Below are 57,671 nucleotides of genomic sequence, written 5' to 3' on the forward strand. Positions count from 1 at the left end.
CTTTGCTTTTTAATCTCTTCTATTATGAAACATATTTTAGTACCAATTGGAGCTACAGAAAGCGCTCAAAAAACATTGCAATATGCTATAGATTTTGCCTCAGAAATAAACGCTAAAGTGTATGTTTTTAGAGCTTATAATGTTAAAGCGAAAGCTGGCACTATTATAAATATAGACTCTATTATTGCTCGTGAAACGAGTTTGTACTTAAGGGCAATTGTAAGTGCTTGTAATACTAAAAATGTAGATATTAAATTGATTTCTGTAAAGGGAGGTGTAGTAGATAGTGTGCATCATATTGTAGACGAAATTGGTGTTGATTTAATAATTGTTGGTGCAAAAAATAATACCATTAAAGAAGAATTGTTTTTAGGTAAAACAGCTGGTAAATTGGTAAAACAGACTAATATACCGTTGTTGGTAATTCCAGAAAATTACGAGTATCAACCAATTAAAAACGTTTTAATGGCATTTAAATCTGGTGTAGTAAAGAGTAAAACCGTATTAAACCCATTAAAATATTTTGTAAATAATTTTGGTGCTTTGGTACATTTATTATTGGTAAAAACGCCCAATTATACAGAAGATGATTTAGTGCTAGACGCCAACTTAGAAAATTTAAAAACTACCTTAACAGTTTCAGAAAATGCCACAACATTTCAGGGAGTTTTAGAACATGTAAAAACGCAAAACCCAGATATGATTTGTGTTTACAGACGCAAAAGAGGTTTTTTTAACAAACTCTGGGAGAAAAATACCATACTAAAAGAAGAGTTTTATTCTAATGTACCTTTGTTAGTTTTAAAAGGAAGATAGTTTTAGTTAGTATTTTAATCCTTCGGGCTCAATAAAAGGTATCTCTGGGTTATATATTTCTATTATAAACTGTTTTATTTCTGCTAAAAATTCGTCTAACCTTTCAGGAGTAATATCTAGGTCTTGTTTTCTAGTATTTTTAGAAAAATTTACTGGTAAAAAGCCATTATTTAAGTTCTTAAAAGAATAAATTCCTGCTTTTAGAGGTTTGTTAAAATTGTGATTTTTGTTTCTGGTATACAAAATAGCATACAACAAAACTTGAACAGCTTTGTGGTATTTTTCGTCTCTCAGCTCAGTAAATGTTGGCACTTTTAAATTGCTAGTACTTACCATTCCAGTTTTATAGTCTATAATTCTTATAGTACCGTTAAGCTCATCTATTCTATCAATTTCTCCGTTTAATTTTACAGGAAAAGGTAATTCTTTAATGTTAATTTCTGTAGATAATTTTACCTCTGTCGCAATAACTTTTAACGTGTTTTTTGGATTTAGAAGTAGTGCTTTTTCCTGAGATAAAAAATTGCTTACAAACCTATTAGCTACCTCAAAAATGAGTCTATTTTTACCGGTGGATAAATCGCCGTTTTTAAATTCTGTTTTAAAAAAATTAATAACCAAGTTTTTGGCTTTACTTTCCATTTCTACAATCATTGCTACAGACAGGTTTGTATGTAAGTTTGGTTTATACAAAGCGTCTAGCGTTTTATGAACCACTGTTCCTAAGGTGTTAAAAGCAACGGTTTCTTCTACATCGTCAAATTCTTTTATTTTAAGTATTTTTCGCTGATAAAAGGATACAGGATTGTACAAATAGTTAGTTATTGATGAAGGAGAAAAGCCTGTAGAAGCAATGTTTTTTAAGCGATCTAGAGTTATTTTGTCTTTAGAAATTTTTTTTAATGCTTTTTTATCTAACACTATTTTTGGTGCTATTAATTTTTGACTAACGTCCTGTCTTATCATTTCTAGCTGGCTAACAAACCTACTTTTTTCTCCACTACCAAATACGTCATGCTCCGTATTGTAAATAATAAATACATTTTTTGCGCGCTGCAATAATCTAAAAAAGTGATAGGAAAAAATTGCATCTTTTTCTTTGTAGGTTGGTAAGCCAAAGGCTACTTTTACATCAAACGGTATAAAAGAATTTTGTTGTGCACTTGCTGGTAAAACCCCTTCGTTTGTAGAGGTTAAAATAATATTTTCGAAGTCTAAAACTCGAGTTTCTAACATTCCCATTAGTTGAAGACCTTTTAGTGGTTCTCCCTGAAAAGAGAGCGATTCAGAACCAACTAATTGATTAAAAAATAGCGATAATGTTTTTAAATCTGTAAAGTAAGAAAATTGATCTTGTAGTGTTTTTAGTTGAGTGAAAACAGTATGATATCGATATAAAAACTCTTTCTCTAAACTATCTTTTGTGTTTCTAAGTAAATTTATTAATTGTAAAATTCTGTTTAAGAATTGGTCGATGGTACTAAAGCTATCAAAAATACTAATTATAACTTTATGGGTTTCTATTGTGGTTTGTTTTAGAAAATTATTAAGTTTATCTACGGTGATAAAAGTATCGTTATTCTTAGCAATACTTTCTGTAAAATCATCTACAATACTACTATTGTCTTTAGTTAAATACCCATACACACTTTGGTGTTTTAAAAAGCGAATAATATCTTTATAATAAAACTCATTAACAGCCTTTTTTTGCAACCTTTCTTGCGAGATAAATAGTTGAAATATGGCATGAAATAAACTAGTAGTAGGAATATCTTTTAGAGGATATCCCATGGTTATATTTATAGCATTAATGTTTTTAGGTAAAGAATTTAGAGTAATAGGCAACAGTGTTTCGTCTGCTAAAACCAATGCTGTATTGTTAAAATTAGCAAATTTTTCTAAAATTTCACCTGCATATTTAATTTGCGTTGTGTTTTTAGAGGCGCCAATAACTTGTATGTTTTTTGTTTCAGAAAAATTATTACCTATTGTTTTTAGCGTATTTTTCTCGTAATACTTCCATTCTTTTTTATATTTTCTGATAAAAGCACCAGCTTGATGATTGGAGTTAAAAAAAGCACTGTCTAAATCCCAATAAATATCTGAATTTCCAGCACCAAGAACTTTTTGAAACAATAGCTCTTCGGCTTTGTTTAGAGCGTTAAAACCTAAAAAAATGAATTTTTTGTGGTTGTTTTTCTCTAGATAATTGTCAATTTTAACACAAGATTCTCTATACATTAAACCTTGGTAACCCTTTTTTCTGTCTTTTAAAAAGTTATAAAACTTAGGGTAGTAGAGATGTAACTTTTCTAAGAATAAATAATGATCTTTCATGAACTCAGTTTCCTGAAATGTGCCAGTTACCGACCATTTCTTTAATCGCTGAATATCTCTTAAATAAATAAATATCTCTTTTGTATTTATTAAATGTTGGTCTAACTCGTTAAAATCTTGTAGAACTGTAAAAGCCCACGAAGAAAAAACATCAAAAGAATCTGCATTTTTTTCCAATGATTTGTAAACGCTATAAAAGTCGAATAGCAATTGTACGCTATCAGCTTTTTTAATTTCAGAAACTTGCTCTATAAATTGCTCTATACTTAAAGTTTCTGGTAAAAAGCCAATAGAAATTTTTTCTTTTATAGTTTGCTTTAAAAATACTTTTGCCCTTTGAGACGGTAAAATAAATACTACATCATCAAAAGATTTTGTAGTTTTTAATACTTCGTCTAAGGTTTGAGAAATAAAAGAATTCATTACATTTTTTTTCAAATAAAGAGATTTCTAAATTACAAAAAGTTACCTTTATAACTCAGCTATTTTAAAAATTAATTTTCATGCAAAACGAATTAAAAATTGTTGGTGTTCAGGCACCTTTGTTTTGGGAAGATGCAAGCCAAAATTGTTGTTTTTTCGAACAAAAAATTCAAGAACTAAAAGGGAGTATCGATCTAATTGTATTACCAGAAATGTTTACATCTGGTTTTACGATGCAGCCAAATAAGGTGGCAGAAGAGATAGACGGTTTTTCTGTTTCTTGGATGCAAAAAATAGCAAGTTTAAGGCAAGTTGCTATTTGTGGAAGCTTGGTTATTAAAGAAAAAAGCAACTATTTTAACACATTTATTTTTGTACATCCATCAAAAAAAGTAGAAACCTATATAAAAAGGCATTCATTTACTTTAGCAGGTGAACACAAACTATATACTTCTGGAAAAGAACAGGTTATTATTACATACAAAGGATGGCGTATTTGCCCTCAAATATGTTATGATTTACGGTTTCCTGTTTGGTCTAGAAACACAAACAACTATCATTTATTAATTTATGTTGCCAACTGGCCAGTAACTAGAATAAAAGCATGGGAAACTCTTTTACAAGCTAGGGCTATAGAAAATATGTCTTATACAATAGGAGTTAATAGAATTGGTAAAGATGCAAATGGTTACGAATATTCTGGCAATTCTTTAATTATAGATTATTTAGGTGAAAAGTGTGCTTCTTTACATACTAATACCGAGGGTTTTATTATTACTACATTGCATAAAAGCGCGCTTGAAGAAACCAGAAATAAACTGAATTTTTTAGCCGATATGGATTCCTTTTCTATTGCTAATTAATAAAAAAACTCCTGTAAATTTATATTTACAGGAGTTTTAAAAGAGTGTTAAATTGTTATTTTATTTCAAATGTATTTTCTGCACTTTCTATTTTAACCGTATATTTTCCTTTGGGTAAATAATAGATACCATTTTTACCAGGTTTCAATTCTGAATTTTTATTTGCCTTTTCAAATGACTTTTTTCCTTTTTTAGAAAAGGAAACATCAAATGTTGCTTCGTTATAGCCTTTGTCTGCTTTTACTTCTATGGTATTTACTTTAGTATCATTATTGTAAATTTCTATAGTTACGTTTTGCTCAGATTTTACATAAAAAGGAATTTTTAATTCAGGTACAAAAGCTTCTCTCCATTGGCTCCATGAACTTCCCCATCTGTTATTTTTTCTTACATTATTAATAGAGAAAATATGGAAGTTTTTATCCATAACCTTTTCATTAATTTCTTGTAATGCAGCAATATTAGCGGTATACAAACTACGCCCGTGAGTACCAACAATTAAATGTTTTTCTGTTGGTTGAATAACTAAATCGTGCACGGCAACATTTGGTAAGTTTTTAGAAAAAGCACTCCAAGTAGCTCCTTTGTTAAAGGTAACATATAAACCATTATCTGTACCTACATACAAAATATGTTCGTTTTCGGTATCTTCTCTAATAACATTTACTGGAGACGTAGCAATATTATTGCTAATTTTAGACCATGTTTGTCCGTAATTTTCTGAGACATATACATAACTTGTAAAGTCGTCAAATCTGTATCCGTTTAAGGTTGCATATACACGTTCTTTTTTATGTTTTGATGCCACAACTCTAGAAACCCATAAGTTTTCTGGTAAATTATTGGAAATACGTGTCCAGGTTTCGCCACCATTTTTTGTAATATTAATGTAACCATCGTCTGAGCCAACATAAATTAATCCGAATTGAAACGGACTCTCAGAAATAGTGGTGAGCGTTCCGTAGGCAACATTTCCTTTTTTAGCACCCGCTGTTAAATCGCCCGAAATTTCTGTCCAATCGTCACCTTTATTAAATGAACGATGTAGTTTATTACTTCCGTAGTATAAAATATCTTGATTATGGTGTGATAATAAAATTGGTGTTTGCCAATTAAAACGGTATGGTTTTTCTCCTTTAGCGTGTTTTGGCTGAATGTAAGTTCTTTTTCCTTTATCAGTTTCTAACCTATAATAGTTCCCGAATTGAGAACCTGTATATATTATATTTGAATTTCTATTGTCTACCTGAACCTGCATTCCGTCTCCGCCCATAATAGATTTGTATGGATTTTGACCAGACTGATGCCAACTTTTGTTTATTTGAGCATTGTGCGGGCCGAACCAAACTCCGTTATCTTGTAAACCACCATATACATTATAAGGCTTTTGGTTGTCTGCATAAACTGCATAAAATTGACCAACCGCAGGAGAGTTTAATTTAAACCAGCTCTCACCATCATCATAAGAAAGATTTAAACCACCATCATTACCGTTTAATATATGGCCAGGTTTGTTTGGATTTACCCATAAAGCTTGGTGGTCTGAGTGAACATTTTCTCTACTTATTGATGAAAATGTTTTACCACCATCTTTAGATTTTATAATACCAATACCTAGTACATATATTCCGTTTTCATTTTTTGGATCTACTCTTATTTCACCGAAATAATACCCGTAAGAACTGTATATACCATCTAAATAATTTGTGTGAGTTTTTGTCCAAGTTTTACCTCCATTTTTTGTTTTAAAAACTTCGGCGCCAATTACAGGTTCTTCAAAGGATAAACTAGTTTCATTTTCTAAAAAAGATACCAGTTCTTTGGGTTGCATGCCTCCAGGTCTTAGTAATTGTTTTACATTTTCTGCTCTAAATTTTTCTTGAAAACCACTTGCTTTTATGTAGTTGTCTAATACTTTATTTCTCAAAGCCAAAATATTTTCTGTGCTCATGTTTTTTATAGCATCTTTAGAAAGGTTAACAGAGGCTATTTTATTTGTGCTTGGTTTTCTTCTATATTGGCTGTCGTGTAATGCGTATACAGTATTTGCATTATAAACTGCTAACCCTATTCTACCTACTCCATCTCCGGTAGGGAAACCACTTTTTTCTGAAATTTTATTCCAAGTTGTTCCTCCATCTGTACTTTTATAAATAGCAGAATTACTACCATCGCCATCAAAATTCCAAGCTTTTCGTTCTCTTTCCCAAGCGGCTGCATACATAATATTAAAGTTTTCTGGAGCTGCAGCTACATCAATAATACCAGTTTCATTGTTTATAAAAAGGGTTTTAGTCCAGGTTTTACCACCATCGGTGGTTTTAAAAACACCTCTTTCTTCATTTGATGAATATAAATGACCAATAACACCCACAATAACTTCATTGGCATTATTTGGGTTTATTAAAATTCTACTAATATGATGAGAATCTGTTAAGCCAACGTTAGCCCATGTTTTACCACCGTCGGTAGATTTTAACATTCCGATACCTGCATAAGAAGAACGAGAAGAGTTTTTCTCTCCAGTTCCTACCCAAATAGTTTTTGTGCTCCAATCTACCGCAATATCACCTATATTTTGTGTTGGAGAATTGTCTAAAATTGGTGTAAAAGTGCTTCCATTATTGTTGGTATGCCATAATCCGCCAGAGGCGTAACCAACATAAAATTCTGTTGGGTCTGTAGGGTTTACGGCTACATCTGCAACTCTTCCACTCATTACAGTTGGTCCGATGCTGGTAAATTCAACATTTTTTACAATAGAAGATTGCATCATCTTAGATTTCTGATTCAAAGATTGCTCAATTATTGTTGATTTTGTTGGTGTTTGCGCAAATAAACTAATAGATACACAAAGCATAAAAAACTTAAAAATTGATTTCATAAGTATAAAGTTTGATTTTCAATTGATGAAAATACTATTACTATTTCCAATATCAAAAAAATTAACATTTTAAATGAATTTCATAGATAAAATAGCCCAACTTAAAACAATGTATCTTTGCCAAATAAACTACTACATAAAGTGAGTTTTGTAAATACTATTTATGACATTTAAAGATTTAGGTTTATCTGCAGCGTTGGTTAAAGCAGTAGAAGAAAAAGGATATACCAAACCATCACCCATACAAGAAAAAGCAATACCGTTTATTTTAGAAGGCAAAGATATTTTAGCTTCTGCTCAAACAGGAACTGGTAAAACAGCTGGGTTTACATTACCAGTTTTACATTATTTAGCCGATACTAAGCACCCTAAATACCGACCTTTAAGAGCTCTGGTATTAACACCTACAAGAGAGTTAGCAGCACAGGTATATGATAATATTAGAGAATACAGTAAGTATGTAAATATTAAGTCGGCCGTAGTTTTTGGAGGTGTTAAGGCAAAACCACAAATAGCAACTTTAAAAAATGGAGTAGATATTTTAGTCGCTACACCAGGCAGATTATTAGATTTACACGATCAGAAAGCAGTTTCTTTTAAACGAATAGACGTACTTATTTTAGATGAGGCAGACAGAATGTTAGATATGGGTTTTGTAAGAGACATTAATAAGATTATTAGTTTTATGCCAGAAAAACGTCAGAACTTATTATTTTCCGCTACCTTTTCTAATGATATTAAAAAGTTGGCTTCGGGTATTTTAAAAAATCCAGTTTCTGTGGAAACTGCCCCTCAAAATTCAACCGCAAAAAAAGTAACCCATCAAGTATATAAAGTTGATAAAAAGAAAAAAACTGAGTTTACTATTAAATTGATAAAAGATAATAATTGGACTCAAGTTTTAGTTTTTACAAGAACTAAACATGGTGCCAATAAGCTAACAGAAAAATTGATAAAGGCGGGTGTTTCTGCAGCTGCAATTCATGGAAATAAGAGTCAAGGAGCTAGAACAAAGGCGTTAAAAAGTTTTAAAGATAACTCGATAAAAATTTTGGTAGCTACAGACATTGCTGCTCGTGGATTAGATATTCCTTTACTACCACACGTAATTAATTACGAATTACCAAATATTCCGGAAGATTATGTTCACAGAATAGGTAGAACAGGTAGGGCAGGTGCTGCCGGAGAAGCAATTTCTTTGGTTTGTAGCGAGGAGGTAGAGTATCAAAGTGAAATTGAAAAATTACTAAACGAAAAGTTAAACTCTAGTATTATTGCTGGTTTTGAACCAACAGATACTGCGCCTCCAAAAAGAGCTGCAACTCAGAGTAAAGGTTCTTTTGGTAAGAAAAAGAAACCCGGTAGTTCTAAAGTTAGTAATGGTAGTAAGCCTAAAAATAAGCCTCACTTTAAAGCAAACAAAACGTCTGGTTCAAACTCAGGAAGAGGAAGAACTAGTGCTCCCAAAAAGAAACGCTTTTAGTAATTTTAGTTTGTTTTTGCCGTGTGTTTTTGCTGCATGCAGTTTAGTTACCATTTAGTTTTGTCATTCTGTAAGAATTCCTGTTACAGTTGCTCACTCATGCGCGAGACCCTTTTCAGGGCGACAAACAGTGTGTGTTTTGCTGCATTCAGTTTAGTTACCATTTAGTTTTGTAATTCTGTAAGAATTCCTGTTACAGTTGCTCACTCATGCGTGAGGCCCTTTTCAGGGCGACAAACTGTGTGAGATTTTGTAGAATATAACTGTGCTATACATTTCTTATTTTACGTTGGCATTAAGATTTCTTATCTTTGATTCTTAAATAAGAAACATTATGAAATATCACCCTATAGCATCAGAATTATTTATAAAAAACCGTAAAAATTTTGCCTCTAAAATGAAGCCTAATAGTTTGGCTATTTTTAATTCTAATGATATTTATCCTATTAGTGCAGACAGTACAATGCCTTTTGAACAACATAGAGATATTTTTTATTTATCTGGTGTAGACCAAGAGGAAAGTGTATTAATGCTATATCCAGATTGTCCGAATAAAAATTTAAGAGAAGTATTGTTTGTTAGAGAGACAAACGATCATATTGCTGTTTGGGAAGGAGAAAAGCTAACTAAAGAGGCTGCTTTTAAAACTTCAGGAGTTAAAACTGTTTATTGGTTGCAAGATTTAGAAAAGGTACTTGCCGAAATGGCTGCTTATGCAGATACATTTTATATAAATACCAATGAACATTATAGAGCAAATGTAAGTACAGAAACACGTGAAGATCGTTTTACAAAATGGCTGTTGGCAAAATATCCAGCACATAGTGTTGCAAAAAGCAACCCAATTTTGCAGAGATTGCGAGCGGTAAAAGACAGTATAGAAATAGCTCTTATGCAGCAAGCATGTGAAATTACAGAAAAAGGATTTCGAAGAATTTTAAACTTTATTAAGCCTGGCGTTTGGGAGTATGAAATTGAGGCAGAACTTTTGCACGAGTTTGTAAGAAATAGGTCGAAAGGGTTTGCATATACACCAATTATTGCATCAGGTAATAATGCCAATGTGTTACATTATGTAGAAAATAATCAACAATGCAAAGCTGGCGATTTAATTTTATTTGATATTGCGGCAGAATATGCCAATTATAAAAGTGATTTATCTAGAACAGTTCCTGTTTCCGGACGATTTACCAAACGCCAGAAAGAAGTATATAATGCCGTAAATTATGTAAAAAAGGAGGCAACAAAATTATTGCTTCCTGGTACTTTATGGAAAGAATACCATATAGAGGTAGGGCATTTGATGACTGCAGAGTTGTTAAAATTGGGTTTACTAGACAAAGCAGATGTACAAAATGAAGATAAAAATTGGCCAGCATACAAAAAGTATTTTATGCATGGAACGAGTCATCATATTGGTTTAGACACTCATGATTATGGCCTTTTGCATGAACCTATGCAAGCCAACAATGTGTTTACTGTAGAGCCAGGTATTTATATTCCTGAAGAGGGTTTTGGTATTCGTTTAGAAGATGATGTTGTGGTTCAGGAAAAAGGGGAACCTATTAATTTAATGGCAAACATCCCTATAGAAGCTGATGAAATTGAAGAAATTATGAATGGAAATTCATAAATAGGTTATAAATTATTGTAAAAGCGGGTTTTATTACTCGCTTTTTTTTATTTTAAAGAGGTTATAAAATTTATGGTTTTTTTGTTAAAAGTTTCAGGTTGCTCTACATTTACTACATGACCGCAATTGGCCACGACAAAAAGTGATGAGGTAGTATGTTTTAAAACGATATTTTTTATAGAAGGTAAAAAGAGGTGATCTTCTTCTCCCATAACATATAAAGTAGGAATTTTGATATCTTTTGCCCTAAAAAAGCGTAAAAGAGGATTTATTTCCGAAGTTAATTTAAACCATCTAATAAACTCTTTTTGGTATAGTTTTTTTGCTTCGTTTACAAAAAGCAAACGCGAGTTTTTATGATTTTTATTTGGCATTATTATAAATGCAAATAATTTATAAAGTAACATGTAAGGCACTACAGATTTAAAAATGTTACCCACTTTCATTAACACTTGAGATCTAAAATTCATTTTAATAATAGCGCCACCCATAATCATGCTTTGCACTAATTCTGGTCTTTTTTCAGCTAAATTCCGAATTAGAATAGTACCCAAAGAAATGCCCACAAAATGAGATTTTGATATTTTTAAATGTTCAATAACTTCAACAATATCTGCTGTTATAGAGTTAAAAGTATATTTGGCTTTAAAGGTATCTTTTAAAGAGGGTTTGCTATTTCCATGACCTCTTAAATCTAAAATTAAGACATTAAAGTGTTTCTTAAAATCGCGAACTTGTTTGTACCAAATAGTACTACTTCCTCCTGCACCATGTACAAAAGTTACCCACTCTTTCGAGTTAATATTAGGATATGAATAGTAGTTTAACACAAAAAAAAATATAAAAAAGTAAAAGTAGTGATTTTAAAATTACCAAATATAGAAGTACAAATTTTAGTAAAATTATTTTTAACAATAGTATTTTATGTTATCTAATTTTTACATATTATCTTTGTATTTTAAATTTAATTTTGAGAAAAGTTTTAACCTTATTAGTTTTAATATCTTTTTCTTTAAGACCATTGTTTTCTATTGGTTATCTGGCCTATTTTCAATTAAATATAGATTACATTATAGAAACATATTGCGTTAATTAAAAAGCTCCAGAGCTAGCGTGTAACGGAAAATGTCATCTAAAAAAAGTACTTACATCTACAGAAAATTCAGAGGATACTTTTGAGGGAGTGTTCTTTGTTTCAGAAGCTTTTTTTCCAGTTTTTCATCAATCTGATTTTACTTTATCTTTGAGTCTATGTTGTATTTTAAATACTTCTAAAAACAATTGGAAATTAAATTCATTACATCCAATTCTTACCATTTCTCGTATAGAACAACCACCAGATTTTATTGTCTAAATTATACAAATAATCTGTTGCAAATAATTACTTATAAGTATTTATTATGGGTGTTCATTGTCTTTTATGAAGCTAAATTTAGCTGAAAAAGTTACACTTGTACTTTGTCTTATACTTTTTTGCATTAAAATAATTTATTAAAACAAGGCGTTAATTTTTTTTATAAAAATTTCTAAAGATATACTTCTTTGGGTTTCTTATTTAAAAAGATTATCGTTTAAAGTTTCAATTATTTATAAAAATTGATTGTAAATCAGTTGTTATAAATAACGATTTAAAAAAATTAAAAATTAAAAATTGAAAATCAATATATACATATCTTTATTAATGGTATTTGTTAGTTTTTCCTGTACTAACACAGAAGATGATATTCTTTATGGAAAGGGAAATTTATCGCTTGAATTTGATAATTCTTACGGCGATTCTGACTTAATTTTAAATACCACTTCATACCTCGCAAACGAAACTGAAAAAATAAAAATTTCTAAAGTAACCTATATAATCAGTAATATAAGGTTAGAAAAAGCAGATGGAACTATTTTCACCTACCCAAAAAATGATTCATATTTTATAGTAGATGAATTTGTGAATAGTTCTCAGTTTATTTCTCTTTCTAATATTCCTGAAGGAGATTACACAAAGATTACTTTTGGAATTGGTGTAGATCAGGAAAAATATTTAGAAGGAGCAACGGGTCAGGGTAATTTTTTAACCCTTGCTCAAGATGCAGAAATGATGTGGAGTTGGCAGGCAGGGTACAAGTTTTTAGTTTTTGAAGGAGAATATACTTCTATAAATTCTCCCACTCCAAGTGCTTTTGCATTTCATATGGGAAGTCATGGAAAAGTATTGGACAATTATAGAGAGGTAACATTGTCGTTACCAAATTCTGCAAGAATTAGAACAGATAAAATACCAGAAATCCATGTAGTTTCTAATGTGTTTTACATATTGTCTGGAAGCACCAAATTTTTGTTAGATGAAGGGTCACAAATTCATGTAGATGCATTAAAATCTCCAAAAATTGCCAATAATACAAGCGAAATGTTTTACATAGATCACGTACATAATTAGTATTAATCGTCATGAAAATAATGCAAAAAATAACTGTTTTCATTTTTATTCTCTTTTTTGGTTGTGAAAATCATGAGGAAGAATATGTAAAAATCACTACTAAAGTTGCGTTAAACCAGCCCTCAAATTTTCCTAAATTACGCTATAACCTTATTCAAAACCCTTTAACTGAAGAAGGAATAGCTTTAGGAAAAAAACTTTTTTATGAGGGCCGATTGTCTAAAAATTCTGTTGTTTCATGTGGTTTTTGCCACGAACAAGCTTCGGCATTTACTCATCATGGTCATACTATTAGCCATGGTGTTAATAATTTATTAGGTTTTAGAAATGCACAACCAATTCAGAACTTGGCATATTTTGAGGAGTTTAATTGGGATGGTTCTGCAATACATTTAGATTTGCAACCTATTATACCTATTACAAGTGAGTTTGAAATGGGTGAAACAATACCATCTGTTTTAGATAAATTAAGTTTAGATACCGATTACAAGCAATTATTTGAGGATGCTTTTGGTGATGATGAAATTAATTCTGAAAGAATGTTAAAAGCACTTTCTCAATTTATGGTAACCATGATTTCTTCTAATTCTAAATACGATAAAATAGTAAGAAATGAAGGTAATATTTATTTTACAGATGAAGAAAAGGAGGGTTTTAAATTATTTAAAAACAAATGTGCGTCATGCCACTCGGGAGAATTATTTACAGATAAATCATATAGAAATAATGGTTTGCCTTTTAATTCTAAGTTTCCTGATGAAGAAGGACGAGCACGTGTTACAGGTTTCTTAGATGATTTTTATAAGTTTAGAGTACCAAGTTTACGAAATGTTGCTGTAACTTTTCCGTACATGCATGATGGTAGGTTTAAAACTTTAAACGCTGTATTAAATTTTTATTCAGAAGGAATGTTAGATAATGGTGGTAAAATTGATACACTTTTATTAAAAAGAGATGGAAGTTTCGGAATTAACTTAACTCCTTCAGAAAAAAAATACCTCATCAAATTTCTTAATACATTAACAGATAATACTTTTTTAAATGATAAACGTTTTTCAGAATTTTAAACAATCAATTCTAATATTTTTATTTTTTTTGACCATTTCATTTGATGGGTTTTCAAAAAAATTAATAGATTATAAATCAGATAATATACTAAATAATATCGAGTATTATTTTTGCGATATATGTGGTTCTTCAGCAAACGGAGCAAGTTTTGGTATAGGAACAATTAGCAGTGCAAGTTTTATAGGAGTCAGATATATGTATCAATCTTACACTTCTAAAGATGGTATTTTTGTAAATTCGCCATCAACAAAAGAGCATTTTAGTGCTTATCAACTTTGGGGTAAAATACCAGTTAACAGTTCAATTTATATAAGTGCAGTAATGCCTTATCAAGATTTAGAAAGGAGATTTTCTAATAAAACGGAGGCAGTTAGTGGTTTTGGAGATGCTATAATTATGGGTTGGTATCAATTAAAATTATTTAAGCAATCTTCAGAGAACAACACTAATTTAATACCTGTGAAAGAAACATCAAATCACTCATTAGAATTTGGTTTTGGGGTGAAATTGCCTACAGGTAAATTTGAACAAGTACTAGCAAATCGTGTAAACCCAGGTTTTCAGGTAGGTACAGGAAGTTTAGATGTTGTTCTTGCACTTTCACATGGCTTTAATAAAAATAATTTTGGGCTTAGCACCTCTTTAACTTATTATCTAAAAGGTGAAAATAAGAATGAATACCGTTTTGGAAATCAGTTTAGCTACCGTACAAATTTATTTTATACAATAGCAAAAGATAATTTTAGTTTCTTACCATTTATAGGTTTTTCTGGAGATGTTTATAATCCTATTTCTCAATATAAAGAAACTATAAAAAATACAAGCGGTGATGTATTTAACGGAATATTAGGAGCAGAAACTATCTTTAATAAAGCAATTGTTGGTGTTAATTACACGTTGCCAATTCATCACAATTTATTTAACGGAAATGTTACTCCAAATAGTTCTTTAAGTGTTTATTTAAATTTTTCTCTAGAATAGTTTTCTATGTGTAAAACAACTGAATATTTTTAAAAAAGTATTCAGTTGTTTTATTCTCTAACGTATTCTTCCTTTAAAAGCAAAATATCTGTTTTTAACCTTTCCATTTCTTCTTTATCTGTGCCGTCATAAGAACCTCTTATGCGTCTTTCTTTATCTATTAAAACAAAATTTTCTGTATGAATAAAGTCGTTCTCTCCACCGTCGCCATCATCTAGAACAGCAAAATAACTTTTTCTTGCTAGTTCGTAAATATGTTTTTTAGGACCTGTTACTACATGCCATTTACCATCAATAACCCCTTTCTTTTTTGCATATTCTTTTAATACAGAAACGCTATCTATAACTGGTGTAACCGAATGAGATAAAAACATAATATCAGTATCGTTTTTGTAAAAATTTTGTAGCTCGCTCATATTATATGCCATTGCAATGCATATAGTTTGACACCTTGTAAAAAAGAAATCTGCTATGTAAATTTTGTCTTTAAAATTATTGTTAGTAACTATTTCTCCGTTCTGATTTACTAACTCAAAATCTGCAATTGTATGATTTTTAGTAATGTGTTTAATTGAAAAGTCCACCAATTGCGGATTAAAGTCTATAGGGTTATAAATTTTTAATGTTTTATCAACTTTTAATAGATGATAAAAAACTGGAATCGAAACTGCAGAAAAAGCAATTAAAAAAAGTAAAGTAGGAATTGATTTTTTAAAAAATTTAATTTCCATAAATATCTAGTTATAAAGCAAAAATACGACTTAATATTTCTTTAAAAAAGAACTAAAATCTAATAAAATCATAAAAATGTGGGTATTTTTTTCTTAATAAAAATGAATTTCTAAGTGTTTTACTTTTTTTTATAAAGTAATATTTAAAGTTAATGATGTTGAAAGATTAATGGTTTTTGATTAATTTCGACGATATTTTACAATTATGATGAATTGGGAACAATTACTTTCTTTAAAGCGTTTTGGTGATACAAAAAAAAGAGAAAGAATAGCACAAGATGAAACTCGTTTGGGTTTCGACGTAGATTTTGATAGAATTATTTTTTCAAAGGCATTTAGAAGTCTTCAAGATAAAACTCAAGTAATACCTTTGTCTGAAACCGATTTTGTTCATACAAGATTAACACATAGTTTAGAGGTTTCTGTAGTGGGTAGAACCCTTGGTAGAAAGGTAGGAAAGGTATTGTTAGAAAGGCATACTAATTTAGCAGCATTAGGGTATACTTTTAACGATTTTGGAGCTATTGTTGCTGCGGCTTCATTAATGCATGATATAGGAAATCCTCCTTTTGGCCACTCTGGCGAGAAAGCTATTGGCGAATATTTTAAAACAGGAAAAGGGATACAGTTTAAAAAAGAATTGTTATCAAAAGAATATCAAGATTTAATAGACTTTGAAGGGAATGCTAACGGATTTAAAATTTTAACAGAATCTAGAGAGGGTATTGCAGGAGGTTTAAGACTAAGTTATGCAACATTGGGCGCATTTTTAAAGTACCCTAAAGAAAGTTTGCCAAAGAAGCCTACATTACATGTTGTAGATAAAAAATATGGTTTTTTTCAATCCGAAAAACAAGCTTTTTTAGAGGTGGTAAACGAGTTAGGAATGTTACCAAAATCTATCGAAAATAACTCTTATTACAGACATCCATTGGCATATCTTGTTGAAGCTGCAGACGATATTTGTTATACAATTATAGATTTTGAAGACGGCATAAACCTAGGTTTAATAGAAGAAGAATTTGCATTGGAGTTTTTAATTAAATTGGTAAAAGATACTATTGATATTAAAAAATATCATTCTTTAGAACATAAAACAGACCGAGTAAGCTATTTAAGAGCATTGGCAATTGGAGTGCTTATTAATGAAGCGGTAACGCTGTTTTTAGACAATGAAACTGCGATATTAAATGGTACCTTTAACAAACCACTATTAGACAAATGTAGGTTTGAGGCACAGATTAAGGATATTATTAATATAAGTATTAAAAATATATATAAGAGTAAAGAAGTAATTGAAAAAGAAGTTTCTGGTTACAGAATTATTGCCGATTTACTAGATGTATTTGTAACTGCTTTAAACAATCAGCATCAAGGAAAGGCCTCTAACTTCGATACACTTGTACTACATTTATTACCTGAAGAGTATCAAGTAGAAACAGAAAATTTGTATGATAGAATCATGCAAATATGTAGCTATGTCTCTAGAATGTCTGACAGTTATGCCATTCGAATTCACAAAAAAATATCAGGAAATATAATTTAGAATCAATATTAATTACTAAATTGTACGTTTTAAGGGAGTATTTTCTTTTAAATACCACTAATGTGTATCCCTAATTTTATGAACCATAATACAGTAAAATGAAACAAATTTACCAATTTTTAACCCTTGCCTTAGTGCTTACTTTTTTTGTTGCATGCAATTCTAATACAGAATTGTCATCAGAACTTAAGCACACAAAAAAGAAAAAGAAAACTCAAGAGGAGAAGGCAATTGCTACAAAACAAAGATGGTTACACGATTTTAACATGCAAAAAAATCCTTTAACAGGTAAAATACCAAAAGAGGAAAAGTTAAAAGAATTTGAAAATGCTTTGTTAGAAAAACAAAGTACTTATGCGTCGAGAACTAATACCAACAATTATATTAGTAGAGGTCCGTCTAATTTAGGTGGTAGAACCAGAGCATTGCAAGTAGATATATCTGATGCTTCAGGAAAAACGATGCTAGCAGGAGGTGTAAGTAGCGGTGTATTTAGAACCACAGATGGTGGACAAAATTGGACAAAAGTTTCTGCTTTTGATGAAATTCACAACGTTACTTCAATTGCACAAGATCCAAGGCCAGGTTTTCAAAACATTTGGTACTATGGTACAGGAGAGTATGCTGGTAATAGTGCTTCAATTCAAGAGCAATACAGAGGCTATGGAGTATGGAAATCTACCGATAGCGGTTTAACTTGGCAACAAATGGCTACAACGTCAAATGGTGCTTTTGAAAATTTTGACAACTTTTTCGATTATATAATTGATATGGAAGTACACCCTGTTTCGGGAGAACTTTTTGTTGGTACTGCCGGAAAAGTTTACAGATTAGCAAACCCTTCACCAGTGGTAGAGTTAGAAATAGATAATAATTCTTTAGGTTGGACAGATTTAGAAATTACTACTTCAGGAAGAGTTTTTGTTGCTATAGATGGAAGATTTTCTGCAGTTAGCGGTGTTTGGACTTCACCAACAGGTTCTGGAAACTGGACACGTATTTCAGAAAATGTAACTAATTTTAGCCCAACGAGAAGAATTACTCTAGGTATAGCGCCATCTAACGAAAACATCGTATATGTGTTGTATGACAATGGAGACAATAATGCTGCAGGAAATCGAGTAGCTGAGGCAGATTTATTTCAGTATAATTTTTCAACAGATACTTGGGTAGACTACAGTAGTAAATTACCAGATGAAGCTGGAGAGTCTAATGGAAACGATCCCTTTTCTATACAGGGTGGTTATGATTTAGTGGTTTCGGTAAAGCCAGACAATGAAAACTTTGTGGTTATTGGTGGTACAAATATTTATAAAATTAACAACATAACTACAGATACCACTTTTAAAAGAATTGGTGGTTATAAAGATGCCAATGGTTATGAACTTTATTCTAATCATCACCCAGATATTCATGCAGTAGCTTGGGGATTAACAGATAGTAATATTTTGTATTCTGGAACCGACGGAGGTGTTCACGAAACAACAAACGTAAGTTCAGAAACGGTAAGCTGGAACAACTTAAACAACAATTATCTTACATATCAATACTATCATATAAATATGATGAATGAGTCAGGATCAGACATTGTAATTGGTGGAGCTCAAGATAATGGTACTACCATTGGAGGAACTAATTTTGGTAGACCAGATAAATCTTCTATGAAATCATATTTTGGGGGTGATGGAGCTGCGGTAGCAGTTGCAAATTCAGACAATTTATTAAGTGGATTTTATGTGTATGCTTCTACTCAGAATGGAAATATGTATAGAGGAGAAGATACTTTTTTAAATTCGAATATAACTCCTAAAGACGAGAATGGAGATGAATATGATAGTGGTTTTGTAACCTATTTTCACATGGACCCAGATAATTCAGAAATTATTTATTATGCTGGTGGAGATAAGTTATTAAGAACAGATAATGCAGAAACCGTAAGCAGTTCTACTTGGGATGAAATTGGAAAGTTACCTTTTGGAGAAAAAATTTTAACAATGGAAACTACCCGAGGAACTTATGATGCTTCTTCTAGTTTCCTTTTTATTGGTGGTAGAGGAGGTAATGTTTATAGAGTAAGCGATCCTAAAAATACTAGCGAAATTACACTTAAAAAAATGACACCACCAGGTGTTTTTGTTGATGATTTAGATATTAATAATAGTCAGTATATTTCTGATATAGCCATTCATCCCACAAATTCAGATATTTTAATTGCTACATATGCTAGTTATGGAAGTACTATAAAAAATATTTTTATTACTAAGAACGCAACTGCAGCAAGTCCAACATGGGTAGAGGTAGAGCGTAATTTGGCTTCACATTCAATTCGATCGGCAGCTATTGCAATGGTGGGAGATCAAACTCATTATTTTGTAGGAACAGCAAGAGGTTTGTATTCATCTGAAAATCCAGAAACTGAAGATTGGTCTCTGGAAGGAGGCACTGTTATGGGTATTCCTATTGTAAGCGGTTTGGTTTACAGACATTCAGATAATGTTTTACTGGTTGGTACCCACGGAAACGGTATGTTTGAAACCAACTTAAATAGCAGCTTATCTGTAAAAGAAACCTACAAAGAAACTGTTCAATTAGCCATGTACCCTAATCCTACGCAAAGAGAACTTACTCTTATTAGTCGCGATATTACTATTGGAAATTCTACAAAATTCTCTATATATAGTATTGATGGTAAAGAGGTAAAACGTGGTGTTGTACAAGATAAAAAAATAGATGTTCAAGATTTAAGTCAAGGTATGTATTTATTAAATCTTAAAAGTGATGGCAAAACAGTTACCAGAAAATTTGTTAAAAACTAACGTATGAAGTATCCTTTTTATTTTTTACTTTTTATTTTTCTAATGGGATGTAAAACTCAAAAATACCAATTGGTAGAGAGCAATGCACTTTCTTTAAAAGAAGGATATTACATAGAAATTCCACCCGGAACTTTTGAAGGTAAAACAGCTATAAATGCCGTATTAACTTTTGAAAAATTTGATAAAACAGCTATTAAATTTTTAGGTATTTATTTTAGAAATGAGTTTGTAGCTACCTCAGGAATTAAAGATTCTTTTAAAATTGAAGCAGGAGTTTATAAAGAGAATTTTAAAAAATTAAAGGAGGATAATATTCCTTTTAAGTTAAAAAAATCTGAAGTAGTATTAAGCTATTTTTACAAAGGAAAGCAAAAATACACAAAGTATACTTTACAAAAGAAATCGCCATTGGGCAATATACCAATGTAACAAGCTATTTTTTAGTAATTATTTTTAAAATTAAAGACGCTAGCAATAGCGTCTTTTTTTATATTTTATTAAAAAGTTTCCCCAAACTATTAGCATCTAAACAAGTCATTTCTTGAAGTTCTAAGACAGTGCCATGAGTAATAAAATTATCGGGAATACCAATTACAGTAATTTTATTTTTATAGTTGTTTTCAGTAGCAAATTCTAGAATAGCACTTCCAAAGCCCCCTTTTTTTACACCTTCTTCCGCAGTAAAAATGGTTGTATATTTTTTAAAAATTGTATGAAGAAGTTCAACATCTAATGGTTTGATAAAGCGCATATTATAATGTGCTATTTTTTCGTTGTTTTTAGAATACTCAATTCCTTTTTTAATATTTTCTGAAATAGTACCTACAGATAAAACTGCAGCCTCTTTACCTTCCTTTAATTGAATTCCTTTTCCAATTTTTATTCTTTTGAATGGTAGCTGCCAATGTGTTAAGTTTCCTGTTCCTCTAGGGTACCTTATAGCAATAGGATTTTTTATCCCTAATTGTGCAGTGTACAATATATTTCTCAGTTCTATTTCGTTGCTTGGAGCAAAAATAGTTAAGTTTGGTATACACCGTAAATATGCCAAATCGAAAACACCATGATGCGTGGCACCGTCTTCACCTACTAGTCCTGCTCTATCTAAACAAAAAATTACAGGTAGTTTTTGCAGCGCAACATCATGTATTATTTGGTCGTAAGCGCGTTGTAAAAAAGTAGAATAGATATTACAAAATGGTATTAATCCCTGAGTAGCCATTCCTGCTGCAAGTGTAACTGCGTGCTGTTCTGCAATACCAACATCAAAAGTTCTTTCTGGAAACTTTTCAAACATAAGTTTTAAAGAGCTTCCAGTAAGCATTGCAGGTGTAATACCTACTATTTTCGAGTTTTTTGTTGCTAATTCTAAAATGGTTTTACCAAACACATCTTGATATTTGGTATATGGGTTTTTTAACTGTGCTAATCGTTCACCAGAAATTTTATCAAATTTACCAGGAGCATGGTAAGTCACTTGATCCTCTTCAGCTCTTTGCAACCCTTTTCCTTTTGTAGTAATTATATGTAAAAACTTAGGACCTTTCACGTTTTTTAACCGTGTTAATTCTGAAATAATTTTTGGCAAATTATGACCGTTTATTGGTCCTGAATAGTCGAAATTTAAGGCTTTAATAATATTATTTTGGGCGGCTAATTTTCTATCTGTTTTTACTTTTGTTAAATATTCTTTTAAAGCACCAACAGCCGGGTCTATACCTATGGCATTGTCGTTTAATATTATTAATAAGTTAGCGTTAGAAACACCAGCATGGTTTAGCGCTTCAAAAGCCATACCACTGGCAATAGATGCATCTCCAATAACCGCAATATGGTGCCTTTTGGTTTCTCCTTTTAAATTGGATGCTATAGCCATGCCTAAAGCAGCAGAAATTGAGGTAGAAGAATGCCCCACTCCAAAAGTATCAAATTCACTTTCTGTTCTAGTAGGAAAACCTGCAATACCATTTAATTGCCTATTTGTATGAAAATTAGCTCTTCTACCGGTTAAAATTTTATGAACATATGCTTGATGTCCAACATCCCAAACTAACAAATCTTTTGGAGTATTAAATAAATAATGTAATGCAATAGTTAGCTCTACAACTCCCAAACTAGCACCTAAATGTCCTTCTTTGGTAGCTAGAACCTCTATTATAAAAGCACGTAATTCTTTTGCCAATTGTGGTAATTGAACTTCCTTTAATTTTCGTAAGTCTTTCGGACTTTCTATATGATCTAATAAACCCTTCATTTCTAACACAAAAATACAATTTAACTTTTGATGAATGTAAGTGAGTGTATGAAGAATTAAAAAAACTGTTGTATTTTTTTGCTTAATTTCGTGTTTTACTAATTTCTACCACAGATGATACAACCCTTTGATGATATTTATTTTATGAAAAAGGCCTATGAAGAGGCTATTATAGCATTTGATAAGGGAGAAATTCCTGTAGGAGCTGTAATTGTTTTTAATAATCAAATAATTGCAAGAGCCCATAATTTAACAGAAACGTTAAACGATGTAACAGCACATGCAGAAATGCAAGCATTTACCGCAGCTGCAGACTTTTTAGGTGGTAAATATTTAAAAAATTGCACTTTATACGTTACTTTAGAGCCTTGCCAAATGTGTGCAGGAGCTAGTTACTGGACTCAAATAGGTAAAATTGTGTATGGAGCAAGTGAGTTAGAAAGAGGTTTTATTCAGTTAAAAACAACGTTACACCCAAAAACTAAAGTTATTGGTGGTATTTTAGAAAATGAATGTTCATTATTATTAAAACGTTTTTTTATAGAAAAGCGTAATCTTAATTAATCTAAAACTGTTAAAATTGTAAGAATTTTTCATTTATAATTTGTAGTTTAAAATCTTTTAGAGAACTTTAACTTTTTAAGTTAATCAAACAACAAATACAAATGAAAAATTTAATCTTATTTTTTGTGCTTTTTTTTACTGTGTCTATCAGTTTAGCACAAGAAACGCCCTCACCAAATTACAGACAGGCAGCAAAGTATTCGCCTAAAAATTTAGCTAAAATGGTTCACTCAACTAGTGTGAGTCCGCATTGGTTAAAAAAAGGCAATCGTTTTTGGTATTCATATAAAACATCTGAAGGCTCAAATTATTATATTGTTGATGCAGATAAGAAAACAAAAAAGCCTTTGTTTAATAATTCTAAAATGGCTAAATGGTTAACAGAAATTACAAAAGATCCATACGACGCACAGCATTTACCACGTTTAGATATTAAATTTAATGAAGCTGAAGACGCTTTTCGTTTTAGAGTAACTGCTACAGAAGAAGTACCTGTAGAAGAGGATACTAAAAAAGAAACTTCTAAAAAAGATTCTACTGCTACAAAAAAGGCTAAAAAGAAAAAGCCTAAAATGGAGAAGAAAGTATATTATTTAGAATATAAACTTGGTGGAAACGGATTAACAATTATCAATACAAAAAAAGAAGAAAAGCAGCCTTGGAGAAGATGGGCAAATATTGCTCCAGACAGTTCTATTGTTCTTTATTCTAAAAATTACAATTTGTATTGGATGGATAAAATGAACTTTAAAAAGTTTATTAAAGATGAAAAAGATACGACTGTTGTAGAAAATCAGTGGACAAAAGACGGAGTAGAAAACTACGGCTATGGCGGCAGTAACCGAGGACAAGACAATGAAGATGTAGAAAAAAATAAAGACAAACGTAAAGGAGTTTGGGGTACTTGGTCTCATGATTCTAAGAAGTTTGTTTTTCAAAAATCAGATTCTAGACATATTAAAGACTTATGGGTAATTAACTCTACTGGTAAGAAAAGACCTACTCTAGAAACCTATAAATATCATATGCCAGGAGAACAAGAGTTTTATAAATCTGAATTATTAATTTTTGATATTCCTACAAAAACTCATGTTAAAGTACCTTTAGATACTGTTCGTCAGCAAAGTATTTCAGTTTTTAGAGCACCAATGAAACAGTCTAGTCGAGATGATGATTTTAGACCTTCTTTGTTGCTTTCAAAAAAAGGTAAAGTATATTTTAGTGTAATTTCTAGAGATCGAAAAAAATATGATATTAATGTAGCAGATATAAATACTGGTGAGTATAAAACGCTTATTAAAGAGCGCTTTAATACATACATAGAGTCGAGACCTCTTATTTTATTTAACAATGAAACAGAAATGTTACATTGGGCAGAGAGGGACGGTTGGGCTCATTTTTACTTGTATGATGCAGAAGGAAACTTAAAAAATCAGGTTACAGAAGGTGACTATCATGTAGATAATTTTGCTGGATTGGATGAAAAATCTAGAACACTTTATTTTACGGCAAATGGTGTAAATAAAAATCAAGATCCTTACTATCTACACACTTACAAAATTAATCTTAATGGTACTGGAATGCGCAGTTTAGATTCTGGAGATTTTACTGCAACAGCATCAATGTCAGATTCTAACAAGTATTTTGTAAGTAACTATTCTCGAGTAAATACAGTACCTAAATCTGAATTAAGAGATGTAAACGGAAGAAAAGTTATGGATTTAGAAACTGCCGATTTATCTCAATTATTTGCTTCGGGATATAAGTTTCCAGAGCCTTTTAAAGTAAAAGCAGATGACGGTATTACCGATATTTATGGTGTTATGTATAAGCCTTTTGACATGGATTCTACAAAAGTGTATCCGTTATTAGAGTATGTATATCCTGGGCCACAAACCGAAGCTGTAAACAAAGCTTTTTCCTATAGAATGGATCGTTTAGATAGAATGGCTCAAGTTGGTTTTGTAGTTATTACACTGGGTAACAGAGGTGGTCATCCCGATAGGTCTAAATGGTATCATAACTACGGTTACGGTAATTTACGCGATTATGGTTTGGCAGATAAAAAGTATGTGGCTCAACAACTAGCTAATAAACATACATTTATAGACATTGAAAAAGTAGGAATTTATGGGCATTCTGGTGGTGGATTTATGTCTACTGCAGCTATGTTGGTATATCCAGATTTCTTTAAGGCAGCTGTTTCTTCAGCAGGTAATCATGATAATAGAGTATACAATTCTTGGTGGAGTGAAACCCACCACGGTGTAAAAGAAGAAATTGATGAAAAAGGAAAGATTTCTCATAAATATAATATTGATTACAATCAGGCGTTAGCAAAAAACTTAAAAGGACATTTAATGTTAATTCATGGAGACATGGATAATAATGTGCATCCGGCAGGAACTATAAGAATGGCAGAGCAATTAATTAAAGCTCATAAACGTTTTAAATTTATGATTATGCCAGGACAAAGACACGGTTTCGGAAACATGACAGAATATTCTTTTTGGCTAAGAGCCGATCATTTTAGCAAGTATTTGTTAGGAAAAGAAGCTACGGATACCGATATTCTGTATATGAATATGGATAAACCAATGAATAGATAAAAGAGTTTATCTTTTGAATTGGAATTAATATATTAAAAAACGCTGAATGAATATTCAGCGTTTTTTAATTATAACCTTTTAGCGTTTTTCTTCTTCTACAAATTCTAAAATATCTGCAGGCTGACAATCTAAAGCTTTACAAATTGCTTCTAACGTAGAAAACCGAATTGCTTTTGCTTTTCCAGATTTTAAAATAGATAAATTTGCTGTTGTTATATCTATTATTTCTGCCAAGTCTTTACTTTTCATTTTACGTTTTGCAAGCATTACATCTAAGTTTACTATAATTGGCATATTTATATGGTTAAGTCGTTTTCTTGTTTAATTTTTTTTCCTACTACAAGCACTTTACTAAAAATTATTAAAAAAAGACCAAACACAATCATTAATAAAGATAAATATCTAGAATTTGCATTAAAGTATACATAGTACTTTATATCTATAAAAAATATTGAAAAACTAAGTAAAAAGGCTACTATATTAGAAATTATAATAAGTTTACCTGCTTTATTTAAAAAGTTAAATGCGTTGTTGTTATAGTAGTCGGTAATATTTTTTATTAGCAAAATTTTAATAAGAAAATAAGCACCATATAAAAATAGACAAAAAGCAAAAAGTTTTATTATTACCACTATTTTTATTGGTAAAGAAGTTTTTTCATAACTAAAATGCCCAAGATGTAGTACATCATTGTTAAAAATTAAAGCACTAATAGTTAGTATATTATCTCCTAAAAACCACAAAAGTGTAAAGCTAAAAAGAATTAATACCATTCTTTTTAAAATTTTTATTTTTTTCATATTTATATAGTTAAGTCGTTTTCAGATTGTATTTCTATACCTCTTTTTACAATCTGAGCAAAAATGAAAATGATAAGAGATAGAAAAACAAAATCACTAGAAAATAAACTAATTTCAAAATCGTGCTTCTTGCCAATAAATTGAATGTGTGTATTGTGTACTATTGCTATTACCCATAAATAAAAAATAGCATAACTTATTTTTTTCATCATTTTATGTATGTCAATTTTAAATGGCTTTTCTAGGTTTAGTTTTTTTAATAGTATAATAACTAAATAGGCAATATAGGCTTCTATTGCAAATAGTATTATTTTATAAAACACTAAAAAAGAATAGTTTACAAAACTATGGTTGTAATATTCGAAAAGATTTAAGCCTTCAAATAGGTTTTTTGCCATTTCTGGTTTGTAAATACTAGCGATGTATGAGGTTAAAATTACGCCACATTTAATCATCAATCCTATAAATGCGAACCATGAAAAGAATTTCATGATTTTTAAAATTGTTTCAGTTTTCATTTTTTATACATTTTGATGATACAAATATATAAAAATTATTGAAAAACAATAATAAAATATTAAATAAGAATAATTTTATACTTTTTTAATTACACTTGTTACAATTCCCCATATTACAAAATCGTTTTCTTCTGTAATTTTTATGATTGGATAATCTGGGTTTTCAGGCTGTAACCAAACTTCATTTTTTTCTACACGTAGGCGTTTTACAGTAAACTCGCCATCTAAAAAACAAACAGCAATTTTATTATTTGCAGGTTCTAAACTTCTATCTATTACTAGTAAATCGTTATCGTCTAAACCTGCATTAATCATAGATTGCCCTTTTACTTTAGCAAAAAAGGTAGCCTCTTTATTGGTAATTAGTTCATCATCTAAAGAAATTCTGGTTTCTCTAAAATCGTCTGCAGGAGAGGGAAACCCAGCAGAAATACCTGTATCAACAAAAATAGCTCCATTTCCAGAAGATGTTTTTGGAGAAAAAAAGACAAGATTTTTGGGTGTTTTCATGTAGGGCAAATTATAATTTTTTTTCTAAATTTTTATTTTTTTATTTCTTATGATATGAATTAACAATAAAAACTTCGTTAATATTAGTTGTAAATTTTTTTGATAAACGCTCTTGTCGCATTTTCCAAGTTCGTTTTAAATCTTGATTTCCAAGTTTTATCTTATCGCTTTTAAATTTTTTATTTAAAGAGTCTATTGCAGCCATTAAAGGTTTATGTTTCGGATTTTCTTCAGAAAATAAGTTCAATTGAAAATTATCGTTAGGTACGAGTCCAGAAATAATAACGCCTGCTTTTTTATATTGTATTCCTTTTTTGTAAATATTTTTTACTGCTTCTACAGCTGCTTTAGAAATAATTAATGAAGAGTCTGTCGGATATGATAAAATTGCGGTAGTACTTTCTTTTAAGTAAGGTTGATTTTTATCGAACCGATTGCTTCTTAAAAATACGGTAATAAGATGACAGCTCGATTTTTGTTCACGTAGTTTTTTTGCGCAACTTGTTGCAAAAGTAGAAATGCGTTCTTTTATATTTTCGATATCTGAATAAGTGTTTTCAAAGCTGCGTGTCGTTGCAATCATTTTTTTAGAAGACACAGCATCCTCTAGAGGTATTTTAGAAATTCCTTGTAAATCTTTTTGCAATCGCCATTCTACGATAGAAAATTCTTTTAAAACCCAATCGCTTGGTAATTGTGTAAAATCGTATGCTGTAACTACTCCTTTGGCTTCTAAGCGTTTTTGTAAACGGCCGCCAATTCCCCATACTTTACCAATTTTAGTCCATTTTAATGCTTTAATTCTTTTTTCTTCACTGTCTATTATACAAATTCCTTTAGATTGTTTTAAGTTAGATCGTGCTATTTTATTGGCTACTTTGCTTAAAGCTTTTGTAGGAGCAATTCCTACACAAGTAGGTATACCTGTCCATTTTAAAATTCTACGTCTCATTGTTGTAGCATATTCTGCAAAATTATAGTTGTCGAAACCTTTAAGTTCTAAAAAGGATTCGTCTATAGAATACACTTCTATATCTGGAGAAAAGTCTTTTAAAATATTCATTACACGTGCGCTCATATCTCCGTATAATGGATAGTTAGATGATAAAACGGTAATGTTGTTTGCTTTGCAAAAAGACTCCCACTTAAAAATAGGTGCACCAAAAGGGAGTTGTAATTTTTTTGCTTCGTCGCTCATAGAAATTACACAACCATCGTTATTGCTTAAAATAGCAACTGGTTTTCCTTGTAAGTTTGGGTTAAAAACGCGCTCACAAGAGGCATAAAAGTTATTACAATCTATAAGTGCAAACATGCTATAAAAATATCAAAAAATAACAGGCAAAAATAGGTTGTTAATATCTTAAGATGTTAAATTTTAAAGTTGTTAAAACAGCGTTATTTAGGCTGTTATTGTAAGGTAAGCTTTTTTAAGTTTTGTAATAACAAAGGGAATTTCATTAGTGTTTAAATGACCAAAACCCAGTCGAATAGCACATGTTTTTTTATTTTGATATAAAACTGTTTTTGGGAGGTATAGATCGTTTTTTTCTGCAGCTTCAGCAAGTTTTAATAAAGGTATTTTGGGTGTAAATTCTAACCATATTGCTAGTCCGCCAGAGGGAACTTTCCATTTGGCAATAGTTTTAAAGTGTTTTGTTAATTCTTTACACACAAGTGTATTTCTTTCTTTATAAATGTTAGTATTTTTTTTAATTAAACGATAAATTTCACCTTCATCAATAAGTTCAGACACTATTTGTTCTTGTATTAAATCTCCTTGTTTGTCTAATAGTTCTAAATAGTTTTTTGCTTCTGTAATTAAGTTTTCAGGAGCAACCACAAAGCCAATTTGAAAACTAGGAAATAAAGATTGACCAATTTTACCAAGGTATATTATCATTCCATTAGCATCTGCGCTAGCCATTGGTAACATGGCAGAACCTTTAAACTGAAAATCATAATCATAATCATCTTCTATAATAGCAAACTTATATTCTTTTGCCAATTGTAAAAGCGCCACTCTTCTTGCTGTACTTAAAGTTGCAGTGGTTGGATAATGCCTATTTGCAGAAATATATACACAACGAATCTGATTTTTTTGTGCAATTTTTTTAATAAATGAAATGTTTATTCCTTTGCTGTCTACAGGGACTGTTTTAATCGTAGCACCTGCTTCCTGAAAAATTGTATTAGCAGCATAATTACTTAATTCTCCTACTATAACTAAATCGTTATTTTTTACTAATAATTGACTTACAATGTATAAACTCATTTCTGTACTACGCGTGCTTATTACATTTTTAGGTCTTACGTGTAGGCCTCTAGTTACATTTAAGTGATTGCATAATTGTATTTGAAAAACAGTATTAGAAAATTGTGAAGGACGATTCCATTTTTGTAGCAACATTTTTCGTTTCATAGCGGCACTATACCACCTAGTAAATTCTTGAACAGGATGTAGTCTTAAATCTGGTTTGCCATCATTTATACTATATTTAGCCTTAGTTTGTTCTTTTGTAGAAGCCAAATGAAAGGCTTCTTGAAAGGGAAATCCTGTAGTATTAGCATATGAATATACTTTTAAATTGTTAAATGATTTTGCTCTTAGCTTAGGAGTATTTGCGTCTGACTCTAAAATAAAAGTTCCACTATTTGGTAAAATTTTTACCCATCCTTGCGCTGCTAATTCATCATAAATTGCCACTGCTGTATTTCTATGAATATTTAATAGGGTACTTAGTTTTCGTGTTCCTGGTAATTTTGTTCCCTTTACTAAATATTTACGCTGAATAGCATTAATAATTTGCTGAGAAACCTGAATATAAATAGATTTTTTAGTTTTTCTATCAATAGAAATCAGCTGTTTTAAAATGTCATTAACCGGACTATCATTCATTATAAAAGCGGACTATTTTAGTAGTCCAGAAAGTTACGATTTTTGTCGTGTTTTTAAAAATTTAAATAAAAATAATATCATGAGAAATCTCCTATTACTATTCCTACTTTTTAGTCGTATATTTAGTATTCAATCTCAAGAAATTAAGTCAGTTCAAAAGTTAGATACGATACTTATAAAATCTACAAGAATAGCACTTCCTTTTAAAGAAAATGCTAGAACAATACAGCTTATTTCTTCTGAAGATATACAAAATAGTGCCGCTACTAATATAGTTGATGTATTGCAGCAAGTTGCGGGTGTAGACATTCGAAGAAGAGGAACAGGAGGCTCCCAAGCCGATTTGTATATAAGAGGTGGAGGTTTCGACCAAACATTGTTACTAGTAGATGGAATAAAAATGGACGATGCACAAACCGGTCATCATACTCTTAATGCTGCTTTGCCCTTAGAGGTTATAGAAAGAATAGAGATTATTAAAGGTCCGGCAGCCAGAGTTTTCGGTCAAAATGCGTTTACTGGTGCTATTAATATTGTTACCAAAACTTCTTTTAAAAATAATAGTTCTCTTAATGTAGAGGGCGGTTCATTTGGTCAGTTAAATGCTTCGGCAACTATTGGTAAAGAGTATAAAAATACTTCTGTTCTTGCTCATTTAGGTACTTTAACATCAGACGGTTACAGGAATAATACAGATTATAGAAATAACAATTATTTTATAAAAGCCATTTTTAATAAAAATAAACAACCAATTGAAGTTGTTGGTACTTTTTTTGATAAGAAATTTGGGGCGGAAAATTTTTATACTACAAACCCGGCGTGGAACGAGTATGAGGAAACACAAAGTAGTTTGTTAGGTGTTTCTACAACTTTTAAAGGAAACGGTTTTAACGTAATGCCAAAGGTATATTGGCGAAGAGGACAAGATATTTTTTTATTAAAACGAAATGATCCTAGTTTTTTTAGAAACCTACATATTACCAACAAAATTGGTTTCGAAACCAATGTTTCTTATACTTCTAAATTTGGTATTACAGGTTTTGGGGTAGATATTTCTCATTTTTCTATTCGTAGTAATAATCTTGGCGATAGAGAAAGAACTATGGCAAATGTGTTTTTAGAACATCGCTTTAAATTTGCTAACGGAAAAATTTCATTTACTCCAGGAGTAGCAATTTCTTATTTTTCGGATTTTAAGTGGAATGCTTTTCCTGGTATAGATGTTGGTGTAGAAATTTCGGACAATGTTAAAGCATACGGAAATATTGGTTATACCTTTAGAATACCAACTTTTACCGATTTGTATTACAGCGATCCTGCCACATCTGGAAATGCTAATTTAACACCAGAAAGTGCTTTTGCTCAAGAATTAGGGGTAAAGTATCGTTATAATAACTTTACTGGGTTTTTATCATTTTTTAACAGAGATTCAGATAATTTAATAGACTATATTAGACCAAATACGGGCATTAGTATTTTTACGGCACAAAATATTGCTACAGTAAATACAAAAGGGTTAGAACTTTCGGGCACTCAATCATTTAAATTATTTAATTATAACCAGTCTTTTACTTTTGGTTATACCTATATTGATGATACTATTTTAGCACAAAACAAAGCATTGTCTAGGTATTCTTTAAATACGCTAAAACATCATTTTACGACTCGTTTTTCTACACAATTAGTAAAAAATGTACGTCAGAATATTATTTATAAGTACGCTCAAAGAAATATAGGAAACGATTATAATGTTTTAGATGCTTCTGTAATTATAAACGCCAATAAGTTTAATGTTACATTAACTGCTAGCAATATTTTTAACGAACAGTATATAGAAACAGGTTTTGTACCTATGCCAGGAAGAAACTTTTTAGTAGGTTTGCGTTATCGACTATAGCTTTAGTAGTATAATACAAGCACAAAAAAAGTTCAGTCTTCTTAGACTGAACTTTTTAATTTTATATTATTTGTAATTGCTATTTCTTATATAGATGCTTTCATTAGCTCTCTATTCATTCTAGCAATATTATCTAAAGAAATTCCTTTAGGACATTCTACTTCACAAGCACCAGTATTTGTACAGTTTCCAAAGCCTTCTAAATCCATTTGAGCTACCATATTTCTAACTCTATCTGCGGCTTCTACTTGCCCTTGTGGCAACAATGCATATTGAGATACTTTTGCACCCACAAATAACATTGCAGATGAATTTTTACAAGTTGCTACACAAGCTCCACAACCAATACAAGTTGCAGCATCCATAGCGGTGTCTGCGTCTTTTTTAGGAATTGGAATTGAATTTGCATCTTGTGTATTACCAGATGTATTTACAGAAATATATCCACCGGCATGTTGTATTCTATCAAATGCAGAACGGTCTACTACTAAATCTTTAATTACAGGAAAAGCAGTTGCTCTCCATGGTTCTATAGTAATGGTGTCTCCGTCTTTAAACATTCTCATGTGTAATTGGCATGTGGTTACGCCTCTATCTGGGCCGTGTGCTTCGCCATTAATATACATAGAACACATACCACAAATTCCTTCTCTACAATCATGATCGAAAGCAACTGGTTGTTCACCAGCATTTACCAACTGTTCGTTCAAAACATCCATCATTTCTAAAAAAGACATATGTTCAGAAATATCAGTCACTTTATAATCGACCATTTTACCTTTATCATTTGCATCCTTCTGACGCCAAATTTTAAGTGTTAAATTCATAATTTTTATGCTTTTGGCTGTTAGCTTTTGGCTGTTAGAAATTACTAACGGCTAAAGGCTAAAAGCACATATTATTTATAACTTCTTTCTTTAACTTCTATATTTTCGTATGCCAATTCTTCTTTGTGTAATACTGCGTCTTTTGGCTCACCTTTGTATTCCCATGCAGAAACAAACTGAAATTCTTTCATTCTTTTTGCTTCTCCTTCTTCTGTTTGATGTTCTTCTCTAAAGTGACCACCAGCAGATTCTTCTCTAACTAAAGCATCTTTGGCAAACAGTTCTCCTAATTCTAAGAAGTCTGCAACCCTACCTGCTTTTGCAAGTTGCTCATTATATTCTGTAGCTGAACCTGGTACATTTACATTTTGCCAGAAATCTTTTCTAAGTTCAGAAATTTCTTCTATGGCAGATTTTAATCCTTCTTCATTTCTAGACATTCCACATTTATCCCACATTATTTTACCTAATTTTTTGTGGTAATAATCTACAGAATGTTTTCCTTTATTGTTGATAAAGAACTCTATGCGTTCGGTAACTTCTTTTTCTGCAGCATCAAATTCTGGGGTGTCTGTAGGTATTTTTCCAGTACGAATGTCATCTGCTAGGTAATCTCCAATAGTATATGGTAGTACAAAATAACCATCTGCCAATCCTTGCATTAATGCCGAAGCACCTAATCTGTTAGCACCGTGGTCAGAGAAGTTGGCTTCTCCTATTGCGTAGCAACCAGGTATTGTAGTCATTAAATTGTAATCTACCCAAATACCACCCATCGTGTAGTGTACCGCCGGATAAATCATCATTGGAGTTTCATATGGATTTTCATCTACAATTTTTTCGTACATCTGAAATAAGTTTCCATATTTAGCACGAACAATCTCCTGACCTAATTCTTTTATTTTTGCTTCTGAAGGATTTGATATTCCTTGAATTTTTGCTTGTTCTTTTCCGTATCTCATAAAAGAAGATGCAAAGTCTAAATAGACTGCTTCACCTGTAGCATTTACACCATAACCTGCGTCGCAACGTTCTTTTGCTGCTCTAGAAGCAACATCACGAGGTACGAGGTTACCAAAAGCAGGATATCTTCTTTCTAAATAATAATCTCTATCCTCTTCTTTTATTTCTGTAGGTCTTAGTTTTCCTGCTCTTATGGCTTCAACATCTTTTAAATGTTTAGGAACCCAAATTCTACCATCGTTTCTTAAAGACTCAGACATTAAAGTTAATTTCGATTGATAATCTCCTGAACGTGGTATACAAGTTGGGTGAATTTGTGTATAACAAGGGTTTGCGAAATAAGCTCCTTTTTTATGAACTTTCCAACTTGCTGTTACGTTAGAACCCATGGCATTTGTAGATAAGAAATATACATTACCATAACCACCAGAGGCAATAACAACTGCATGTGCAGAATGACGTTCTATTTCTCCGGTAACTAAATTTCTGGCAATAATTCCTCTTGCTTTACCGTCTACTATTACAACATCTAACATTTCATGACGGTTAAACATTTCAATTTTACCACGAGCAATTTGACGGTTCATTGCAGAATATGCTCCTAATAATAATTGTTGACCTGTTTGTCCTTTTGCATAAAATGTTCTAGATACAAGTACACCACCAAAAGAACGGTTGTCTAATAAACCTCCGTAATCACGTGCAAAAGGAACGCCTTGTGCCACACATTGGTCTATAATATTTGCAGAAACTTCTGCTAGTCTATATACGTTTGCTTCTCTAGACCTATAGTCTCCACCTTTTACAGTATCATAAAATAATCTATAGGTAGAATCTCCATCTCCTTGATAATTCTTTGCCGCATTAATTCCTCCCTGAGCAGCAATAGAGTGCGCTCTTCTTGGAGAATCTTGATAAGCAAATGCTTTTACATTGTAGCCTAACTCTGCTAAAGTAGCAGAAGCAGAACCACCTGCAAGGCCTGTTCCAACAACAATTACATCTATATGACGCTTATTTGCTGGGTTTACCAAGTTAATTTGATTTTTATAAGTTGTCCATTTATCTTTTAACGGACCTTGAGGTACTTTTGAATCTAAAGCCATAATAATATAAGATTAATGGTTAAGGTGATGAAATAAAGCAATGAATATAAATCCTAAAGGAACTATAATGGCGTATGCTTTACCAACGTTTTCTAATTTTTTTCTTAACGATGCTGCTCCAACAGATTGAAATGCAGAGGTAAAACCATGTGCTAAATGTAAGCCTAAGAATACAAATGCTACTACATATGCTGCCACTCTTGCAGGATGTAGAAATTTATGCACCAATTCTTCGTGGTATCTGTAACCTTCTACACCTGGCATAGTACCAGACCAATCTCCTTGAATAAATTTTGTATTGATTTCTGGAAACCAAAAATCTATAAAGTGTAACACAATAAATGCTAAGATAGTTATACCGCTTAAAACCATGTTTCTACTAAACCAGGTAGAGTTGGCAGCACCATTATTTTTAGCATATTTTGCACCGTTCGATTTTCTATTTTTAATATCTAAAATAAAACCCATTACAAAATGAAAAACAACCGCAAAAATTAAAATTGGTTGTAAAGCAAATTGAACTACTGGGTTTGTTCCCATAAAATGAGAGACTTCGTTAAAAGTATCTGGACTAATAACCGATAAAATATTTATTGCTAAATGCTGAAGCAAAAAGAACATTAGGAAAAAAGCAGATAACGCCATTGCTACTTTTCTTCCAATCGAAGATTTAAAAAATCCACTCATTGTATTTTTATATTAAAATTATAACAACAAAAATAAGGCTAAACTAAATGCATAACAAAGTTTTTAAAGTTTTTTATAAAATATTTAGAATTATTTTAAATAGTTACTTCATAAACTAAAAAAAGCCCGAAAACTTAGTTTCGAGCTTTTTAGTTATGCTTTAATTTTATTAGTCGCAATAATTTTCATAGGCAGCAGTTGCTTCTAACACATCATCGAATTTTTCTCCATTCAATTCCCACCAGGCGTTTCCTGATGCGTCTGCACAAGCTTTGTAAGAATAGGGTGTTTTATTACAGTCTAATCCTACATCTTTACAAATTACAGATTCTTCTGAGCTTTCGTTAGTCGTACAATTAAATAGAATAATTGATGTAAGTAATAAAGTTATTTTTAATATTGATTTCATGTTTAATTTTTTTATTAAATTTCTGTTCTCCAAATAAAGCCTAAATTAAAGCCAAAACCACCGTTAAAAGAGGTTAAAAGCTCAGCAGACACCCCATATTTTTTAGATTTAGATATAAAATATCTTGCTTCAAAACCTATTAGTGCATCAAGATTAAAGTCTGCTTTCATTTCGGCGCTTTCCTCAAATCCTTGTGAATCAAATGTTTTTGTTTCGTACAATGATACACCCACGTATGGTTTTACGTTCGGAAAAATTGAAAATTGATTGTCTACTTGAAATTCATACCCAAAAACGTAAGCTAAGCGTAGGTTTATTATATCTGATATTGGAAACACGTTCATTCCAAATTCTAAACCATGTGCTAAGTTTTCGTGAAGTTTTCCGTTACTGCTAAATGGCGATACTTTTTTGTAAGCAATATTAAATTGCTCAAGGCCTTCATCACTAGAAGTAAAGCCTTTTAGGTCTACAAAAACATTTTGATACTCGTAATGTTTTTTATCATTTTCCTGAGAGAATACCATCACAGAAAAAAGAAATACATACATAAATAATAGTTTTTTCATTGAATTTTAATGTTAGGATTAATTTAACACAAACCAACAAAAAACTTAAGTTAATCCACAATTTTTGTCACAACTAACTTAAAGTTGTACACAACAAACAGGCTTTTAATTGAAAAAAATACTACACCTTAGAAATTATTTTTTTTAGATTTTCTTTATAAGCTCTAGAGAGGTTTATTATGGTTCCATTATGAAGCATTATTTTTGTTGAGTTTACTATTTTTATTTTAAAAACATTTACAATGTAAGATTTATGAACTCGCACAAAGTTACCTTCTGGCAAAGTATCTACTAGCTTTGTTAAAGAGTTTCTGTCTATTTCAGGCTTTTTTTTATCCTCTAAATAATACTCTACATAATGGCCGTCTGCTTTAATAAATACAATTTCTTTGCTATTAATTATAGCTTTGCTTTTTAAATGTATAAGTACCTCATTTGTGTTTGTTGCTTTTTGCTTATTGTATGAGTTAATTTTAACTTGTAGGCTATTAAACTCTTCTCGTAAAGCATCGTTTTTTTTAATAATATTTCGAAGAATAGAAAACAGGGCAATAGATAAAATAAGTACTTCTAAACCAACTCCTATAAGTACAGGGTTTATAGAGAACCAATAATGAGGTATAACATTTATTTGAATACCTATATAAATTATAAAACTCACAACTACGAAGAAAATAGAAATTATAAAAAGTTTTACCCTTTTTGCTTCTACTTCTCTTACTTTAAAAACTACGATAAATAAGCAGCTTATTAATATTAGGTAAGAGGTTCTAAAAAAGTAAGTTAACGCAATATTGTACTTGTAAAAAAGTTCTTTGTTGTAAATATATATGATAATAAATAGTAAAAATATAAACTTTAAGTTATTGAATATAAGGTAAATGAATTTTGAATATTTTTTTATCTTTAAAAATAGAACAAGAAAATTTATTGCAGATATGATTAAAATAGTTACTAAAAAGTACCTAGCATCATTGGTAATATTTGTATTGTTTGGGTATATATATTGAAAAGAAAACCCAAGGGTTGTAAATAAATATAACCATAAACTTAAAACATAGAGCGCATAATAAAAAAATATTTTTTTTCTTAAAAAAGCACTTAAAAGCATAGAACAAATTGCTATAAATAAGATAAAACTAAAGTATATTAAGTAAAAAATATTTTCTTTTTTCTCATTAATTTTAAAACCTTTTTTGTTCCAAAGCCAAATAGGAATTAACATTATAGATCTTCTATTATCAATCATTAAATAATAGCTAGTATTTCTTTGGGTATTTTTTAGAGGAAAAGTAAAACGTCTGTTTATATGAGATCGTTCGTAAAAAGTGTGAGATTTATCTCCTCCAAACCCAATTTTTTGAAATGTATTATCGGCTTTTTTCTCGTAAAGAACAAGGTCGTTTATAAATGGATTATTAATCTCTATAATCTTATCTTCTGTTTTCTTAGACCAATCTATGTTAAATTTTATCCATAAAAAATTATCAGAAATAGGATAGGTAGAGCTGCTTGTTTTTAAGGCTATTTTATTATTAATTACCAAACTATCTATTTGGTTAACAGTTATTTTTTTTTCTGTTAAGTAACTTTTAGCGCTAAGTAGTAGATTTTCTTTTTTTGATGATAATTGTGCAGAGAAAAAAAACGATTTTAAAAGTACAGCTATTAATAGCAAGTAAGGAAACATAAAAATTATTTAAAAACGTAAAAAGGTTTAATTTTAAGTGAATGCTTTTTAAATATTAGTGTTTATTTCATTTTTTTTATAAAACTACCTTCAGAATATAGGTATTCATTTACAACCTTGCCATTTTTATCATAAGTGGTGTACATACCATCTAATTGTCCGTTTTTATACTCTTGTTTACTTACTTTTTTACCATCTAAATTATATCTAAAAATATAACCATTTCCGTTTACAAGTGTTCCTTTGGCTAACTCTTTTCCTGTTTCAGAAAATAACTGGTTTATATTTTGGAGCTTTCCATTATTATATTCTTGTTCTACCCAAAGTTGGCCGTTATTGTACCATTGATAGTACTTTCCGTGAAGCTTATTTGATACATAATTTTTTTCAGTATTCTTTTTACCATCTTTAAAGTACGAATAATGCAGGCCTGTTTTTTCTGATAACCATTTGTCTTTTGTTGTAAATTTTGTATTTAATTCACCAGAAATCCATCTTATTTGCACAAGATATTCATTGTCTATATAATCTGTATACTGAACGTATTTGGCGCCAAAAGAATTGGTATAGTTCCATTTTTCATCGTAATATATTTTAACATTACCAATGGCTTTTATCATATGATATATATAATTGGCAGTTGTTTCTGCATTTGCAACACCGTCTACAAAACCAGATTTATAATTTATTATTTTGTTGTTTACAATTAAATAGATTTGTGGTGCACTATTGATGTTTAATTTTTTCATGTAATTTCCTTCAGGGTCTTTGTAAATATCGAAATACCACTCTCGGTCGATGACAAATTTTTTAATTTCATCTGCATTTTTACCAGTATCTAAATTAAGAGCAACAAACTTTAAATTGTACTTTTCTTTTAAATCTTCATAGTAGTTATTGTTAAATTTATCTAACGTATTTACGCATGGCGAGCACCACCTTTTTGCCCAAGTAAATAACACAATAGGGTTGTCTTTTTTTTGTTTTAATACACTTAGTAATGGTATTTCTAAATCATTAATTGTTTGAATTTCGATGTCTTTTAGTTCGTTTTGTGAAGTTGAAAGTTGTGAAATAAAGAATATTGAAATAAATATGAATTTTTTCATAATGAAGTGTCTAGGATATGTTTTTGGTTAATTAAGTAATATTTAGGATTGGTAATTTATAAAAAATAAATGAATTACTATAAAGTTTTCATTTTAGCTATTTGATTTTGAAAGTTTTAATATTATAAATAATTGACTTTCTTTTAATACAGTATCAGTAAAAATAAGTTTTGAAATAAAATGGCAACTTATTTATCTATAACAGGCATAAATTTTTTTTTTCTCTTAGAATAAATTCCTTAATGGAGATAGGATTATTACCTGTTATTTTTTTGTAATTATCGGAAATTATTGGTGCCGCTAGAAGCCTTGGTATAAAGTGAAGAATAGTTAAAACGAGAGCATAATCTCTTTCAAATCCGTCTTTTAATTTTCGGATATAAAATAAGATGGGATTTACATTTTTAAACCTCATTTTTAAACCGGTAATTTTAGATATTATTTTAACAACCTCTGTAAAATTTTTATTTTCTGCACCAGTTATTTCATAGGCTTTACCTTTGTAATCATCGAATTTTAGTAATAGTTGTGCAGTAACTTCAGCAATATTTTTAACATCAATAAAATTAAATTTAGCGTTTCCCGAAGGTAAATAAATATGCTGTTTATTTAATATTTCTGGGAGCAATGTTGTGGTTAAATTTTGCATAAAATAGCTTGGTCTAACAAAAATATACTCTAATTGCAATTCTTGTATTATTTTTTCTATTTTGTAATGAGGAATAAACTTACTTTTTTCTGCACCTTGAACCGATAAAAAAACCACTTTTTGAATTCCACTTTTTTTAGCTGCCTTTAAAAGCGGATAAAATACTTCTTTACTACTAGAAATGTGAGGTGGCCTTAGTAAAAAAAGAATATCTATTTGTTCAAATGCTTGTAAATAGGAATTTTTATTATCAAAATTAAATTTTCGATACCCTAGGTTAGGATACTTTTTAAAACTTATTTTCGCTTTTTCAATATTTCTAACCGCTACAAAACTTATACTATTAGTGCTTAAGTTATTTAGATAATCTATTAACTCTACTCCAATATTTCCTGTTGCGCCAGTTATAAGTATTCTTATCATATTTTATTACACAGAGTATCTTTTTGGGTTTTTACCAGTTTTTATAACTAATTTAAAAAATATTATTTTCTTTTTTAGTTTTTAAAAAGTCCATCAAAAATATAAATAACTTTAAACCCATCGTTTGCAAAATAATTTCCTATTGTTCTATAATTTGTAACAGGATTTCCAAATTTAGAGGTTGAAATAATAATGGTTTTCATAGTTTACTTTTATTATTTTTTTTGATCTATATATTTAATTTTTAATTTATCTATCAAAAAAACAAGTAGTATTCCTAGAAGCATACCAATTAAATAATTGTAATCGATGTTATTTTTTTGGTTAAAGTATCTAAAAATAAGCTCCACAATGATATAGAAAGAAATAAAAAAAGTAAAATTTTTGACTTTGATATTTTCTCTAGAAAAAAATATAAGTAATAAAAATAATAATTGGGGTTGTATACTTTGCTTTAATATTTTTAGAATGTTACTAGTATTTATATTGTTAATATTAATTTCTTTTGTGTAATTACTTAAAATATAATTTATTAAAATTAGAGCAATAATACCCAATAAACAGAAGTAATTTTTTTTCATAATTTTTTGCAATAAAATGATTAAACTTATCTATACAACTCACCTAAAACAACATGTATTTTTATTGGTTTTATACACTCCATTATTTCTTGCTATTTCCTTTTTATTTTGTCCTACGAATTATAAAACCATTATTTATTTTTTCAAATCCAATTTTCGGATAGTATTGCATTGCAGTAGTTGCGGAAAGTAAAATAAGCGCAGTTTCATTTCCGATTTCTTTTTCAGTTAATTCAATCAATCGTTTTCCAACTCCTTCTTTTTGGTATTCCTTTTTTACGGCCAAATCCGACAAATAACAAGCATAACAAAAGTCTGTTATCGCACGCGAAATTCCAATCAATTCGCCATTCAACCACGCAGAAATAATCAGATTTGAATTTGCATACATTTTCGCAATTCGTTTACTATCTTTTATTGGTCTGTTTATTCTTGAACTATCATAAACCTCAATTATTTCAGATGTTTTTGGAATAATTCCGATTTTAAATTCAATATTTTTCATTCGGTTTCGATGTTTTTTAGCTTACAAACAACGGTTTTCTCTCGGATTAGTTATCATATTTAATAAACTAATTTAGTAAATAAATCCTTAATCGAAAATTCGCGAGGATTTTTTAAGTAGGGGAGAACAAGCAATTACATATAGCCTTTGTTATTTGAAGGCTTTTATTATTTAATCGTCTTAAATTCAATTAAATATGGAGTTAAAGGAATTCCTTCTGTATTTATAAATCCAGAACCAACTACAATTTGATATTTTTTTGATGGCTCTAATTTTTCAATGCCAAAACTTACAGACTTTCCGTCTTCCGAAAAACCTTGAAAATCTTTAATTCTAATAACATTTTCTTCACCAAGAGGTCCAAATTGAAAATTACGAAAACGTGTATCCATTTTTTGAGAAAAATGAATTGTCAATACATCAATGTTTGTCTGTACGTTGATGCTTTTATTTTGAATTTTATCTATACTTTCAACTTTGGGTCTGCTTTTTTCAAATGCTTCTTTGTATAAGTTTAAAGGATTATTAAAATACCCTGATTTTTCTACGAATTTGATTAGCTCATTTTCATTATTGTAATCAAGTTCTATCATTTCTTTAATTGCCTTTTGTTTGTCCGTTGATATGTTGTAATATTCTTCGCAAATCTTATAACCAACATAGTACGCCAAATCACGCATTTTAAACTCGTTATCCGAACTGTTCCAAATCCAGTTGTATATATTTGGAGAAAACATTTCCAATTCAAATTTGGTTTTAATTTTAGCATCATTATTTCTGCCAAATTCAATTTGCGGGTTTGGCGACTTTGTCTCTAATGCTTTTTCAGCTAAGAATTCTGCAACGCCTTCCAAAACGGTTTGTGCTAATAAGCTATTTCCAATAGTTGTTTTTTGTTGCGTGTGAATATATTCGTGAATATTTAAGAATACAATGTTCTTGCTGGGTTCAGAATCAAAATAATTCTGTAAATGAGATAAATTTTTAGGAAACTCATTTGTGTATTATACTGATATAGGTTGACTTTTTTTACACGTTCAAACAATTTTTTCAGCCTTTAAAGAGGTAAAAAAATAATTTGAACTAATTAAGTTATCAGATCTTTATTTCAGGTAAATTTACATTATTTTTTCGATATGATTTGTATTTGATATTAGGTTTAAGATGCACTTCTGCCGGATTTCTTAACGCTAGACTATAATGCAACCTTAAATTGTTGTAGATGTGTACAGCTTGTTTAGTCATTTTTTGCGCTAAATGGTTGTTTTTAATGGTTTGTTTTAACCCATATTCATATTTAAGAGTTCTATTGATACGTTCGGCAACTGCATTTTCATACGGATCGTATTGCTCAGTCATACTCATTGTGATTCCGTTACTTTCAGCAAAATCAGTGTATTTAGGATTACAGTACTGAAAACCTCTATCGGAATGATGTATAAGCTTTTTATTGGGATATTTTCTATTTTTAATAGCCATAGCAAGCGCGTCCTTACAAAGCGATGTTTTCATATGATTGTCGATTTTATAGCCCATAATTTGCTTAGAATAAGCATCTGTAACTAAGGCTAAATAGTTGTGCCCGTTTTCGGTTTTAATGTATGTGATATCGCTTACCCAAAGTTGTTCAGGACGAGTAGGAACGTGGTCTTTCACTAGGTTTTTATATTTCTTATACATATGGTTAGAGTTTGTTGTGGTGATGTAATTTTTGCGTTTAGGAATCAGTAAGTTATTGCTTCTTAGAAATCGATAGAACTTGTCTCTTCCCATTTTAATATCCGCATTAATGAAGTCTTTTTTGAGGGCATTGTATAGTTTTACACCACCAGTTTTAGAGCCTACAGTTTTGCGATAATCTTTAACCATTTTGATTAGCTTTTGTTGGTCTATTTGTTGTTTTTGTTGTGTTTTGAGTCTTTTGTAGAAAGCTTGTTTACTAATCCCAAAACACTCATAGAACCACTTTCTTTTAAACGGTTTTTCTTTTTTTGTTCTATCTCTTTTGCTAATGTTTTGGGCAATGACTTTTTTGACATATCGACTCCTGTAATGAGTTCCATATCTGCAATAATATCTTGCTGAAAGTCCTTTACAAACTCTAGTTCTTCAATTTTTTCCTTAAGTTTTTTAATTTGATCGTTTTTGCTCATACCTATGTTTTGTTGCACTAAGGTACTATATTTTCTCAACCAATAAGTAATTGTTGTTCTAGGAATATCATATTTTTTAGAAGCAGCACTTCTAGATAATTGTCCGTTTAAGATTTGGTCAACGACTAAAAGTTTGGTTTCTAGAGTTGCTTTTTGGTAGCTTTTTTTTAGCCAGTGTTCATTTTTTGTTTTCATAAGTGACTGTAATTAATGGTTTAATTTTTAGTCAACCTATTTCAGGAAAGTACCTGGTTATAATGAAGCACAACGGTTTTGTATATGAGCTGTGGCGTGTCTCGGTACGAACCTCTCCAAATAAAAACTGGCTTTGGAAAATCCGCAGGATTTTCCAAGTAAGCACAGACCAAGCCATAGCTTATATACGGTGTTGTAAAACGTTTTTTACCAGTCGTCTTTTTTTGTTTTTTTGTCTAAAAGAAAATTGGCTATTTCAGTTACTTTGGTGTTAAAATAATTCTCTATTTCTGTTTTCGTTTCGGGAAGCCTTAAATCTCCGTTCTTTTGGTTGTAAATCGGGTAACCTTTCCAAATACTGCCACTAAATTCAACACTTCGTCCACCATTGTCGGCAGTAATGCTTAATGCAGTTATTTCAAATCTTACTTTTCCGTCTTTAAATCTCAATTCCGTTGTATATTTCATACTCACGTCTAATTTTGCTCCGCTATTATTGACTTTCGTAAATTGAGGTACGTAAGTTTCAAATCGTAAATATTCGTTTTCTGTTTTTCCTTTAATTACTTCGTCTGGGTTTTTATAATTTTCATTCACGTATTTAATCGCGTTTTGATAAAGTTCCGCTGTTGTTTTGGCAGGTGTTTCAATTACCAGAAAAGCATTTTCAAGGTTAGATTTGTCTTTTAATCCGCTTGGTGTTACTTCATATTCTTGAGAGAATCCGATGAAATTTAAAAGCAAAAAGCTTAATAGAAATAATTGGTTTTTCATAATTTTCTTTGTTTGATGGTTTTTGTTCAAATGTTTTACAACTAGTTATATGAGGCACATAGTTCCTATTTATAGTTTTCTGTTACCGGATAACAGGAACTTTTGTGCTCGTTTTAAAGTTTTCAATAAAAGTAAACTTTTTTTATAAAAATTAGAAATAAAAATACCTTTTTTCTTAAAAAAAGAAATTTTTTAAGAAAAAACAGTATTTAATTCATAATCTTTTCTTTAATAATATACATGTAAACAGGATAATGATCTGAGTAACCACCTGTATAATTTCCATTAGAAAAACTCCGAAAAGGATACCCTTTATATTTCCCTTTTTGGTGTGTTAAAAACTGCTTATTAAAAATATTTGCCTTGTACATTTTAAAACTAGAATACTCTTTTTTACCAGTATCTAATAGATTTCCGGAAATTAGTATCTGATCAAATAAATTAATATTATCTCTATAAACCAATGTATTAAACCCTCTTCTAAACATGTTTTCATAAGGGTTGTATAAATCGAACTCTTTAACAGTTCGCTTTTGGTGTTTTGTTTGTAAAACCTCTTTAAAACTCTTGTTTGTTGGGTCGTCATTAAAATCGCCCATTATAAAAATTTTAGCATGTTTATCTTTATCTCTTATTTTAGCTATAATTTTTAAATTCTGATAAGCAGCCTTTTCTCGTAACGGACTACTATTTGCCGAACCACCTCTTCGAGAAGGCCAATGGTTTACAATAATATGAACCATTTCATCATCTAAATAACCAGAAACCAATAATTGATCTCTCGTATAAACCTTTTTGTTATCGCTATAAATATTAGGATTATAAACTTCATCAAAAACAGGTTTAAAATACTGCTTCCTATATAGTAAAGCTACGTCAATACCCCTTTTATCAGGAGAGTCGTAATGTATAATTCCGTAATCAAATGCTTTTAAATGCTTAGAATTTATCAAATCCCTTAACACATTTGTATTTTCTACTTCTGCAACACCAATTATAGCAGGACTCGTTTTAGATTCCTCCTTACCAATTTTTGCAATGGTACTGCTTAATTTTTCTATCTTATCATTGTAAACAAAAGATTTATTCCATTTTAATTCCATTATCGGACTCGCCTCGTCATTTTTAGAAACATCATTAATTGTATCAAATAAGTTTTCTAAATTGTAAAAAGCAATTGTTCTAATGGTATATTTTTTAGCATTTTGCTGAGAACATGAACTACTAATACTAAATATAAATAGTAAAATAATAAAGTATCTTTTTTCCATAAGTAACATTTTTTTTAAAAACAAAACTACAGTACAATGGTCGTCTTAAAAAATTAAATGTTAATTATTATTGCTTTTCTAACTAAAAATTGATTAGCTTTACTACGCTATAAATTTGAAATTGAAAAAGTTATGAGAAAAAAATCTGTATTTACAGGAGTATTTTTGTTATGTTCTATGTGGCATTTTTCTCAGCAAACAATAAAAGGTATTATTCTAGATAACACTTCCAATTCGCCACTTACCAATGTTTCGGTAACTCTTAAAAATACTGTTTTAATTGCAAAAACAGATAACAAAGGCGAGTTTCAAATTAGTCTTCTCAAAAAAGGAAACTTTATCCTAGAGTTAAACTTAGTAGGCTATGAAATTCAAAATTTACCGATTACTTTAACCAATAAAAACATCAATTTAGGTACTATTTTATTATATAAAGATATTACAAGTTCCGAAGACCTAAGTGTTATTAGTATTACCGATGATGCGTTAGATGCAAATATTAATACTTCAGATAATATTGTTGGGTTGTTACAAGCCTCTAGAGACGTTTTTTTAAACACTGCCGCTTTTCAGTTTAGTGCCTCGTTTTTTAGAGTTAGAGGTTTAGATGCCAACAACGGAAAAGTTTTGCTAAATGGGGTAGAAATGAATAAACTACATAATGGCAGAGCACAATGGAGTAATTGGGGAGGTTTAAATGATGTATTAAGAAATCAAGAATTTAGCAATGGTTTGGGGGTTTCTAATGTAACTTTTGGTGGTGTTTTAGGAACTACAAACACAACTACTAGAGCCAGTTTACAAAGGCCAGGCTCCAGAATTTCGTATTCTTCTTCTAACAGAAGTTATGTGCACAGAGTAATGGCAACTCATCATACTGGGGTTTTAAAAAATGGTTTATCATACAGTTTTTCTGTAAGTAGAAGAGCTGGTAAAGAGGGTTTTAATGAAGCTACTTCCTATAATTCTAATTCGTTTTTTATGGCTGTAGAAAAAAGGATTAATAAAAAGCATCATATCAATTTTACAGGAATTTATACGCCCAATAGAAGAGGTAAATCATCTCCAAACACCCAAGAGGTAATTAATTTAAAAGGAATAAAGTATAACGAATATTGGGGTTTTTTAAATAATAGAAAAATAAATACTAGAATTAAAGAAGTTGCAGAACCTATTTTAATGCTAAGCCATTATTGGAGTTTTAAAAAAAATGCTACTCTTCAAACAAACGTTTCTTATCAATTTGGTAAAGTTGCAAATTCTCGTCTAGATTTTAATGCAGGTGCAAATCCGAGTCCTACATACTATCAAAATTTACCCAGTTATTTTTTGCGGAATAATAATTTAGCAAAAGCGTATACCGCAAGAAATAATTTCGAGAATGATGGGCAAATAGATTGGCATCAAATATTCGATGCTAACAAAACAAATGCAGCTGTAAATAAAAATAATGCTTATGTTTTATATGATGATAGAAATGATGATAAACAACTTGTAGTAAACACAATATACACCCATAATGTAAATAATCATATAACTATAAATGCCAAGTTAGCATATAAAAAATTGCAAAGCGAAAATTTTGCACAAGTAATAAATTTATTGGGAGGCAACGGATACTTAGACATTAATAATTTTGCAAAATCGTATACTCAACAGCAAAATGATGTATTAAATCCGAATAGAATAGTTACAGAAAATGATAAATTTAGATATCATTATACTATCAACGCCGAGGTTGCGAACGCCTTTTTACAAGCACAATTTAAATACAGAAAAATAGATTTCTATATAGCTACTAACGCCTCTAAAACAAGTTATATAAGACAAGGACTGTATAAAAATGGTAGGTTCGAAAACAACTCTTTCGGCAACTCTAAAAAGTTAAATTTTAATAATTTTTCGGGCAAAACAGGTGCCACTTACAAAATAAACGGAAGGCACCTAATAGATTTTAATTTTGGCTACATTTCGCAAGCACCATCCATTAGAAACTCTTTTTCAAATGCAAGAGAAAATAACAATACGGTGAACAATTTACAATCAGAAAAAATTTTAAGTACCGATATTAGTTACTTGGTTAGAAGTCCTTTTGTTACTGCAAGAGTTACAGCATATTTTGCTAATATTAAAGAGGCAACCGAAATTTCTTTTTACTTTGCAGATGGTGTTGGTGGCGACAATACAGCATTTGTTCAAGAAATTTTATCGGGCATTCAAAAGAAAAATATAGGACTGGAAATTGGTGTAGAAGCCCAAGTTACATCAGCAATAAAAATTAAAGCAGCAGGCGCTATTGGCTCATTCACCTATGCAAATAATCCGGATTTATATCTAACTTCAGATAAAATTAACGAGGGTATATTTGATAAAAACGGACAATCTAAAAACTACACGTCGTATTTAAAAAACTACAAACAAGCCGTAGGTCCGCAAAATGCCTATGCTATTGGTTTCGAATACAGAGACCCAAATTATTGGTGGATTGCCACATCAGCAAACTTCTTTAGTAATACATTTATAGATGTTGCTCCACTTACAAGATCTAGTAATTTTTATACGGCAGAAGACGGATTAACATTTAATGATTATAACATTACTACTGCACAAAAATTATTGCAACAAGAAAGGTTTAAAAGTTACAAAGTAATAAATCTTGTGGGCGGTAAGTCTTGGAAAATCAATCAATATTACATTAGTCTATTTGCAACCGTAAACAACCTGTTTAATACCATTTATAAATCTGGCGGATTTGAACAAGGTAGAAATGCAAATTATACAGAACTTAGAAAAGACAAGGCTTTAGAAAAGCCTGTTTTCGGAAACAAATATTGGTTTGGTAGAGGAACTACTTATTTTTTGAATGCAAATATCGGATTTTAAAAAGCTATAAACATGAATTTAAAAAGCAACATTATTGGAATTATAGGTAGTATTAGTCTCATTATTGGTGGATGTGTAAATGATAATGATTTTTCTGTTCCAGAAAATTTAGGAGCAGAAGAAAATACAAAACAATTACTATTATTAGACAGTATAACAAGTAATTTACTTGAGTTAAAATCAATATCAGATTTAAAAAAATTATATGTTTCTGGTAGCAATCCATTAAAAATTGTTTCAAATATTGTTATCAAAGGATATGTAATATCTTCAGATGCCAAAGGCAATTATTTTCGAGAGTTTTACATGCAAGATTCACCCGAAAACCCAACATCAGGTATTAAAATTGCCATAAATTTAACGAGTAGCTATAACAAATATAATGTTGGTAGAGAGGTTTATATACGATTAAAAGGCTTGTACTTAGGCGAAATAAATTCTGGTGATGGTGTTTTTACCATTGGCGGAAGTTTAAAATTAACCAATGTAAAAGAGGTAGAAAGTATTTCTCAAAATCAACTTAAAAATCATGTATTTAGAGCCCCAAATACCGCTATAATTGTTCCTAAAAAAATACCTTTTGGCGATTTAGACAATACGGCAAATATTGGCATTTTTGTGCAGCTAGAAAACACCTCTTTTGCCAAAAACTTAAAAGGGAAAACTTTTGTAGATCCTCTAGAAGATTTCGATACTAAAAGAACAATTGTTACATGTCTAGGACCAAGTTTTGCAACCTCATTTATAGAAACTAGTGCATTTGCAAATTTTGCAAACAATGCACTACCAACAGGAAGTGGAACAATAAATGCAGTGGTTTCTAGAGATTATGCTGGTAAATTTACAGTGTTGGTTTTAAACGAAGTAGAAGATATAGAAATGAACAATCAGCATTGTATTCCTTCAAATTTATCTGATTTTCCATTAATCCTTTTAAAACAAGATTTTGAAAACACCACAAGAATAATCCAAATTCCAGATTGGACCAATTTTGTAGAAAAAGGCTCTAAACCTTGGCGAGCTTATGATGATGCAAATTCTTTAAGTAGGGCGGCAAGAGTTAATTCTTTTCGTTCTGGTGATGATCATACCGTTTCTTGGCTAATTACAAAAGCCATAAATGTAAACAACACAACAGAAGAATACCTATCTTTCGAAACCTCTACCTCTTTTGCCGATGCTAGTATATTAGAGGTTTTAATTTCTGAAGATTGGAAAGGAGATACAAGTAAAATTAATGAGGCCAATTGGCAAAAATTACCAGCAAGAATAGCCGGAAATAATGATGATTTTAATATTTTTAAACATTCAACTTTTATAAATTTGTCTTTATACTCAGGTACTGTTTATATCGCTTTTAAATATTCTGGAAATGAAAAAGAAGATTTTGATGGAACCTATGAAGTTGATAATATTGTAATTCATGCAAAATAATTAAAATGAATAAAATAGAACATATTGGTATTGCTGTTAAAGATTTAGAAGTTTCAAATACGTTGTTTGCGTCATTATTTGGCAAGCCACACTATAAAGTAGAAGAGGTTCCTTCGGAAGGTGTAAAAACATCATTTTTTAAAACAGGACCCAATAAAATAGAACTTTTACAAGCAACTAACCCTACAAGCTCTATAGCAAAATTTATAGCTAAAAAAGGAGAAGGAATTCATCATATAGCCTTTGCAGTTACAGATATTAAAGCAGAAATTTCTAGACTTAAAAAAGAGGGTTTTACAGTATTAAATGAAACACCCAAAAAAGGAGCAGACAACAAATGGGTAGCCTTTTTACATCCTAAAACAACCAACGGAGTATTAATAGAGCTTTGCCAAGAAATAACCGCTTCCGAAAAATAATAAAATTAAACATACGTTAAAATACAAGAAAGTCTTAGGGCAAAATGCATAGTAATTAGTATCTTGCCTGCGTTTTAAAAAGTTTTAAAAATGGCATCTAAATTTGAGTCTTATCAAAAAAGACGCTTAGCATCTTCCTATATTTCCGTAGTAATTAGCATTGCTTTGGTGTTGTTTATGGTAGGTGTTTTGGGTTTAGTTTTGTTAAAATCTACCTTGGTAACAAACAGAGTTAAAGAAAAAGTTGCCATTACCTTATTTTTAAAAGATAAAGTAACCAGCAAGCAAATTAACACTTTTAAAGCCTCTTTACAAGCAGAAGATTTTACTAAAAGAGTCGTTTTTACATCTAAAAAGCAAGCAGCAAAAAATTACAGTAAAGAAATTGGCGAAGATTTTATGCAATTTTTAGGAGAAAATCCCTTAAAAAACGGAATCGATATTTTTTTAAAAGCCCCTTATGTTACCCCAGAAAAAATGCAAGCGTTAGAGGCAAAATTTTTAAAAAATGCCTTTGTTGCTGAAGTTTCCTACGATAAAATTTTAATAGATTTAATTACTAAAAATATAAAAAAAATTAGCTTTTGGTTACTCGTAGTAAGTGGTTTTTTTAGCCTTATTGCGGTTATATTAATTAACAGTTCTATTAGACTGTCTATTTATTCGAAACGCTTTAATATTAAAACCATGCAAATGGTAGGGGCAACCAAAGGATTTATAAGAAAACCCTTTATTTGGCAAAGTATAAAATTAGGCTTTATAGGTGCTTTTATAGCGCTTGTTGGTTTGGCTATTGTATTTTATTACTTAGATAAATTTGCACCTAGCTTAGGTTTTTTAGAAGATTATAATACCATGTTATATTTGGTAGGAGGTGTAATTTCTGCAGCGTTTATAATTACCTTAATTAGTACTTTTTTTGCTACACAACGTTTTTTAAACTTAAGAACAGACCAACTTTATTATTAAATTATGAAAGAAAAAAATACAAAAAAACCAGCTTTTTTGTTTGCTAAAAACAACTATATTATCATGATTATTGGTCTTTTAGTAATAGCACTTGGCTTTATTTTTATGGCAGGTGGCGGTAGTGATAATCCAGAAGTTTTTAACGAAGAAATTTATAATTGGCAACGTATTCGTTTAGCACCTACATTAGTAATAATAGGTTTGGGAATACAAATTTATGCAATTCTAGCAACGCCTAAAAAGTAAGTATGGATGTTTTAGAAGCCATAATTCTTGGTGTAATTCAGGGTTTTACAGAGTTTTTGCCCGTTTCCTCTAGCGGACATTTAGAGTTGGCAAAAGCCATTTTAGGAGATACTTCTGTGCCAGAAGAAAGCTTAACCTTTACTGTAATTTTACATTTTGCAACCGCATTAAGCACATTGGTTGTTTTTAAAAACGAAGTCTTAGAAATTGTAAATGGACTTTTTCAGTTTCGGTGGAATGAGTCGTTTAAATTTTCGTTGAAAATAATTTTATCTATGATACCTGCTGTAATAGTTGGTTTACTTTTCGAAGAGCAATTAGCCGCATTTTTTGGAGGTAAAATTTTGTTAGTAGGTTGCATGCTATTGCTTACCGCATTTTTATTGTTATTAGCAGATAAGGCAAAAAACACCAATAAAGAGGTGTCATTTTTAAATTCGGTAATTATTGGTGTTGCACAAGCCATTGCTATGTTACCAGGTATTTCTAGATCGGGAGCCACAATTTCTACGTCAGTATTATTAAGAATAGACAGAACAAAAGCCGCTAAATTTTCTTTTTTAATGGTAGTACCTCTAATTTTTGGTAAAATTGGTAAAGACGTTTTAAGTGGAGATATTAATTTTATGTCATCTGAAATTACACCTATGATAGTCGGTTTTTTAGCAGCATTTTTTTCGGGCTTACTTGCGTGTAAATGGATGATTTCTTTAGTTAAAAAAAGTAAACTATCTTATTTCTCTATCTATTGTGCTATTGTAGGTTCTATAGCCATTGGTTATGTTCTCTTAAATTAAAAAAAATCAAATGATTAGTAGTACCTTATGATAACGGAAGAGAATTTTAAAGATGGCCAAGTTTTATTAATCGATAAACCATTAACTTGGACTTCCTTTCAGGTAGTAAACAAAATACGCTGGGAAATTAAACAGCGTTTCAACTTAAAAAAAATAAAAGTTGGGCATGCTGGTACTTTAGATCCTCTAGCAACAGGTTTGTTAATACTTTGTACAGGAAAGCAAACTAAAAATATAAATACGTATCAAGGTCAAATTAAAGAGTATACAGGTACGTTTACCATTGGCGCAACTACACCAAGTTACGATTTAGAAACAGCTATAGACAAAACATTTGAAACAGCTCATATTACCAAAGATTTATTACAGAATACCTGTGCTCAATTTATAGGAGAAATAAACCAGAAACCACCTATTTTTTCTGCAATTAAAAAAGATGGAAAACGCTTGTATGAACTCGCCAGAAAAGGAGAGTCTACAGAAATTAAAACTAGAAAAGTAACCGTTTTAGAGTTTGAAATAACTGCTATAAAAATGCCAAACGTTTCTTTTAGAATTGTATGTAGTAAAGGTACATATATTCGTTCTTTAGCTTTTGATTATGGTAAAGCATTAAACTCCGGCGCACATTTATCTGCTTTAAGGAGAACTAAAATAGGACAATTCTCTGTTGAAAAGGCACTTTCTGTGAACGAATTTATAAGTAATTTAAAAAGTTAGATTTTAAGAATGGAGTTTTCTGCAGATTTTTGGAACAATAAATATGAAAACAATAAGATTGGTTGGGATTTGGGAGAGGTTTCTCCACCTCTAAAAACTTATTTTAACCAATTAGAAAACAAACAAATTAAAATTTTAATTCCTGGTGGAGGAAACTCTTACGAAGCGGAGTACCTTTATAAAAATGGTTTCAAAAATGTTTTTGTAGTTGATGTTTCTAAAATTGCATTAGATAACATAAAAAAAAGAGTTCCAGATTTTCCTGAATCAAACTTAATTTATGCCAATTTTTTTGATGTAAATGATACTTTCGATTTGGTTATTGAGCAAACATTTTTTTGTGCTATTAGTCCTGAGTTAAGGTCTAAATACGCTTTTAAAATGAACTCTATTCTAAAACCAAATGCCAAACTAGTAGGGCTACTTTTCGATGCTGTTTTAAATGATAATCATCCACCTTTTGGTGGTAGTAAAAAAGAGTACCTTTCGTATTTCGAGCCGTATTTTACTAGTATAAAAATGGAACCTTGTTATAATTCTTTTTCTAGTAGGCAAGGTATGGAGTTGTTTGTAAAACTTATAAAATAGTTCTATTTCTAAGTAACAATTGTTACCAACCAGCATTTTTCTTCCTACTATTTTTGCACTGTAAATAGTGTAAATATGAAGAAAAGTAAATTTATAATCGTTTTAGCTTTATTTTTTATTGGGTTAAATAGCAATGCTCAAAATACAATTGCTATTACTAAAGAGGCAATACTAGAAGCAACGCTATCTAATAATTTGTCTTTAAAAATTGTTGGGAAAGAGTCGGAAAAAGCAGTAGCAGATTTTAAACAGTCCAATGCGTTGTTTTTGCCCAACATAACTGCAAGTCATACTGGTTTTACAACTACAAACCCTTTAATGGCTTTTGGTTCTAAATTAAATCAAGAAATTTTAACAGCTTCAGACTTCAATCCTACGTTATTAAATAACCCTAGCCGAACACAAAATTTTGCAACAAGAATTGCTGTAGAGCAACCGCTTATAAATTTAGATGGTGTATACGAGCGTAAGGCTGCAAAATCTAAAATTGAGGCAATGGCATTGCAAACAATTCGTACCAAAGAACATCTTACTTTAGAAGTAGCAAAAGCGTATATGCAATTACAATTATCTTATAAAGCATTACAAGTTGCTACACAAGCATTACAAACTACTCAAGAGCACTATCGAATTGCACATCAAAATTTTAAACAAGGCTTACTGCAAAAAGCATCGGTCTTAAACATTGAAGTTAGACTTACAGAGGTTAAAAACCACCTTCAAACAGCCAAAAGTAATGTGCAAAATGCTTCAGATTATATTTCTTTTTTAATGAATAATAAGGAAACAAATATTTACAAACCTCAAGATTCTTTGTCTGTTTTTGCAAACGTAAATTTATCTGAAAAAATTTCAGAAGACAGAGCAGATATTCAAGCAATGGGTTTATCGGTAAAAGGTAATGAAGCAATAAACAAAGCAACTAAAATGTCTTTTTTACCACGTGTAAATGCATTTGCTACTTATGAACTATATGACAATGCTATTTTTACTGGTAATGCTTCTGGTTATTTAATTGGTGCAGCAGTAACATGGAATATTTTTGAAGGTTCAAAAAAAATTGGCAAACTACAAAAAAGTAAGGCTGTTTTAGAAACTTCTAAATTGGCTTACCAAGAGTATGTTTCTAAAAGCAATCTAGAATTTAATAAAGCACAGCGTATGTTATTAGACCTAGAAAATAAGTTAGAATTAACCCAATTGGCTGTTCAACAATCTAAAGAATCTTTACGAATTAGAACAAATAGATTTAAAGAAGGATTAGAAAAATCTGCAGAGCTATTACAATCAGAAACACAATATGCTCAAAAACAATTAGAATATTACAAAACCATATTCGAGTACAACTACACGGTGGCTTATTTGGCCTTTTTAGCAAAAGAATAAAATATAATTAGAATTTAAATACGTAATAAGAGATGAAAAAAATATATACAATTTTACTGTTTACAACAGCTTTATTAGTTACAGCTTGTAACACAAAAGTAAATAATGTGGCGGCAGATACTACTAGTTCAGTAAAAGTAAAAGTAGCCCAAGCTACACTGTTAAATGCTAACTCTAACTTGGCAGTAAGTGGTAAAATTAAAGCAGTAAATAGTGCAGATGTTAGCACAAGAATTATGGGTTTTGTAAATAAAGTGTATGTAAAAGTAGGCGACAAAGTAACAAAAGGACAAATATTGGTTGCCATAAATAATGCTGATTTACAAGCTAAAAAAGAGCAAGTTCATTCGGCCATTGTTAGTGCAGAAACTACATTAAAAAATGTTCGTAAAAACTACAATCGATATAAAAATTTATTTGATACCCAGAGTATTTCTCAAAAAGAAATGGATGATATGAAAACAAATTACTTAATGGCAAAAGCTCAATTAGATCTTGTAAAAGCTCAACAAAGAGAGATTAATGCACAGTTTGCCTATACAAATATTACCGCTCCTTTTAATGGTGTTATAACCTCAAAAAATATAGAAGTCGGCGCAATGGCAAACCCAGGAGTCTCTTTATTGAGTATAGAGAATTCTGCTAATTTCGAGGTTATTGCAATGGTGCCAGAATCTGAAATAGCAAATATTAAAAATGAGATGGCTGTAAATGTCTTGGTAAAATCCATTTCAAAAGAAGTGCCAGGTAGGGTAGTAGAGGTAAGCAGTTCTGCAAAAAATTCTGGTACTCAGTATTTAGTAAAAGTAAAGTTAGAGAAGAGCAATAAAGCTCTCTTATCGGGAATGTTTGCAACTGTTCAGTTTCCTATAAATAAAAAATCTGCAGAGCAAACAGTAGTAATCGACAAAAAAGCTTTGGTTACAAAAGGGCAATTAACAGGAGTTTATACTGTTGGTAATAATAAAAAAGCTCTTTTAAGATGGCTGCGTTTGGGTAAAGATTACAACAATACCATAGAAGTTCTTTCTGGTATTCAAGCAAATGAAACCTATATTATTTCTGCAAATGAAAAGCTTTATAACGGAGTAAAAATATCAATTCAATAAATAAAATTTGCGTTAGGGATAGTAGTGAAAATCCTTTTGATGAGTATTCATCAAAAGATTGCAACGAATAGCCTGTTAAAACGCCCAAAAAATATATAATAATGAAAGAAGGTTTCGCTGGTAAAATTGCCAAAGTCTTTATGCAGTCTAAGTTAACAGTGTTGTTGATGATTGTATTTATGGTGGTTGGTGTGTATAGTTCTTATTTAATACCTAGAGAGGAAGAGCCACAAATAGATGTGCCAATGGCCGATATTTTTGTGGGATATCCAGGGGCAAGTCCTATTGAAGTAGAATCTCGAGTTATAAAGCCATTAGAACAATTAATATCTAATATAAAAGGGGTAGAATATGTTTATGCCACTGCCATGAAAGAGCAAGCAATGGTAATTGTACAGTTTTATGTTGGCGAGGATATTGAGCGATCTTTTGTAAAGTTATATAATGAAATAAATAAGCATATGGATAAGTTACCAAAAGGAGTTACGCTTCCTTTGGTAAAAACACGCGCTATTGATGATGTGCCAATGCTAGGACTAACTTTATGGAGCGAAAATTATAGCGATTATGAGTTAGGTAAAATAGCACAAGAGTTAGAGACAGAAATAAAAAAAGTAAATGACGTAGCCATTACGCACAAAATAGGTGGTAGAAATAGGCAACTACGTGTTGTTTTAGATAAAGATAAATTGGCAGCTAGCGGTTTAGATTTTTTGTCTGTTTCTAAAATGATACAAGTAAATAATACGCAATTAAGTGCAGGAAGTTTCGATAAAAATGATACCGAATATCTTGTAAATTCAGGTAATTTTCTAACAAATGTAACCGATGTAGAAAATCTAGTAGTTGGTGTACAAGCCAATAAACCTATTTACTTAAAGCAAATTGCTAAAATTATTGATGGTCCAGAAATACCTCAAAATTATGTGAGTTTAGGTTTTGGAAAAGGAAGTGAAAAAGCAAACACTTACAATTCAGATTATCCTGCGGTAACAATTTCTATTGCCAAAAGAAAAGGGGCAGATGCTATGAAAATTGCAGCTGTTATTTTAGACAAAGTAAAGCATTTACGTAAAAACTTATTGCCAGATGATGTTCATGTAGAAATAACTAGAAACTATGGCGAAACTGCTTCACACAAAGTTTCGG

The 57,671-nt window shown here is 30.5% G+C and carries 51 protein-coding genes (1 of these 51 cut by a window edge); 24 read left to right on the forward strand and 27 right to left on the reverse strand.

All coding sequences use genetic code 11. From position 1 onward, the window contains the following. The first annotated feature begins 24 nt into the window (after nt 1-24). On the forward strand, nt 25-816 hold the full coding sequence (locus WHD54_RS07135; protein WP_088324598.1) for a universal stress protein: 792 nt from the start codon (nt 25-27) through the stop codon (nt 814-816). Nucleotides 817-822: 6 nt separating this feature from the next. Here the strand turns inward: WHD54_RS07135 and WHD54_RS07140 are convergent, their stop codons facing one another. Continuing rightward, nucleotides 823-3,576, reverse strand: coding sequence for a PD-(D/E)XK nuclease family protein (locus WHD54_RS07140; protein WP_088324650.1), 2,754 nt, complete (start codon nt 3,574-3,576; stop codon nt 823-825). Between the two features lie 80 nt (nt 3,577-3,656). On the opposite strand from WHD54_RS07140, the gene WHD54_RS07145 reads away from it, so the two are divergent. After that, the gene (locus WHD54_RS07145; RefSeq protein WP_088324597.1) at nt 3,657-4,439 is read left to right on the forward strand and encodes an amidohydrolase; all 783 of its coding nucleotides are present in this window, start codon (nt 3,657-3,659) and stop codon (nt 4,437-4,439) included. Between the two features lie 55 nt (nt 4,440-4,494). On the opposite strand, the gene WHD54_RS07150 is transcribed toward WHD54_RS07145, so the two are convergent. After that, nucleotides 4,495-7,323, reverse strand: coding sequence for a VPS10 domain-containing protein (locus WHD54_RS07150; RefSeq protein ID WP_198943166.1), 2,829 nt, complete (start codon nt 7,321-7,323; stop codon nt 4,495-4,497). A 163-nt stretch (nt 7,324-7,486) separates the two neighbouring features. Here WHD54_RS07150 and WHD54_RS07155 point away from each other — a divergent pair, with 163 nt between their 5' ends. Next, on the forward strand, nt 7,487-8,806 hold the full coding sequence (locus WHD54_RS07155) for a DEAD/DEAH box helicase (RefSeq protein ID WP_088324596.1): 1,320 nt from the start codon (nt 7,487-7,489) through the stop codon (nt 8,804-8,806). Nucleotides 8,807-9,140: 334 nt separating this feature from the next. Then, on the forward strand, nt 9,141-10,439 hold the full coding sequence (locus WHD54_RS07160; protein WP_088324595.1) for an aminopeptidase P family protein: 1,299 nt from the start codon (nt 9,141-9,143) through the stop codon (nt 10,437-10,439). Between the two features lie 47 nt (nt 10,440-10,486). Here WHD54_RS07160 and WHD54_RS07165 read toward each other — a convergent pair whose 3' ends face one another. Further along, on the reverse strand, nt 10,487-11,269 hold the full coding sequence (locus WHD54_RS07165) for an alpha/beta fold hydrolase (protein WP_088324594.1): 783 nt from the start codon (nt 11,267-11,269) through the stop codon (nt 10,487-10,489). A gap of 821 nt (nt 11,270-12,090) precedes the next feature. On the opposite strand from WHD54_RS07165, the gene WHD54_RS07170 reads away from it, so the two are divergent. The 3 genes from WHD54_RS07170 to WHD54_RS07180 are packed head-to-tail and all read left to right on the forward strand — an operon-like array spanning nt 12,091 to nt 14,916. After that, on the forward strand, nt 12,091-12,867 hold the full coding sequence (locus WHD54_RS07170) for an MbnP family protein (RefSeq protein ID WP_088324593.1): 777 nt from the start codon (nt 12,091-12,093) through the stop codon (nt 12,865-12,867). A gap of 11 nt (nt 12,868-12,878) precedes the next feature. After that, a complete protein-coding gene (locus tag WHD54_RS07175; RefSeq protein WP_233131014.1) occupies nt 12,879-13,934 on the forward strand; it encodes a cytochrome-c peroxidase in 1,056 nt (351 codons plus the stop codon). A 28-nt stretch (nt 13,935-13,962) separates the two neighbouring features. Further along, nucleotides 13,963-14,916: a transporter gene (locus WHD54_RS07180; RefSeq protein ID WP_143744274.1), complete on the forward strand. Its 954-nt coding sequence runs from the start codon at nt 13,963-13,965 to the stop codon at nt 14,914-14,916. 50 nt (nt 14,917-14,966) lie between these two features. Here WHD54_RS07180 and WHD54_RS07185 read toward each other — a convergent pair whose 3' ends face one another. After that, complete coding sequence (locus WHD54_RS07185) at nt 14,967-15,647, reverse strand: SCO family protein (RefSeq protein WP_088324591.1); 681 nt, start codon at nt 15,645-15,647, stop codon at nt 14,967-14,969. A gap of 208 nt (nt 15,648-15,855) precedes the next feature. Between WHD54_RS07185 and WHD54_RS07190 the strand changes: the two genes are divergently transcribed. The 3 genes from WHD54_RS07190 (at nt 15,856) to WHD54_RS07200 (ending at nt 20,438) form a co-directional block, all read left to right on the forward strand. After that, a complete protein-coding gene (locus WHD54_RS07190) occupies nt 15,856-17,193 on the forward strand; it encodes a deoxyguanosinetriphosphate triphosphohydrolase (RefSeq protein ID WP_088324590.1) in 1,338 nt (445 codons plus the stop codon). Between the two features lie 98 nt (nt 17,194-17,291). Next, nucleotides 17,292-20,009: a T9SS type A sorting domain-containing protein gene (locus WHD54_RS07195; protein WP_088324589.1), complete on the forward strand. Its 2,718-nt coding sequence runs from the start codon at nt 17,292-17,294 to the stop codon at nt 20,007-20,009. 3 nt (nt 20,010-20,012) lie between these two features. Beyond that, the gene (locus WHD54_RS07200) at nt 20,013-20,438 is read left to right on the forward strand and encodes a hypothetical protein (RefSeq protein ID WP_088324588.1); all 426 of its coding nucleotides are present in this window, start codon (nt 20,013-20,015) and stop codon (nt 20,436-20,438) included. A gap of 58 nt (nt 20,439-20,496) precedes the next feature. On the opposite strand, the gene WHD54_RS07205 is transcribed toward WHD54_RS07200, so the two are convergent. Then, complete coding sequence (locus WHD54_RS07205) at nt 20,497-22,263, reverse strand: 1-deoxy-D-xylulose-5-phosphate synthase (protein ID WP_088324587.1); 1,767 nt, start codon at nt 22,261-22,263, stop codon at nt 20,497-20,499. 114 nt (nt 22,264-22,377) lie between these two features. Between WHD54_RS07205 and WHD54_RS07210 the strand changes: the two genes are divergently transcribed. Together WHD54_RS07210 and WHD54_RS07215 are read left to right on the forward strand one after the other, a co-directional pair. Beyond that, nucleotides 22,378-22,827 (forward strand): nucleoside deaminase, encoded by a 450-nt coding sequence (locus tag WHD54_RS07210; protein ID WP_088324586.1) that lies wholly within the window; start codon nt 22,378-22,380, stop codon nt 22,825-22,827. 101 nt (nt 22,828-22,928) lie between these two features. Next, complete coding sequence (locus WHD54_RS07215) at nt 22,929-25,436, forward strand: S9 family peptidase (protein WP_088324585.1); 2,508 nt, start codon at nt 22,929-22,931, stop codon at nt 25,434-25,436. Between the two features lie 78 nt (nt 25,437-25,514). On the opposite strand, the gene WHD54_RS07220 is transcribed toward WHD54_RS07215, so the two are convergent. From WHD54_RS07220 to WHD54_RS07245, 6 genes are all read right to left on the reverse strand, one after another. Then, complete coding sequence (locus tag WHD54_RS07220; protein WP_088324584.1) at nt 25,515-25,730, reverse strand: helix-turn-helix domain-containing protein; 216 nt, start codon at nt 25,728-25,730, stop codon at nt 25,515-25,517. A gap of 2 nt (nt 25,731-25,732) precedes the next feature. Beyond that, nucleotides 25,733-26,236: a DUF2975 domain-containing protein gene (locus WHD54_RS07225; RefSeq protein ID WP_088324583.1), complete on the reverse strand. Its 504-nt coding sequence runs from the start codon at nt 26,234-26,236 to the stop codon at nt 25,733-25,735. Nucleotides 26,237-26,238: 2 nt separating this feature from the next. Beyond that, a complete protein-coding gene (locus WHD54_RS07230; RefSeq protein WP_088324582.1) occupies nt 26,239-26,754 on the reverse strand; it encodes a DUF2975 domain-containing protein in 516 nt (171 codons plus the stop codon). A 75-nt stretch (nt 26,755-26,829) separates the two neighbouring features. Further along, complete coding sequence (locus tag WHD54_RS07235) at nt 26,830-27,264, reverse strand: LexA family protein (protein WP_088324581.1); 435 nt, start codon at nt 27,262-27,264, stop codon at nt 26,830-26,832. Nucleotides 27,265-27,304: 40 nt separating this feature from the next. Next, nucleotides 27,305-28,579 (reverse strand): Y-family DNA polymerase, encoded by a 1,275-nt coding sequence (locus tag WHD54_RS07240; RefSeq protein ID WP_088324580.1) that lies wholly within the window; start codon nt 28,577-28,579, stop codon nt 27,305-27,307. Nucleotides 28,580-28,666: 87 nt separating this feature from the next. Further along, nucleotides 28,667-30,163, reverse strand: coding sequence for a PLP-dependent aminotransferase family protein (locus WHD54_RS07245; protein ID WP_088324579.1), 1,497 nt, complete (start codon nt 30,161-30,163; stop codon nt 28,667-28,669). 79 nt (nt 30,164-30,242) lie between these two features. Here WHD54_RS07245 and WHD54_RS07250 point away from each other — a divergent pair, with 79 nt between their 5' ends. After that, on the forward strand, nt 30,243-32,060 hold the full coding sequence (locus WHD54_RS07250; protein ID WP_088324578.1) for a TonB-dependent receptor plug domain-containing protein: 1,818 nt from the start codon (nt 30,243-30,245) through the stop codon (nt 32,058-32,060). An 86-nt stretch (nt 32,061-32,146) separates the two neighbouring features. Here the strand turns inward: WHD54_RS07250 and WHD54_RS07255 are convergent, their stop codons facing one another. The 16 genes from WHD54_RS07255 to WHD54_RS07330 all read right to left on the reverse strand — a co-directional run bounded on the left by WHD54_RS07255 (nt 32,147) and on the right by WHD54_RS07330 (nt 45,971). Beyond that, nucleotides 32,147-32,887, reverse strand: a complete 741-nt coding sequence (locus tag WHD54_RS07255) for a succinate dehydrogenase/fumarate reductase iron-sulfur subunit (RefSeq protein ID WP_088324577.1) — start codon at nt 32,885-32,887, stop codon at nt 32,147-32,149. 71 nt (nt 32,888-32,958) lie between these two features. Then, nucleotides 32,959-34,956: a fumarate reductase/succinate dehydrogenase flavoprotein subunit gene (locus WHD54_RS07260; protein ID WP_088324576.1), complete on the reverse strand. Its 1,998-nt coding sequence runs from the start codon at nt 34,954-34,956 to the stop codon at nt 32,959-32,961. 12 nt (nt 34,957-34,968) lie between these two features. After that, nucleotides 34,969-35,643, reverse strand: coding sequence for a succinate dehydrogenase cytochrome b subunit (locus tag WHD54_RS07265; RefSeq protein ID WP_088324575.1), 675 nt, complete (start codon nt 35,641-35,643; stop codon nt 34,969-34,971). A gap of 169 nt (nt 35,644-35,812) precedes the next feature. Then, nucleotides 35,813-36,052, reverse strand: coding sequence for a hypothetical protein (locus WHD54_RS07270; protein WP_143744273.1), 240 nt, complete (start codon nt 36,050-36,052; stop codon nt 35,813-35,815). 14 nt (nt 36,053-36,066) lie between these two features. Continuing rightward, complete coding sequence (locus WHD54_RS07275; protein WP_088324573.1) at nt 36,067-36,621, reverse strand: hypothetical protein; 555 nt, start codon at nt 36,619-36,621, stop codon at nt 36,067-36,069. Nucleotides 36,622-36,742: 121 nt separating this feature from the next. Next, the gene (locus tag WHD54_RS07280; RefSeq protein WP_088324572.1) at nt 36,743-38,311 is read right to left on the reverse strand and encodes a 7TM diverse intracellular signaling domain-containing protein; all 1,569 of its coding nucleotides are present in this window, start codon (nt 38,309-38,311) and stop codon (nt 36,743-36,745) included. Between the two features lie 62 nt (nt 38,312-38,373). Then, entirely contained in the window at nt 38,374-39,420 is a 1,047-nt protein-coding gene (locus WHD54_RS07285; RefSeq protein WP_088324571.1) for a redoxin domain-containing protein, read from the reverse strand. A 196-nt stretch (nt 39,421-39,616) separates the two neighbouring features. After that, a complete protein-coding gene (locus WHD54_RS07290; protein ID WP_088324570.1) occupies nt 39,617-40,492 on the reverse strand; it encodes an NmrA family NAD(P)-binding protein in 876 nt (291 codons plus the stop codon). Nucleotides 40,493-40,566: 74 nt separating this feature from the next. Next, nucleotides 40,567-40,695, reverse strand: a complete 129-nt coding sequence (locus WHD54_RS07295; RefSeq protein WP_262502737.1) for a hypothetical protein — start codon at nt 40,693-40,695, stop codon at nt 40,567-40,569. A 12-nt stretch (nt 40,696-40,707) separates the two neighbouring features. Next, nucleotides 40,708-41,073, reverse strand: coding sequence for a hypothetical protein (locus tag WHD54_RS07300; RefSeq protein WP_088324569.1), 366 nt, complete (start codon nt 41,071-41,073; stop codon nt 40,708-40,710). 103 nt (nt 41,074-41,176) lie between these two features. Next, complete coding sequence (locus tag WHD54_RS07305) at nt 41,177-41,578, reverse strand: GNAT family N-acetyltransferase (RefSeq protein WP_088324568.1); 402 nt, start codon at nt 41,576-41,578, stop codon at nt 41,177-41,179. Nucleotides 41,579-41,745: 167 nt separating this feature from the next. Continuing rightward, complete coding sequence (locus tag WHD54_RS07310; protein WP_088324567.1) at nt 41,746-42,432, reverse strand: hypothetical protein; 687 nt, start codon at nt 42,430-42,432, stop codon at nt 41,746-41,748. A gap of 241 nt (nt 42,433-42,673) precedes the next feature. Next, nucleotides 42,674-43,522 carry an IS3 family transposase gene (locus WHD54_RS07315; RefSeq protein ID WP_233131018.1) on the reverse strand — a complete coding sequence of 283 codons (849 nt, stop codon included), beginning with the start codon at nt 43,520-43,522 and terminating at the stop codon, nt 42,674-42,676. After that, nucleotides 43,468-43,926 carry a helix-turn-helix domain-containing protein gene (locus tag WHD54_RS07320; protein WP_340766635.1) on the reverse strand — a complete coding sequence of 153 codons (459 nt, stop codon included), beginning with the start codon at nt 43,924-43,926 and terminating at the stop codon, nt 43,468-43,470. Before WHD54_RS07320 ends, WHD54_RS07315 begins: the two co-directional genes overlap by 55 nt. Nucleotides 43,927-44,133: 207 nt before the next feature. Then, nucleotides 44,134-44,700: a DUF4468 domain-containing protein gene (locus WHD54_RS07325; RefSeq protein WP_088324564.1), complete on the reverse strand. Its 567-nt coding sequence runs from the start codon at nt 44,698-44,700 to the stop codon at nt 44,134-44,136. A 209-nt stretch (nt 44,701-44,909) separates the two neighbouring features. Continuing rightward, nucleotides 44,910-45,971: an endonuclease/exonuclease/phosphatase family protein gene (locus WHD54_RS07330; RefSeq protein WP_088324563.1), complete on the reverse strand. Its 1,062-nt coding sequence runs from the start codon at nt 45,969-45,971 to the stop codon at nt 44,910-44,912. Nucleotides 45,972-46,103: 132 nt separating this feature from the next. Here WHD54_RS07330 and WHD54_RS07335 point away from each other — a divergent pair, with 132 nt between their 5' ends. The 11 genes from WHD54_RS07335 to WHD54_RS07385 form a co-directional block, all read left to right on the forward strand. Beyond that, a complete protein-coding gene (locus WHD54_RS07335) occupies nt 46,104-48,854 on the forward strand; it encodes a TonB-dependent receptor (protein ID WP_088324562.1) in 2,751 nt (916 codons plus the stop codon). 12 nt (nt 48,855-48,866) lie between these two features. Continuing rightward, nucleotides 48,867-50,288 (forward strand): DUF5689 domain-containing protein, encoded by a 1,422-nt coding sequence (locus WHD54_RS07340; RefSeq protein WP_088324561.1) that lies wholly within the window; start codon nt 48,867-48,869, stop codon nt 50,286-50,288. A 5-nt stretch (nt 50,289-50,293) separates the two neighbouring features. Then, a complete protein-coding gene (gene mce / locus WHD54_RS07345; RefSeq protein WP_088324560.1) occupies nt 50,294-50,707 on the forward strand; it encodes a methylmalonyl-CoA epimerase in 414 nt (137 codons plus the stop codon). Between the two features lie 90 nt (nt 50,708-50,797). Then, the gene (locus tag WHD54_RS07350) at nt 50,798-51,676 is read left to right on the forward strand and encodes a cell division protein FtsX (protein ID WP_088324559.1); all 879 of its coding nucleotides are present in this window, start codon (nt 50,798-50,800) and stop codon (nt 51,674-51,676) included. Between the two features lie 3 nt (nt 51,677-51,679). Continuing rightward, nucleotides 51,680-51,922 carry a DUF3098 domain-containing protein gene (locus WHD54_RS07355; protein WP_088324558.1) on the forward strand — a complete coding sequence of 81 codons (243 nt, stop codon included), beginning with the start codon at nt 51,680-51,682 and terminating at the stop codon, nt 51,920-51,922. 2 nt (nt 51,923-51,924) lie between these two features. Further along, on the forward strand, nt 51,925-52,719 hold the full coding sequence (locus WHD54_RS07360; protein ID WP_088324557.1) for an undecaprenyl-diphosphate phosphatase: 795 nt from the start codon (nt 51,925-51,927) through the stop codon (nt 52,717-52,719). 27 nt (nt 52,720-52,746) lie between these two features. Next, entirely contained in the window at nt 52,747-53,439 is a 693-nt protein-coding gene (gene truB / locus WHD54_RS07365; RefSeq protein ID WP_198943165.1) for a tRNA pseudouridine(55) synthase TruB, read from the forward strand. A gap of 9 nt (nt 53,440-53,448) precedes the next feature. Further along, nucleotides 53,449-54,027, forward strand: a complete 579-nt coding sequence (locus tag WHD54_RS07370) for a methyltransferase domain-containing protein (RefSeq protein WP_088324556.1) — start codon at nt 53,449-53,451, stop codon at nt 54,025-54,027. A gap of 75 nt (nt 54,028-54,102) precedes the next feature. Then, nucleotides 54,103-55,413 carry a TolC family protein gene (locus tag WHD54_RS07375; protein WP_088324555.1) on the forward strand — a complete coding sequence of 437 codons (1,311 nt, stop codon included), beginning with the start codon at nt 54,103-54,105 and terminating at the stop codon, nt 55,411-55,413. Nucleotides 55,414-55,445: 32 nt separating this feature from the next. Continuing rightward, entirely contained in the window at nt 55,446-56,522 is a 1,077-nt protein-coding gene (locus WHD54_RS07380) for an efflux RND transporter periplasmic adaptor subunit (protein ID WP_088324554.1), read from the forward strand. A gap of 101 nt (nt 56,523-56,623) precedes the next feature. After that, nucleotides 56,624-57,671, forward strand: partial view of an efflux RND transporter permease subunit gene (locus tag WHD54_RS07385; RefSeq protein WP_088324553.1) — the beginning only. Its footprint extends 2,147 nt past the window's final position; only the first 1,048 of its 3,195 coding nucleotides appear in the window; it begins with the start codon at nt 56,624-56,626; the stop codon falls past the right edge of the window.

This window comes from Polaribacter tangerinus (genome assembly GCF_038024095.1).
GTDB lineage: Bacteria > Bacteroidota > Bacteroidia > Flavobacteriales > Flavobacteriaceae > Polaribacter > Polaribacter tangerinus.

What these genes read in the sequence shown, in the direction of transcription:
- WHD54_RS07205 (WP_088324587.1), bottom strand. Translation starts at nt 22,263, where the DNA reads ATGAAGGGTTTATTAGATCATATAGAAAGTCCGAAAGACTTACGAAAA.
- WHD54_RS07230 (WP_088324582.1), bottom strand. Translation starts at nt 26,754, where the DNA reads ATGAAAACTGAAACAATTTTAAAAATCATGAAATTCTTTTCATGGTTC.
- WHD54_RS07160 (WP_088324595.1), top strand. Translation starts at nt 9,141, where the DNA reads ATGAAATATCACCCTATAGCATCAGAATTATTTATAAAAAACCGTAAA.
- WHD54_RS07155 (WP_088324596.1), top strand. Translation starts at nt 7,487, where the DNA reads ATGACATTTAAAGATTTAGGTTTATCTGCAGCGTTGGTTAAAGCAGTA.
- WHD54_RS07360 (WP_088324557.1), top strand. Translation starts at nt 51,925, where the DNA reads ATGGATGTTTTAGAAGCCATAATTCTTGGTGTAATTCAGGGTTTTACA.
- WHD54_RS07330 (WP_088324563.1), bottom strand. Translation starts at nt 45,971, where the DNA reads ATGGAAAAAAGATACTTTATTATTTTACTATTTATATTTAGTATTAGT.
- WHD54_RS07270 (WP_143744273.1), bottom strand. Translation starts at nt 36,052, where the DNA reads ATGAAATCAATATTAAAAATAACTTTATTACTTACATCAATTATTCTA.
- WHD54_RS07375 (WP_088324555.1), top strand. Translation starts at nt 54,103, where the DNA reads ATGAAGAAAAGTAAATTTATAATCGTTTTAGCTTTATTTTTTATTGGG.
- WHD54_RS07245 (WP_088324579.1), bottom strand. Translation starts at nt 30,163, where the DNA reads ATGAATGATAGTCCGGTTAATGACATTTTAAAACAGCTGATTTCTATT.
- WHD54_RS07135 (WP_088324598.1), top strand. Translation starts at nt 25, where the DNA reads ATGAAACATATTTTAGTACCAATTGGAGCTACAGAAAGCGCTCAAAAA.
- WHD54_RS07140 (WP_088324650.1), bottom strand. Translation starts at nt 3,576, where the DNA reads ATGAATTCTTTTATTTCTCAAACCTTAGACGAAGTATTAAAAACTACA.
- WHD54_RS07235 (WP_088324581.1), bottom strand. Translation starts at nt 27,264, where the DNA reads ATGAAAACACCCAAAAATCTTGTCTTTTTTTCTCCAAAAACATCTTCT.
- WHD54_RS07295 (WP_262502737.1), bottom strand. Translation starts at nt 40,695, where the DNA reads ATGAAAACCATTATTATTTCAACCTCTAAATTTGGAAATCCTGTTACA.
- WHD54_RS07225 (WP_088324583.1), bottom strand. Translation starts at nt 26,236, where the DNA reads ATGAAAAAAATAAAAATTTTAAAAAGAATGGTATTAATTCTTTTTAGC.
- WHD54_RS07250 (WP_088324578.1), top strand. Translation starts at nt 30,243, where the DNA reads ATGAGAAATCTCCTATTACTATTCCTACTTTTTAGTCGTATATTTAGT.
- WHD54_RS07175 (WP_233131014.1), top strand. Translation starts at nt 12,879, where the DNA reads ATGAAAATAATGCAAAAAATAACTGTTTTCATTTTTATTCTCTTTTTT.
- mce (WP_088324560.1), top strand. Translation starts at nt 50,294, where the DNA reads ATGAATAAAATAGAACATATTGGTATTGCTGTTAAAGATTTAGAAGTT.
- WHD54_RS07305 (WP_088324568.1), bottom strand. Translation starts at nt 41,578, where the DNA reads ATGAAAAATATTGAATTTAAAATCGGAATTATTCCAAAAACATCTGAA.
- WHD54_RS07195 (WP_088324589.1), top strand. Translation starts at nt 17,292, where the DNA reads ATGAAACAAATTTACCAATTTTTAACCCTTGCCTTAGTGCTTACTTTT.
- WHD54_RS07210 (WP_088324586.1), top strand. Translation starts at nt 22,378, where the DNA reads ATGATACAACCCTTTGATGATATTTATTTTATGAAAAAGGCCTATGAA.
- WHD54_RS07190 (WP_088324590.1), top strand. Translation starts at nt 15,856, where the DNA reads ATGAATTGGGAACAATTACTTTCTTTAAAGCGTTTTGGTGATACAAAA.
- WHD54_RS07220 (WP_088324584.1), bottom strand. Translation starts at nt 25,730, where the DNA reads ATGCCAATTATAGTAAACTTAGATGTAATGCTTGCAAAACGTAAAATG.
- truB (WP_198943165.1), top strand. Translation starts at nt 52,747, where the DNA reads ATGATAACGGAAGAGAATTTTAAAGATGGCCAAGTTTTATTAATCGAT.
- WHD54_RS07325 (WP_088324564.1), bottom strand. Translation starts at nt 44,700, where the DNA reads ATGAAAAACCAATTATTTCTATTAAGCTTTTTGCTTTTAAATTTCATC.
- WHD54_RS07320 (WP_340766635.1), bottom strand. Translation starts at nt 43,926, where the DNA reads ATGAAAACAAAAAATGAACACTGGCTAAAAAAAAGCTACCAAAAAGCA.
- WHD54_RS07280 (WP_088324572.1), bottom strand. Translation starts at nt 38,311, where the DNA reads ATGTTTCCTTACTTGCTATTAATAGCTGTACTTTTAAAATCGTTTTTT.
- WHD54_RS07265 (WP_088324575.1), bottom strand. Translation starts at nt 35,643, where the DNA reads ATGAGTGGATTTTTTAAATCTTCGATTGGAAGAAAAGTAGCAATGGCG.
- WHD54_RS07260 (WP_088324576.1), bottom strand. Translation starts at nt 34,956, where the DNA reads ATGGCTTTAGATTCAAAAGTACCTCAAGGTCCGTTAAAAGATAAATGG.
- WHD54_RS07300 (WP_088324569.1), bottom strand. Translation starts at nt 41,073, where the DNA reads ATGAAAAAAAATTACTTCTGTTTATTGGGTATTATTGCTCTAATTTTA.
- WHD54_RS07340 (WP_088324561.1), top strand. Translation starts at nt 48,867, where the DNA reads ATGAATTTAAAAAGCAACATTATTGGAATTATAGGTAGTATTAGTCTC.
- WHD54_RS07290 (WP_088324570.1), bottom strand. Translation starts at nt 40,492, where the DNA reads ATGATAAGAATACTTATAACTGGCGCAACAGGAAATATTGGAGTAGAG.
- WHD54_RS07355 (WP_088324558.1), top strand. Translation starts at nt 51,680, where the DNA reads ATGAAAGAAAAAAATACAAAAAAACCAGCTTTTTTGTTTGCTAAAAAC.
- WHD54_RS07200 (WP_088324588.1), top strand. Translation starts at nt 20,013, where the DNA reads ATGAAGTATCCTTTTTATTTTTTACTTTTTATTTTTCTAATGGGATGT.
- WHD54_RS07335 (WP_088324562.1), top strand. Translation starts at nt 46,104, where the DNA reads ATGAGAAAAAAATCTGTATTTACAGGAGTATTTTTGTTATGTTCTATG.
- WHD54_RS07255 (WP_088324577.1), bottom strand. Translation starts at nt 32,887, where the DNA reads ATGAATTTAACACTTAAAATTTGGCGTCAGAAGGATGCAAATGATAAA.
- WHD54_RS07370 (WP_088324556.1), top strand. Translation starts at nt 53,449, where the DNA reads ATGGAGTTTTCTGCAGATTTTTGGAACAATAAATATGAAAACAATAAG.
- WHD54_RS07240 (WP_088324580.1), bottom strand. Translation starts at nt 28,579, where the DNA reads ATGTTTGCACTTATAGATTGTAATAACTTTTATGCCTCTTGTGAGCGC.
- WHD54_RS07145 (WP_088324597.1), top strand. Translation starts at nt 3,657, where the DNA reads ATGCAAAACGAATTAAAAATTGTTGGTGTTCAGGCACCTTTGTTTTGG.
- WHD54_RS07185 (WP_088324591.1), bottom strand. Translation starts at nt 15,647, where the DNA reads ATGGAAATTAAATTTTTTAAAAAATCAATTCCTACTTTACTTTTTTTA.
- WHD54_RS07215 (WP_088324585.1), top strand. Translation starts at nt 22,929, where the DNA reads ATGAAAAATTTAATCTTATTTTTTGTGCTTTTTTTTACTGTGTCTATC.
- WHD54_RS07350 (WP_088324559.1), top strand. Translation starts at nt 50,798, where the DNA reads ATGGCATCTAAATTTGAGTCTTATCAAAAAAGACGCTTAGCATCTTCC.
- WHD54_RS07275 (WP_088324573.1), bottom strand. Translation starts at nt 36,621, where the DNA reads ATGAAAAAACTATTATTTATGTATGTATTTCTTTTTTCTGTGATGGTA.
- WHD54_RS07285 (WP_088324571.1), bottom strand. Translation starts at nt 39,420, where the DNA reads ATGAAAAAATTCATATTTATTTCAATATTCTTTATTTCACAACTTTCA.
- WHD54_RS07150 (WP_198943166.1), bottom strand. Translation starts at nt 7,323, where the DNA reads ATGAAATCAATTTTTAAGTTTTTTATGCTTTGTGTATCTATTAGTTTA.
- WHD54_RS07380 (WP_088324554.1), top strand. Translation starts at nt 55,446, where the DNA reads ATGAAAAAAATATATACAATTTTACTGTTTACAACAGCTTTATTAGTT.